The sequence below is a fragment of the Alkaliphilus sp. B6464 genome, assembly GCF_018141165.1.
Lineage (GTDB): Bacteria > Bacillota > Clostridia > Peptostreptococcales > Natronincolaceae > Alkaliphilus_B.
Window position 1 is genome coordinate 749,728 of sequence record NZ_CP058557.1, and the last position, 57,671, is coordinate 807,398.

The following is a 57,671-nucleotide window of genomic DNA, read 5'->3' on the forward strand; positions in this document are numbered from 1 at the left end:
ACACTTTGATAAAGATTAAAACCATAAAAAGTAATGATCATAATGAATGTTGTTAAAATCCAATATTCTAAATAAGTTTGTAAAAATTCACTAGGAATTGAAAAATCAAACCTAAGTAATAATGCTGTTAGACCAGATATATTAATTAGTATTATATCTGTTAATAGTAAAATTAATTTTCTATGGACTATTGATAAATTTACCCTCTTGGATCTTTTTTTCTTTTTCTGACTTAATTCTATTTCTACCCCCGTCGTCATTTTGTTACCCCTCTTTCTTTAAAGCATAATCCAAAATATGTATTAGATAAAAAACCTATTCTTTTTATATATATTTTCTATCTTTTATCCTATTTGTCCTGTCCTATTTGTCGAAAATCGTTCGTCAAATTAGGGGTTTTTTCGACAAACTTAAACATATTTCGACTTTTATTGACAAAATACAGATGGATAATCTCTATTATGAAATTATCCATCCTTAATTATTTACCTATTTTATTAATTCTTTAATAATTATCTATTATAAACTCTATAGATAATAGTAGCAGCTTCTGCTCTTGTTACATTTCCTAATGGATTTAATACTCCATCACTACCTACTAATAGTTTTTCTTGGGCTACTGGCACTATATATTCTACGGCCCATGCTGGTACTTTATCTACATCCTTAAATTGATTTAAAGATGATGTGTTTGCATTTGTCTTCAGTTCTAAAGAATTAGTTAACACTACTGCCATTTCAGCTCTTGTAATAGATTGATCCGGTTTGAATGTACCATTATCATATCCACCAACAATATTTAATGCTTTTACTGTTGCAATATAGTCTTTTGCCCAGTGACTAGATTTTACATCTGTAAATTCTCCTTTAGATGTAACCATGTCCAGCTCTAAAGTTTCTACAATAAGCTTAGCAAATTGTGCTCTAGTTAACTTATCTTCTGGCTTGTAAAGGTTTTCTTCAACAAATCCATCTATTACATGCTTAGCTACCATTGATTTAACATAGTCTTTAGACCAGTGGTTTTCAATATCACTAAAACTCTTATCGTACTCTACTACGGCAAACTTACCATAGTGGTCTGTGCTCATAGAAATTTTGTTATCTTTAATTTTTCCGCCAACAAACTCTAATGCACCTGTTTTCTCGTTAATATAGAATACTCCTAATAAATCCGGGTTTCCGTCTTTTGCTTCGATTGCAATAGATATTTTTATTTTGTTATCAAAATTATTAATTGTTTTAATAATTTTACCTGTATTATCTTTTATTACTAATTGCATTTCAAGAGTCTTTGCTATCTTCTTAGCAAAATTATCTTTAATTAAGTCTTTAGCTTTTCCTTCTTCTACTACTGATAACACAAACTCTACATAGCTACCCTTTGGTGCATCCTTTAACGCATTTGCTAATGCATTTGCAGGCACTATATATGTTAATGCTTCTGATTCAATTCTTAACTCTACTTTATTTTCAACAAGCTTTGTCATGGCATCAGCTGATATAGATACTTCCATGTCAGCTGTTTTTACATCGTCAAGCTTAATTGCCACTACTAGTTTAGCTGTTTGACTTTTCTTACCTGCCTCTGCTAAGATTTCTACAGCAGCTTTAATGCTTTCAGATTTAATAGCTACAACTGACTGACCTTCAGCTCCTGTTTTAACCTCTACTGAGTCCTTACCTAATTCTACTACTATTTCTCCATCTTTTACTTTAGGTGAATCTACTTTAGTATCTTCTGGTTGAGGGGATGTACTTCCTCCTCCACCTCCACCTCCGCCTCCGCTTCCGCTTCCTGGTCCTTCTCCATTATCTCCGCTTCCGCTTCCTGGTCCTTCTCCATTATCTCCTCCTCCGTTTCCTGGCTCTTCCCCATTATCTCCGCCAGGGTTTGGATATGGATTTTCACCTTTAATTGCAGTAACGGCTCTAGCTATAACAAGCTTTTCAGAAGGTGTGAATTCTTTCATAATATCTTTGATTAATACTTCCAATGCATTTATATCTTTTAACTCAAATTCGGTGTTTACATTAAAACTTTCTTTAAGAATGTCATTAATGCCATTTAGAATCTTCGATTTGTTTAAAGTAATAGTATATGGTGAATTCATTGACATAGTTGTATTGTCAATAATTAAGTTAGCTATCGCTATTGATATTTTTGCTTTAGATTTTCCATCTACAGGATCTAACGCATTGTATACATTATTAATACCTGTATCTCTTAATAAAATATTAGCAGTTTCGTTAGCTAATTCTCCAACTGTTTTAGCAGATCCAGAAGATCCTACCTTTAAGTCTGCTATCTTTCTATTATTATCAAAATTAGCTCCTTCCAATGCATTAGTAATCAAGTACTCTATGTTAATTTGTGACTTGATATTTCTAGCTTGGTTTAATAATACCTCTTCACTGTCATTATTAATACCAAATTCTTTTAACTTAGAATCAAATTCAGATGCTCTTATTAAGCTTAAAATATCGCTTACAATTGCATTTTTGTCTTTTAGTTTATTAGCAGCACTTTTTAAAGTTAATAAATCCTTTAGCTTAAGCTTGTCAATATTTCCTCTCATTTTATTAACAAAGTTATGTACTGCCGGGTCATCTAAAGCTACAGCTGCCTCAGTAGTATCTGCAAATGCAAACGCACTAAACATAGATAAAACCATTACTAATACTAAAATAATCGATATTTTCTTTTTCATTTTCATCCTCCTTTTGTTTTTAAAGTTTATATATTTTTTATTACTTCCCTATACCCCGAAACACCTCCTAAAAATAATGTTGCTGTTTTTATGCATTTTATATTAATTATTTAAAAGGTCAAATAACCTTTTTAAAATAACAACAGCCTCCGCACGTGTGGCATTATCTTTAGGTGCTAAATATTCTCCATCTTTCCCTTGAATTATTTTGTTCTTAACTACTAATGCCACATCTAGTTCTGCCCAGTCTGCTACTTTGCTATGGTCTCCATAGTTTTGTAGCATTTCCTTTGCCTGTAGAGGTAATAATATTTCCGACTCTTTCATGGCCTTCATTGTTCTTGATATCATTACAGACATTTCTTCTCTTGTTATTAGATCATTTGGTGCAAATGTTGTGCTATTTCTTCCTTCTATAATTCCATACTTAAATGCAATTTGTACATATTCGTAATACCACTTATCTTTTGTTACATCTTTAAAACTTTCATCTAATATTGTTGTATCATTTTCAAGCTCTAGTAATGATACAATAGCCTTAGCAAATTCTGCTCTAGTGATTGGGTCCTGTGGAGCAAATCGTCCTTCTTCTTTTCCTTGAAGTACACCACGACTAGCCATAAAGTTAATGGCTTCCTGAGCTTCTACCCATAAAGATGAGATGTCTTTAAAAGAAACCTCAATTATTGGTTTTTCTACTTCCACATCCGTAGTTTTCTCTTCCTTTGGAGGTGTAACTGGACTACTGCTTCCGCCACCACCTACAGAGCCTTGTTCTTCGCTATCTGGCGCCACAGCATCTATTTTTCTTTTTAGTTTTGCTATGTCTGCTTCACTCAAGTTATTTAGCTCCTCTGCTACATTGCCATATCTTTCTTCTATTTGAGTCTTTTGTCTGCTTGTTAACATTGTATCATATAGAAATCCTAATGTTTCTTTATCTATTTCATCCTTGTACTTAATCATTAAATCGTAGTATGTTGAATTCCCATTTGCTTTCTTTTCCATTACCTTGTCGATTACTTCATTCATAATAGCATTTGTAGATGTGCTTGCTTCTGCTACAGATGGCATTAGTCCAGAAGTTAATATTATACCACTTAATATCAATGCTGACAGTTTTTTCATTTTGTTCCTCCTATCCATATGTTTGCCCTCTTTTTAGATGTAAATAGTTTCCTAATTTTATGCAAAAAACTTATTTTGGGATTATAGTTTAACGGCTGTGGAATATATATATCTTGGCCACTTATTAATAGCTCTCCGTTATTAATAATCTCTTCAGCAGCTTGGTCTCCTATCCATTCTTTTATTTGCTCTAAAGCCTTCTTCATTTTTGGAGATCTATGTCTAGAAGAGTGAGCATCTGTACCTATGAAATGGACCATTTTATGCTTTAATAAAATTTCTGCTGTTTTCCTTGCCTTTTCTCCTAATTCACCTGTTATGCTTTGGCTATTTATTTGTACATAATTTCCTTGATCTATTAGCTCCTTCAAACGGTTAGGATTCTCCATTATTTTTGTATATCTTTCTGGGTGGGCTATTATAGGCTTATACCCTAATAGTCTTACTTCGTAAAGAACATCCTCAGTATAAATAGGGATATCTCCCATAGGAAATTCGATTAAAATATAATGGCCATTATTTAATGTAAATACTTCTTTATTATGCAATATTTTAGGTAGGTTTGGAGATATGTACACTTCATTTCCTGGTAATATCTTTAAATTCATACCCTCTTTTTCAAAAGTTTTATTTAATGCATCTATTGCTTCTTCAATCTTTTCTTTTTTGGAAGCTAATTCACCTTCAATAAAGTGTGGCGTTGCTATTATTTGACTTATACCTTGTTCTACAGCTATTTCACCCATTTGCAGGGCTTCGTCTATGTCTTTGGCACCATCGTCTATATTAGGTAAAATATGACTATGTAAATCAACCATTTGCTTTTACCCTCTTATTCTTTTTCTTATTTCTTTTCTTATTTCTTTTCTTATTAGTTGTACTTTCATCCTCCGCATAATAACTGTAGTAGTAATACTGAGAATAATTTCTCTCATTAATTGGAATTTTATTTAAAACTACTCCAATAATATTTGCTTTTACGTTTTCTAATAATGCCTTAGCTCTCGTAGCTACTTCTATAGGGACCTGTCCAGAGGCACATACTAGTAGCGTGCCATCTACTATAGTTGATAAAATAGATGCATCTGTTACTACTGCCACTGGAGGAGTATCTACCATTATATAGTCATAGTCTTTTTTTACATTATTTAAAAACTGTTTCATCTTATTTGATGCCAACAACTCTGATGGATTTGGAGGAATAACTCCTGCAGGCAATATATCTAGTTTTTCTATATGTGAAGAATAAACCCCTTCTTTATAATCTAATTCATTAACTAAGATATTAGTTAAGCCTACTTGGTTACTTGTCTTAAAAATCTTATGAAGCTTTGGTTTTCTTAGGTCTCCATCTATTAGAAGTACCTTTGACCCTGATTGAGCCATGGCAATAGCTAGATTAATAGTAGTTGTAGTTTTCCCTTCTCCTGGGCCAGAGCTGGTAACTATTATGGTTCTTATTGGATTATCTAAACTTGAAAATTGGATGTTTGTTCTAAGTGTACGGTAAGCCTCTGATATAGGGGACTTTGGATCCGTATAGGCTATTAATTTATAGTTTTCCATTGTGCGCCTCCTTACTGCTCATCTTCCATCATTGGTATAGTTCCAATTACATTTAATCCTAAGTGTCTTGAAATATCTTCAGGAGATTTTATTGTATTATCCATATATTCTAATAAAAATACAATAAATAAACTTACCATCATTCCAAGTACTCCTGCAATTGCCATATTCATAATTTTGTTTGGCTTAATTGGAGATGTAGGTACTACAGCATCGTCTAATACTTGTACATTATCTACTCTCATCATATCCATAACTTGCTTTTTGAATACCTCTGCCAAGTTATTTGCAATATTTGCTGCTTTCTCTGGATTGGTGTCTGTTACACTTATAGTAATAAACTCTGTATCTTTTACTAGATTAACAGATGTTTTTTCCTTTAATTGGCCTGGAGTAATATCTAAGCCTAATTGAAAAATAACCTCTTCTGATACTACTCTACTTTGTACAATCTCTCCATATGTTCTAGCTAATCTTTGGTTTAAGTTAAGGTCTTGAATTTGTAGCTGACTTCCTTCTGCATAACTAACTGGCTTTCCTACCATTACTGTAGTAGTTGCTTGATAAATCGGATCCAAAACGAAAAAACTTACCATACCACTTGAAGTTATTGCCAATATCGTTATAAGTATAATGAACCATAATCGTTTTTTGATCATATATATATATTCTCTCAGATCTAACTCCATTTCTTGCTCTCTTAACTCCATGGATTTGTCATTCCTTTCTTTATACCTTATGTCATATATTATTTGATCTCTTAGGGATTCTATAAAAGTTCAAAAACTCCTTCTAATGATAATTAGTTTTTTCAAATTTCGACCTTTTCTGTTATTCTTCGATCTATATTACTATATTATAGAATCTATAAGTAAGATCGTACAGTAATGATTTTCAATATATATATTTCCAGTGAAAAAGAGAATCAACAATATCCTTGATTCTCTTTTTCGTACTAAATAATAATCTTCTTCAAAATCTGTTTATACCTATCTTTATTCCCATTTACCCCACAGTAAATAGCAACCGGTATAATTCCTACCCCTAAAGAAAACACAGTTAGCGCCAGCATTATAAGTGCTTTATTTACAATGCCATGTTTAAAATTCAAAATGATATTGAAAAAAGCATACCAGTTCGTCCCATTTCTGTTTAACTTTTATCTCCATAGTTATCCCCCTATATTATGCTTATACTTACAATTTTAGCACTAAAGTCCTATTTTTTGTTCTGTAATCATATGACTAATTGTCAAGACATTCGACATAAAAATAGACTTTCAAAACCATTGGGCAACAAAAAGCCAAGAAAACAGGACCATTGACGCAGTTACGCTATGCCACTGGACTAGTCCCCTTAACTTTTAATATTAAATTAGTCTTTATTTTTTTAATTACCTTCTTAGGTTATTCGCCATACCCAACATTTCATCTGCTGTTTGTATGGTTTTGGAGTTAATCTCGTAGGCTCTCTGTGCTGTAATTAAACGTACCATCTCATCTACTATTTGTACATTTGAGGTTTCCAAATAATATTGCATAATATCACTAGTTCTTTCTTCTTCCTCCATATATATTGGCTCACCAGAAGCCACGGTTTCCTTATATAGATTTTTTCCTACTGCTTCGAGTCCTTCGTTATTAATAAACTTGGCAAGGGCAATAGTAGCAATTTCTTCAATTTCTCCATCTTGAGTTTCTGCGGTAATAAGTCCACTTTCGTTTACTGTAATATCTTTCATGCCTTCTTCAAAATATATAGCATCATCGAAATCAGATACTACAGTATATCCATCTGAAGTTACTAGTCTCATTTCATCAAATTCTACACTTAGCTTAAAATTCCCATCTCTAGTATAGAAACGATTCCCACTTGGGTCTTCGATTACAAAAAAACCATCTCCACTTATACCCATATCAAAGGGATTATCTGTTCTTTCTAAATTGCCCGTAGTAAACATTCTACTAGTAGCAACCGGCATTACACCATGACCTACCTGTAAATTTACAGGACTACCCTGTCCATCGTTTAAATTAGTAGTTCTTAGATTTGCATATAGTAAATCCTTAAATTCTACTTTTTGCCTTTTATAGGATGTTGTATTTACGTTAGCTAGGTTGTTAGAGATTGTATCCATATTTAGCTGTTGGGCCTTCATACCAGAAGCGGCTGTCCATAAAGCTCTCATTGTTTTTCCCCCTTATTGTAAATGTGAAGAACGCATTATTGTCTATAGTTTTCCTACATCATTTGCTGCTCTTTGTAGAATATCGTCATAAGCCTTTACTACTCTATTGCTAGATTCGTAGGACCTCATTATATTTATCATATTTATCATTTCATTTATAGGATTAATATTAGATCCTTCTAAAAAACCTTGAAGTATTTCACCTTCAAAAGGCGTTTCCTCTATTTGTAATCCTTCCCTTACTACATAGTAAGACTGTCCGTGCTTATCAAGATTATTAACATTTGAAACATTAATCATATCGAATTGATCTACTACTTGTCCATTAGCAATAACTTGTCCTCTTGTACCAAGCTGAAAATCGGTATTAGCTAGTGTAATAGGGCCATTTTGACCTAGTAACGGGTAGCCTTCAGATGTAACGATTTGTCCATTTTGACTTAGAGTAAAGCTTCCGTTTCTAGTGTACATTTCCCCGTTAGGAGTACCTACTTTGAAAAAACCACTTCCATTTATAGCAAAATTTAAGTTATTTCCTGTTTCATCTAATGTTCCTTGTATAAAGTTAATATGTGTTCTTTCAAATCTACGTCCACTGTTAATAGTTCCAATAGTATTAGTTGCTGGCCTATGTATTAAATCAGCCACTACAGCTCCATTAGCCATTAGTTGCCCTGTTTCATTTATATCGATATCGTTATTTCCTACCTGAATTCTTCTACCTTGTCCATCTAAAACAAAGTTTCCTTCAGAAGTGTCTATTTGCCCTTGAATGTTGCGGCTATAAGTCCTTAAATACCCATTTTCATCTACAGTAAATTTAAGCTCCCTGCTATAGCTCGTTCCCATCGGACTGTTTACTGTAAAAAATCCTCTTTCTGTGGCTAATTGAAATCCTTCTCCATCCCTACTGACTTCTAATTTACCATCCAGTTTGACAGCCTCTGTAGGTAATTGTCCATTTATTTTTTTTATTAGAGTCTCTGGAAATGTTTCTGATATAATAACATCTTTTTTAAATCCAGTAGTATTCACATTAGCCATATTGTTTGATGCGATATCCAACATCTTTTGATTAGTTTGCATTGAAGATACAGCTGTATATAGTCCCCTAAACATATTTTCACCTCGTACTTTAATCTATCTAATATATTATCGGATTGAGCTATACTTTTCTATAGGTCTTTTTGCTTCTTATTAATAGATGTCTATATAATTAGTACCAAATACCTATAAAAATATAGGCTAGGACATTACGTCTTAGCCTTTAACTCTGATCCTACTTATAACTATTTTTAGCACTTTGACTTCTTGCCAACATTTCTAAAGAATCTAAAGCACTACCTGTTCCCTTGGCAACACAGGAAACTGCCTCTTCCGCAATATACACTGGAATACCAGTTCTCTTTTCTATAAGTTTATTAAATCCCCATAAAAGGGCACCACCACCAGTCATAACAATACCTTGGTTAGCAATGTCCGAAGCTAGTTCTGGTGGAGTTTTTTCTAATACACTATGTACGGCATCGGCAATAGTAGCTACAGCTTCTTCTAATGCTTCTAAAATTTCTTCACTGCTTACTTTTATATTGACAGGAAGGCCAGAAACAAGGTTTCTTCCTTTTACATCCATAAAAACTTGTTGTGTACGAGGATATGCTCCACCAACATTAATCTTAATATCTTCAGCGGTTCTTTCACCAATCATAATATTATGGCGTTTTCTCATATAACGGGTAATTGCTTCGTCAAATCTATCTCCTGCTACTTTAATAGAAGTACTTACAACTATTCCGCCTAATGATATAACCGCAATATCAGTAGTTCCACCACCTATATCTACTACCATATGTCCATTTGGTTGTGCAATATCTAGACCAGCTCCTATAGCAGCTGCAATTGGTTCTTCTATTAAATAAGTTGTTCTTGCACCTGCTTCGTTGGTAGCATCAATAACAGCTCTCTTTTCAACCTCTGTAACTCCGCTAGGAACACATACAATAATCTTAGGTTTAAAAAATAACTTTTTACCAATTGTTTTCTGAATAAAGTATTTTAACATTCTCTCTGTTACATCATAGTCTGAAATAACCCCATCCTTTAAAGGTCTAATAGCAACTATGTTACCAGGTGTTCTACCTAGCATCCTGCGTGCTTCCTCTCCTACAGCTAGCACCTGATTATTATTTTTATCAATTGCCACTACAGCAGGCTCCTGTAAAACAATCCCCTTTCCTTTTATAAATACCAAAACACTTGCGGTACCCAGATCTATACCAATATCCGCACCAAAACCCAACATTATATTACCCCCCAATTTCATATAATTATTTAAATTTTGTATATTATACTTTTTAATAATTCTATCATTAATTTTACCATTATACTACAAAAAAAGACATTGTTTTCAACTATATCTTATTCTTTATAAATGTAAAAATACCTTCTTTATTTACATAAATTTCATAAATTTATTTTTAAATTAGAAAATACAAAAAGACCTCCTTTGTGGGAGGTCTTTTTTAAATTTACTAATAGCTAATAATTCTTGTTTTATCTTATCTTGTTTATTGATTTATATTTCATCTTCGTAGCTTTGCCGCCTCTTATGTGTCTTTCTGCCTTATTAGCATCAAGTATATCTTTTACTTGATTAGCCATTAGAGGGTTTATCTTAGGAAGTCTTTCTGTTACGTCTTTATGGACTGTACTTTTGCTTACCCCAAATATACGAGCTGTTTGCCTAACGGTAGCTCCCTCGTTAATAATGTAGTTAGCTATCTCTATAGCTCGCTTCTCTATGTAGTCCTTCACAGCATTAACCCCCCTCTATTATAGCGTCTTAATCTATAATATGAGAGGAATTAGCAATTTAGAATTACTTATTTAATTTACCTAAGTATATTTGTGGATCTATAAACTTATCATCTTTAAGTACTTGAAAATGTAGTACTGGGCCTTCTAAAGTTTTATTGGATGCCGTTTTACCAACTCCACTAATAGTTTGCCCCTTTTCAACTTGATCTCCCACCTTAACCATTGCATCTGTAGACAGATTGCTATATCTTGTAAGCATATCATCATTATGTTTAATTGTAATAGTAATTCCCATAATAGTATCGTTAATAACCTCTACTATTTCACCATCAAGGGCTGCCTTTACCGGTGATCCTTCTGTCGCCTGAATGTCTATTCCCTTATGAGTACTCCATTGATCTAAAGTTTTATGATAAACTAAGTGATCATCTGCAAAAGGTAGTGTTAATCTTCCTATTACTGGAACCATCATACTTACACTAGCTGAAGCTTCTTCGCTAGCTTCTGGTACAGCTGTTTCTTCCAATTTTTCTTCTTTACCACTATCTTTTTGAATATCTTCTTTTTTATTGTCTTTACCATCTTGCTTTACTTGATTCTTTGGAGCATCAGAAGATTTTTCATCTTCTTCTACTGGTTTCCCTTGACCAATTTTCCCTGTTTCCTGTGCATCATCAGTTTCTTCTACAGCTTCATTGTCTTCCACTAAGGTTACCTCTGGCTGCATATCTTCCTCAAATGGATTAGTGGGACCTTCACCAATGAAGTAATCTTCCTTCTGGTTATTGACCCAAATGGCTGTAGCAGCAATGATAGCTACACATAGTATTAAAATAATATAAAATCCTTGTTTGTCCATAGTTTGATAAAGGGACTTTTTTTCTTTTTTATTTCTGTCATTGTTATTGTTATTTTCTAATGACATAGATCCCACCTCCTTTTGTTATTATGACCACTTAAAAAGCTTCTATACAAATGAGATGGGATTTTTTTAATTTTTTATGATATTAATTTTACTATTTGTGACTCTTCAATACGCTTAGAGTGACTCCTTGGTAATAATGTTTTAGAATATCACTAAATGTACTACCTTGTTTAGCCATTCCATTGGCCCCCCATTGGCTCATACCTACTCCATGACCATAGCCTTTTGTAGTAAAGTGTATATCCTTACCTCTAATATCAACAGTAAAATTGGCCGATCTTAAGCCAAATAACTCTCTAACTTCCCTACCTGTAAACTCCTTATTACCTATTTTAATTTTCTTTATATTACCTCCACTACTTCTTTCTAATATATTTATTTCTGAGGCAATTTTCTTATCATCGACCTTCAAGTCCTTATATTTACCTTTAATTGTTGATATAAAATCCTTTATAGAAATTTTATATTGATCTACCAACACTGGAGACCCTTCTTCATAGGGACTGGACACACTTCGTAAATATGGGACGGCAGTGGTAAATACATCTTCTGAGTTTTCTGTACGCCCTCCACTTGTAGAGTGATATAGGGGCTCGATAGGCTTCATATTGTAAGTCATAATAACCCCCTTAGTAGACATTACTGCATCTTCTATTTTAGGTAGATATTCTTTTATCCACTTCTTACCATGGCGTTCTCTAAGGTCTTCCGGAGATAGCCACTCCTGACAATGGAGATGACTGGTGCATAGAATCGCTCCAGGATGATCTGGATTTCCTGCTTCTACATATGCACTTCTTTTCCAAAGGGCATAGGTTCTGGCAGCCACAGCTTGAGCCTTTAGAGCTTCTATTTCAAATGCAGCTGGTGTCTCTCCAGCAACAACTCCTATAATATATTCTTCTAGTCCTAGCTCCATAATTTTGTCTGTAGCGTGGTTATATACTGTTACAACTAAGTCTGACTCTACAATTTTTTTCTCTATAGGCTTGTCTCTATTTGGAATAGATATATCACAGCTAGTTACTATAAACATTGGCATAAATAAAGTCACAACTACAAAAAAAATAATTCCCCAAACAATACCCTTCATCTGATACAACCCCTTATCGTCTAGTATAGTATAAGGTATATGTGGGGAACCAAGTTTTTAGAACTATAAAATAGGTGCCAGTCATTAAGTTATCAACCTAATGACTGGCACCTTAGCTTACAATTAAAACCTAAGCCAACTCTTCTTCCTCTTCTAAATTTTCTTCTCTATATATATTAGCTCCTAGAGATCTTAATTTTTCCTCTATATCTACATAACCCCTATCGATATGATAGGTATTTGTAATCTCTGTTATTCCATCTGATACCAATCCCGATAAAATCAAAGCAGCTCCAGCTCTTAGGTCTGTAGCCTTTACTGGTGCCCCTAGTAAAGCTTCTTTGCCTTCTATAATAGCACTACGGCCTTCTATCTTAATATCTGCACCCATTCTTTTTAACTCGCTAACATGCATAAATCGATTTTCAAACACAGTCTCAATAACTATGCTAGTACCATCTGCCACACTCATTAATGCCATAAATTGAGACTGCATATCTGTAGGAAATCCAGGATAAGGCATGGTTTTAATATCTACTGCCTTCGGTCTGTTTTTTCCTATAACTCTTATACCATTACCTTCTTCCATTACCTCAATATTACATTCCTTTAGTTTTGCAATAACAGGCTTTAAATGGTCTGGTACAACATTATCTACTAAGACATTTCCTCCTGTAATAGCTGCAGCTATCATGTATGTTCCTGCCTCTATTCTGTCTGGAATAACGGAGTGTACAGCTCCTCCAAGCTTTTCTACTCCATTAATTTTAATAGTATCTGTACCTGCACCTTTAATATCCGCTCCCATTTTATTTAGAAAATTAGCTAAATCTGTAATTTCTGGTTCTTCTGCTGCGTTTTCAATAACTGTTTGTCCTTCTGCTAATACAGCAGCCATCATAATATTTTCTGTAGCTCCTACGCTAGGAAAATCTAAATAAATTTTACTACCAATTAATCTTTCTGCTGTTGCTTCTACAAAACCATAACCTATTGTAATCTCTGCACCTAAGGCTTTGAAGCCCTTTAAGTGAAGGTCAATAGGTCTTGTGCCAATAGCACATCCACCAGGCATGGAAATTCTTGCCTTGCCCATTCGAGCCAAAAGAGGTCCCATAACTAGAAAAGATGCCCTCATCTTTCTAACTAGCTCGTATGGCGCTTCTATTTCATCTATGTCATGTGCCATAACTTCTATTTTATCTCTTTCTAAACGCTTTACATCTGCCCCAAGACTTGATAACACTTCGCAAATTACGTCTACATCTCTTAAAGCTGGTACTTCTTCCAAAACACACTTTTCAGTAGATAACAAGGTAGCTGCCAATATTGGCAAAACAGCATTTTTAGCTCCACTTACACGAACAGTTCCTTGTAATGGTCTGCTTTTTTGAACGATAATTTTTGACAATGCTTCTTCCTCACTTTCTATCACGATTGAATATAAGCATTTTACTATTTACTATTATTTAATAAGCTGTAGTAATCAGAGGATTGGCAATCCACAAATAGGTTTTATCTTCGTATTCACTGTATCTCATAGCCAACTGAAGGTTTACACTTCTGCCCCCGTAGTTAATAGAGGAAGAAATTAATGGACTATATGCAGTAATACTGGTAAAAAGTTCATCTTCCAAAACTTCTATCTTCTTAGCTTCTAAAAAACTAAATATTGCTTCCTGTTTTTGCTTTTCCTCAGCTTTAGCAAGCATACCTAAATGTGCTCCTGTTAAGTTGATTGTAGTTTGTATTTCATTTGCGTAGTTCTCTAGTATATTCTCCACTTGATTACTAATATCCACTATTTCTTTATATCTTTTATTTTCAACTATGTCAACAATAATATACGTTTCAGACTCTCCCACTATTTGGGTACTAAGTAGTTTTATTACGGTAACATTGCCTTCTTCATTAGGTACAAATGTTATGATCTCATGGTATCCTTCATCTTCTACTCTTTGTTCTAAAATAGTTTCCGCCTCAATATCTAATGGATCTTCAAAATAATCCCTATGTCCATATTCCTGTATTTCATCCATATTAATTCGTACTACTTCTCCATTTATATTTAAAGCATCCATTATCTCTGTTTGTTTTTCTTCAAGCTCTTCCATGGTAAGAAATGTATTAGGAATAAAACCCGATTTATTTATATTAAATTCTTCCATCTGAAATCCACCCATTTCTATAGCCTGTAAAAGTAGCAATTCTTCCTGTAATAAATCCGCATCTATATTTTTAACAGGCTGGGCCGATGAGTTATATAAAATCCCTACAAGTAAAATAGAAATAAGTCCGAGTAAAGAATATCTTCTCATAATGTATTTCCTCCTTATTAAATCTAATAAAAAGGAAAGTTTTAAAATTGTAGTATGATGTTAAAGGGGGACGAAAAACATCTATATTACAACCTAAAACCTTCCCTCTGTCTTTAATTATTGACCCAATAAAAGGAGACTATACATTATTTTTATAATTATATACTTATAATTATATACTTATAATTATATGTTAATTTATCTTGTATCTATGTCTATTACTTTTTACAAATAGGGCACTTTGCGCCCATGATTCTATCTAAAAGCCCAAACTTTTTAAATCTTTTACTAAAACTAGGCCATTTAACACTTACCTCTTTATAACAATCTCCACATATTTCCTTACTATTAGTTTCTTTAAATCTTGCAGGCACTTCCTTTATTTTTACCTCTACATCTTCTCTTTCTACGGCTTGGCGGCTAACTACTACAATACCCATTGCTTCTTCACTATTAGTAGATATAGTTTTGAACTCTTTGCTTGTATCCTTAGCTAGTTTCATGTACTTAGACATTACTTCCATAGGTATTTTTTGATTTACTATAATAATTTCTGCCATATTATCCTTTAAGGCATCTTCTACATAGTCTTGTGCCTCAATCATAGAAGATTGCTCCATAGTTAATCCTAATATGACTCTTTCTCTAAACTCTCCTAGCCATTTTCGTTTTTCATCAGGCTTTATTTGTGGTGTACCACCTATAGCATATTCTATCGTTTTCTCCAATTCACTTTTGTCCATCATCGGTGCTCTCTCCTCTTGTTTTAAATGCTATGTCATTTATTATACCCTTCACGCATTGTTTTACAATATAACAATATGATAATATGATAAAATAATTCGTTTTTAAACTTATTAAAGGTCTTCTAATGCTATTATACTTGAATTTTAAACAGTTATCAAAACTTCAAGCCATCAGAATTCATACTAAATTTAAAGTGCTCAGAATAATACTGACCTTCTACATCTTTATAAACCGTCTATTGTTAAAAACTTATACTTTCTTAGACAAGGAAAATAAGATATAATATTTTTATGTGACTAACTATTATCCTCCTAGGAGGTGGGAAAAATGTTTAAAATAATGACTAAGGCAGATAAAATATTAATTATTTTTATTTTGGTAGCTAGTATAGCTAGTATTTTTGCCATACCTACATTACTAACAAGTGCAGGTTCTGAAAAACAAGTAGTTGTAAATATTGATGGCAAGGAAGTTGCTCGTTTTACATTAACAAATACTCCCGAATCGGAGTTTAAAGAGATTCCTTTTGAGGTTAGGGGAAAGGAATATAAAGCGCGGTTTGAAATGAAAGATGGTAAGGTAATGCTCCATAGACTACCAGACGAGGTAGTACCTTTAAGTATTCATAAAGAAATGGGATGGATTAGCGAGTCATATCAGATGATAGTGGCTCTTCCTATTAGGATGTATGTAACTGTTGAAGGTGCTACAGCAGCAGATGATGATATGTTTGATATTATAGTACAGTAAGAAATAGAAAAGTGAGATTGCATATGCAACCTCACTTTTCTATTTCTTTTCATCTGCTACGTCTAATCTGTTTAGAGCCTTCTTAAGAGCTATTTCTGCTCTTACTTTATCTATATCGCTTTTACTAGCAGCAAGGCGTCTTTCTGCTCTTTCTTTAGCTTCTTCTGCCCTTTTAACATCTATTTCCTCTGGCCATTCTGCAGAATCTGTTATAATTCTAGTATAATCTGATTCTATCTGTACGAAACCTTCAGAGATAGCAGCTTCTTTAAACTGCCCATCTTTTTTAATTCTAACCTTTCCAATGTTTAGAGGAGCTACCATAAGCGCATGATTTTTCATAATCCCCAGGTCACCTTCTATAGTTCTAACGATGGTCATTTCTACTTCATCATCATAAAACATACGACTTGGTGTAACTATTTGAAGACGAAATGTAGATGCCATATGATCACCTACTTCCCTTTAGCTTTTTCTACAGCTTCATCAATTGTTCCTACAAATAGGAAGGCTGACTCTGGAATATCATCGTGCTTTCCTTCTAATATTTCTCTAAATCCTCTAATTGTTTCCTTAAGTGGAACGTATTTACCAGGCATACCAGTAAACTGCTCTGCAACACTGAATGGTTGAGAAAGGAAACGCTGGACTTTTCTTGCTCTAGCAACTGTTAATTTATCTTCATCTGATAATTCATCCATACCTAAAATAGCGATAATATCTTGTAGCTCTTTATATCTTTGAAGTACTTCCTGTACCCCTCTGGCTACTTTATAATGCTCTGCTCCTACAACAGCTGGATCTAATACCCTAGAGTTAGAATCTAGTGGATCTACGGCAGGATAAATACCAAGCTCAACTATTTGACGAGAAAGTACTGTAGTAGCATCTAAGTGAGCAAATGTTGTAGCAGGAGCTGGGTCAGTTAAGTCATCTGCCGGTACATAAACTGCCTGTACAGAAGTGATAGAGCCCTTCTTAGTAGAAGTGATTCTTTCTTGAAGTGCACCCATTTCTGTAGCTAGTGTTGGTTGGTATCCAACAGCACTAGGCATACGTCCAAGTAGAGCTGAAACCTCACTACCTGCCTGTGTAAATCTGAATATATTATCAATGAATAAAAGTACGTCTTGTCCTTCTTGATCTCTAAAGTGTTCTGCCATTGTAAGTCCTGTTAAGGCAACACGCATTCTGGCTCCTGGTGGTTCGTTCATCTGTCCATAAACTAGAGATGTTTTGTCGATAACTCCAGACTCTATCATCTCATTGTATAGGTCGTTTCCTTCCCTTGTTCTCTCTCCTACTCCGGAGAATACAGAAAGTCCACCGTGCTCTTTAGCGATGTTGTTAATAAGCTCCATAATTAATACGGTTTTACCAACCCCAGCACCACCAAACAAACCGATCTTTCCACCCTTTAAGTAAGGTGCAATAAGGTCTACTACCTTAATCCCAGTTTCTAAAATTTCTGAAGAAGTTGCTTGTTCTTCAAAACTTGGTGCTTGTCTATGAATAGGTGCATTAAACTTAGAATTAACTGGCCCCTTTTCATCAACCGGTTCTCCTATTACATTGAAAATTCTACCTAAAGTTTCCCTACCTACTGGAACAGTGATTGGACCTCCTGTATCTTTTGCGTCCATGCCACGAACAAGTCCATCCGTAGAGTTCATGGCAACACAACGGACCGTATCATCTCCTGTGTGTTGGGATACTTCTACTATAATTTTGCCATCTGGTCCTTCAATCTCAATAGCATTTAATAGATTTGGTAGATTCTCTCTGCTGAATCGTATATCTACAACCGGTCCAATTATTTGTACCAGCTTACCTACATTTCCTTCAGCCATATAATCTGACCTCCTTATCTTTTAACTCAATGCTTCGGCTCCTCCAACAATTTCTGTAATCTCTTGGGTGATAGATGCCTGTCTTGCACGGTTATATTGTAACTGCAGCTTATCAATCATTTCAGTTGCATTATCTGTAGCGCTTTCCATAGCTATCTTTGTAGCACTTTGATAACTAGTAGCAGATTCTACAAGAGCTCCATAAATAGTGCTGTCTATATATTTAGGAATCAAATAGCTTAAAACTGCTTCTGGAGAAGGTTCATAGCTCATAAGTTCCGTTGATTTTACCTTTTCTTTTTTAGTTTCATCAGCCTGTGACTCTAAAGGCAAAAGCTTAATAACCTTTGGATTATAGCTAATAGTGGTTAAAAATTCTGTATACACTAAATATACCTCATCAACCAAACCCTGTTTATATAATTCTACACTTAATCTTCCGATCTTTTGTGCATCTGAGTAAGTAGGGTCTTCAGAAATATGGGTAAACTCACCATCTAAATCATAGTTTCTTTTTCTAAAGTAGTCCCTTGCCTTTTGTCCAATAGATATTACAGATACCTTATTCTTTTCCTTCATATGCCCAGTCGCTGCTTTAATAACATTGGCGTTATAGCCTCCAGCTAGCCCTCTATCTGCCGAAATTACAATATATCCAGTATTTTTGACTTCCCTTGGAGTAATAAGCTCATGCTTTACTCCTTTGGTACTGGATATTATATCACTAACAGCATCCCTTACTGCATTAAAGTAAGGTCTTGTCTTTTCTAGACGTTCCCTTGATTTTTTCATTTTAGAAGAAGCTACTAGCTCCATAGCCTTTGTAATTTGCTTTGTACTGTTAACACTCTTAATACGACGCTTAATATCCCGCATTCCTAATCCAGCCAAACCTTTTCACCTCCTGGGATTAGCAGCACTCTGCTTTTATTCCCTTTCTGCCTTGAACTGCTTCTTAAAGCTTTCTATAGCCTCTTTTAGCTTCTCCTCTGTTTCTCCATCAAGATTTCCTGTAGTAACAATAGCTTTTCCTACTTCAGGATACTCATTGTCCATAAACTTTAGGAAGTCTGCTTCAAAATCTCTAATATCCTCTACTGCAATATCCGTTAGATATTTCTTAGTTGTAGCGTATATAATCATTACTTGCTTTTCAACAGGCATTGGGTCGTACTGTGGTTGCTTTAATATTTCAAGAATTCTTTCCCCTTGGGATAAACGTTCTTGAGTTTCTTTATCTAAATCTGATCCGAATTGAGCAAAGGCTGCAAGCTCTCTATATTGAGCAAGTTCAAGTCTTAGAGTACCAGCTACTTTTTTCATAGCTTTAATTTGAGCACTACCACCAACCCTAGATACTGAAATACCAGGGTTTACCGCAGGTCTAACACCAGCATTAAAAAGCTCTGTCTCCAAGAATATCTGACCATCTGTAATAGAAATTACGTTAGTTGGAATATATGCAGAAACATCTCCTGCTTGGGTTTCAATAAGAGGTAGTGCGGTTAATGAACCTCCGCCTCTTTCATCACTTAGCTTTGCAGCTCTTTCTAGTAATCTACTGTGTAAGTAGAATACATCTCCAGGGTAAGCCTCACGTCCCGGTGGTCTTCTAAGTAGCAATGACATGGCACGATATGCTACAGCGTGTTTTGAAAGGTCATCATATATGATTAAAACATGCTTTCCATTTTCCATAAACTCTTCACCCATAGCGCATCCTGCATAAGGTGCTAAATATTGAAGCGGTGCAAGTTCATCTGCAGTGGATGATACTATAATAGTATAATCCATAGCACCAGCTTTTTCTAAAGTATCCTTAATCTGTGCTACAGTTGATTTCTTTTGCCCGATAGCCACATAAATACAAATTACGTCTGTATTTTTTTGGTTAATTATTGTATCGATAGCTAGAGCAGTTTTTCCTGTTTGACGGTCACCTATAATAAGCTCCCTTTGTCCTCTACCAATTGGTATCATAGAGTCTATGGCCTTTATTCCTGTTTGCATAGGCTCGTGAACAGATTTTCTCGCAATAATCCCTGGTGCAACTCTTTCTACTTCACGATAAGTATTAGCACTAATAGGACCTTTACCATCGATAGGTTGTCCTAAAGCATTAACAACACGTCCAAGTAATGCTTCTCCTACTGGGACTTCTACGATTTTCCCAGTACGTTTGACTGTATCACCTTCACGAATAGCTTCATCGGAGCCTAAAAGAACGCAACCAACGTTGTCCTCCTCAAGGTTTAAAGCCATTCCATATATTGAGTTAGGAAACTCCAAAAGTTCTCCAGCCATACACTTTTCCAGCCCGTGGATTCTTGCAATACCGTCTCCAACCTGGATAACGGTACCAACATCCTTGACCTCTAATTTATTTTCATATCTCTTAATTTGTTCTTTAATAATTGAACTAATTTCCTCAGGTCTGAGATTCACTACTATCACCCCTGTTCCTATACTAATATTTGTGACAATTGCTCTTGCATGTTTGCAAGTCGACTTTTAACAGTTCCATCAATTACCTTATCACCAATTTTCACAAGAACTCCTCCAATAATTGTAGGGTCTACTTGATTTTGTAATTGAATATTTTTTCCTGAAGACATAGAAAGATTTACTTGTAGCTTTAATAGATCCTGTTTGTCCATAGGTATAGCAGTGATTGCTACTGCATCTACCTTATTTTTAACAGCATCAGCTAAGGCTATATACTCCTTAACCATAGCCTCAATGTAACCTTCTCTTCCTTTGTCTATAATAATACGTAAGAAGTTAAAAACTTCTTGACTTACTCTATCTTTAAAAACATTAGACACCATATCTTTTTTCTCATCAGCAGAAATTAAAGGACTTTTTAATATTTGATAAAGCTGTGGCTCACTTTTAAAACAGTCTACTATAAAGTTAAGTTCATCCTTTACCTTTTCATAGACCTGCTCTTCAAAAGCAATTTCGAAAAGGGCACTTGCATATCTTTTAGATACTAATTCTGCCATTGTGTTTCCCCTGCCTTATCAATAAATTGCTGGATCATTTGTTGGTGAGCCCTTTGATCTAGATCCTTTTCGATTACCTTTTCTGCTGCAGCAATAGCAAGCTGAGAAATTTCACCCTTTAAGTCATTCATCATTTTTTGTTTTTCTCTTTCAATTTCCATTCTTGCTCTTTCAATAGCTTTTCTTGCTTCTTCATCTGCTGCATCAACTATTTCATCACTTCTACTTTGAGCTCTCTTTGTGGCATCATCAATTATTTGGTTTCTTTCTTTTTTAATCTCTGTTAACTTACTTTCATATTGAGCCTTTAATTCATCGGATTGTTTATTTTTAAGTTCTGCCTCCTGTATGGAAGCTTCTATAGTTTTTGTACGTTTATCCATAAATTCTGTTACTGGCTTAAATAAAAAATGTTTTAATATTAAAAACATTATTAAGGTATTTACTAGCTGCATAAAAAATGTAGCATTAAATTCCACTAATCCAAGCATTTGTCTGCCTCCTTTCTTAAGATATAGGGAGATAATATCATCTCCCTCATTCTTATTATAGTAGCCCTAATAACGGATTAGCGAATAATAATATTAACGCAATAACTAGTGAATAAATACCTGTTGTCTCTGCAACCGCTTGTCCAAGTAACATAGTTCTTAAAATATCTCCTTGTGCTTCTGGTTGTCTACCTACTGCCTCTGCGCCTTTACCTGCTGCAATACCTTGTCCAATCCCTGGTCCTAGACCTGCGATCATAGCTAATCCTGCTCCTATAGCTGATGCTGCTAATATTAATGCTCTACCTGTAATTGGTTCCATAATAAAATTCCTCCTCGATTTTCTTTATAAATTTTTAATATTTTTATTTGTAATATCTTACTCCATGGCATTTGAAATATATACCATAGAAAGCATAACGAAAATAAATGACTGAAGTACTCCAGAAAATACATCAAAATAGGCATGAAAAACTATCGGAATACCAGCTTGAAGAATTGGTATGGCTTTTAATCCAATCATGCCACTAAAGCTAGCAAGAGCCCCATATAGTAAAGACATAATAACAAGTCCACCTACAATGTTTCCGAATAGACGGAAAGCAAGTGATATAGGTGTTGCTACATCACCCAGTACGTTAATAGGGAATAAGAAAGGAAGTGGCTCAAAATACCCTTTCAATTTTCTACCTACTCCACTTGCTTTTATTGAATTGTAGTGGATTAGGAAAAAAGTAATCATTGATAATGCAAATGTAGTATTTAGGTCTGCTGTAGGTGGTCTGAGGCCTACAAGACCCGCTAAATTTCCAACTGCTAAAAATAATATTACAGTACCCATATACGGAGCAAAATTTATCCTATCTTCACCCATTGTTTGTACGGTAAATTTATTTATAGTATCTACTAGCATTTCTACTACATTTTGAGCTCCTTTTGGAATTTTCTCAAAATTTCGAGTGATTACTATTGAAACAATGGCAAATACAGCCATAATGATCCATGTTACAACTACAGTTTCTGAAACTGGTATGCCTGCAACTTCGAAGATAATTCTTGGACCGAAACCTTCCATTTATTTTACCTCCTTTCTCTTAATGATGGTTTTAAAAAACTGTAAATTGCTAAACACCTGTGTTATAAGTATGATTAATTTCAAAGAAATTAATCCTATAATCGTACCTAAAACATTTATATAGTCTGCTTTAATGGAAATAAATAAAACTACTCCCATAAGCAAAAATCTAATGACATATCTAGAACCAACATAAACTTGTGCTTTAGCAGACTCCATCTTTATAGCAGTTTGCAGTGTTAGTGAAAGCAGACGAAAATTAAGTATTGATATAATCATACCAAAAACTTGTCCTGTTATAAATGGAACCCAAGGATCAAAAATAAAAATACTGCCTACACCAACAATTATATTGAAAATTAAAACTCCTTTTATAAGTTTTAATTGTAGATCCTGTAAACTTTCCATTTCTTCACTTCCTTTTTTTCTGCCTTATCTCTCTCTCAATTAATTTAAATACATTCATAAAAGCTGAAGCAATTCCTATTATTATAAAAATAAATAAAAATACAGGCCCTGTCCCTAATCGATCATCTAACCACTTTCCTATGTATAGGCTAATCATAATGGACACAACCATAGAAATACCTATTTGACTAATTAGTGCCAAATTTTCAAATACACTACCTTTTTTTTTCATATTATCGCCCACTTACTATAATCTTTAAGATACTATATACCACGTAAAGCATACGATAAACTAATAATTTTTTATATTATATCATTATAACATAACTTTTTAATATTTTTTTAATATTTTTTTGAATATTGTATTATTAAATTATCAAAGTCATATTATTTCAATAAATATTACATGTCGTCTATCCTATTACAATATTCTTATTACTTATGTGATTTTAAGCACAGACTATTTTATTGGCTTTTACTACTACTATATCCAAAGTACTGCAGTAAAGCTTCTACAGTTCTTTTAGATGCATTACCATCTCCATATGGATTTATAGCATTTGCCATTTTTTCGTATTCATGCTTATCATTTAGTAGAAGATTTACTCCTTCTTTGATATTATCCTTTTCTACACCTATTATTTTTACAGTACCTGCCTCGGCAGCCTCTGGTCTTTCTGTTTCTGTTCTCATAACTAAAATAGGCTTTCCTAAAGCTGGGGCCTCTTCTTGTATTCCACCAGAGTCTGTTAATATTAAATATGCTTTATTTAAAAGGTTTGCAAAAGGTTCGTAGTCTAGTGGCTCTATTAAATGAATATTTTCTTGATCTCCCATAATGTTATTAGCCAATGAGCGTATATTAGGATTTAAATGTACTGGAAATATTACCTCAACTTCTTTATTTTCCTGAGCCAGCTCCTTTACGGAAGTAAATATATCTTCCATAGGTTTACCCCAGTTTTCTCTTCTATGGCATGTCATTACTATTACTTTTTTATTTTCATAATCTATATTATTTAAAATCTGGTTTTCAAATATATAATCTTTCTTAACTACAGAAAGCAGAGCATCTATTACAGTATTCCCAGTAATAAAAATATCTTTGTCATCTACTCCTTCTTTTATTAAATTATTGTAGTTACCATCTGTAGGAGCAAAATGAATACTTGCAAGGTTCGTTGTAAGCTTTCTATTCATTTCCTCAGGATATGGAGAATATATATTGCCACTTCTTAGTCCCGCCTCGACATGTCCTACTTTAATTTTTTGATAAAAAGCTGCCAGTGCTCCTACAAACGTGGTAGATGTATCGCCATGAACCAAAACAACATGGGGTTTTTCTTTAATTAGAACTTCCTCTATTCCTTTTAATACCTTCACTGTAATATCAGATATAGTCTGCCCATGTTTCATAACATTTAGATCGTAGTGTGGCTTAATATCAAAAAGTTCTACTACCATATCAAGCATTTCACGATGCTGGGCAGTTAAACAAACTATAGACTCTATCTCTTCATATTCCTCCATTTTTTTTACTAGGGGAGCCATCTTTATGGCCTCTGGTCTGGTTCCAAATATAGTCATTACCTTTAACTTTTCCATATTATTCTTCCTTTCCATTTCATAAAATATCTATATTCTATCTTAACATTGAAATTATTACCTAAAACATTAATACTTATTTCTACAAATATTTTATTTTTCCTTCAAAAAATAGAAAAGAAGGACCTAAGCCCTTCTAAAATATATCTTATACTTTTGCTTTTCTTTCTTCGACTTTTTTCATTAGTCCCATTCTTAATGCTCCAAATAAAACTAGCAATGATATAGCAGCAATAACTAAGTATGCAGATATTCTACTTGTAGCATTTGACACTACTACAGCACTACCACCTAATACCATACTTATGGCATATAATGTTATAACAGTTTGTTTTTGACTAAATCCATGATCTAACAACCTGTGGTGTAGATGACCCTTATCTGCTTCCATAATAGGTCTACCATTTAATAATCTTCTAATTATTGCAAATGTAGTATCAAATATAGGTACTCCCAAGGCTAGCACAGGTATAGCTACTGCAATGGTAGCAGCCTTTTTAATAACACCTTCCACGGAAATAGTAGCTAATAGAAACCCTATTGCCAAGGAGCCTGTATCTCCCATGAAAATTTGTGCCGGGTTAAAGTTATAGGGTAAAAATCCAGATGATGCCCCTGCTAATATTGCAAGCAAAATAGCAACATTATACTGACCAATATTGTAGGCAACAGCAGCCAAAGACAAGGAAGCTATAGCAGAAACCCCTGCAGCTAATCCATCTAATCCATCAATTAAGTTTACTGTATTAGTAATACCTACTATCCAAAAAATAGTCATGGGAATTTTTAAGGCCTTTAAAAAAACATATCCGCTTTCACTCTTTACTAGAGGAAAATTAATAAAGTCGATAGTTACACCACTATATACTACTATTAAAGCAGCGACTATTTGAGCAGCTAATTTGTACTTAGCTGAAATTTGTTTCACATCATCAACTATGCCTATCATTACAATTATAGTAACACCTATTAATATTCCTTTAAACTCACTGTTAAGGTGCATGTTAGGATTAAATACAGCCATAACTATAGCAGTAATAACAAAGGCTGAGTAAATAGCAATACCACCTAGCCTAGGCATAGGTTCTTTGTGTACTCTTCTATTATCCTTAGGTATATCAATAGCGCCTATTTTATAGGCTAATTTTTTTGCATAGGGAGTCAATAAGTATGAAATTACTAACGCAATAACAAATGCGGCACTTGCCGCTAAAATAATATTTTGTTTTTCCATGATTTCACTCCTTAGTATTTAGCAAACCCTTCAACTAATTATTTTACACCAATATCTTAAATGTAGCAATCTATTAATATACTTACCAACTATATCCTTCTTAATTCAATTCCAGATTCTTGAAGCATTTGCCAAGAAAGTTCATCAGGATAATCTCCTTTAAATACCAACTTGCTAATTCCTGCATTAATAACCATTTTAGCACATACTACACAGGGCTGAATTGTTACGTAAAGGGTAGCCCCTTCTAGTTTAACTCCGTGAAGCGAGGCCTGAATAATAGCATTTTGCTCTGCATGAAGTCCTCTACAAAGTTCATGTCGCTGCCCTGAAGGTATCCCCAGCTGCTCTCTAAGACATCCCGTCTCCTCACAATGCTTTAGCCCTGTAGGAGCACCATTATATCCACTAGCTAAAATTCTTTTATCTTTAACAACAACAGCCCCCACCTGTCTACGTAAACAAGTAGACCGTGTTTTAACTATTTCCGCCATTTCCATAAAATATTCATCCCAAGATGGACGCATAAATTTTCCCCCTTAGTAAGCAAAATTATTCTTATTTCTATATTTTAACATATATTCGAATGTTTCATATCATTTATAGGCCTTTGTAATTAAATCTTAATATTTATTCCAGTAAAAGTTATATGATACTATTGCCTCAACTCTTATAGCACTTAGAGTTTTATACCTTTTTTATACCTTCTTGAATAATAAAAAACATAGGAGTAACTCGCCCTATGTTTTTAGACGTTATATATAATTATTTTGTTCCAAATAGCCTATCTCCAGCATCTCCTAGACCTGGTATAATGTAAGCATGATCATTTAACTTTTCATCGATAGCAGCTACATAAATATCTACATCAGGATGCTGTTCTTGAATAGCAGCTATTCCTTCTGGACAAGAAACTAAGCATACAAGTTTAATACTTGAAGCTCCCCTGTCTTTAATAAATCTTATTGCAGCATTAGCAGATCCACCAGTAGCTAGCATAGGATCTAGTACAATTAGTTCTCTTTCATGAATATCTGTAGGTAGCTTTACATAGTATTCAACTGGCACCAATGTTTCTGGATCACGATATAGACCAACATGGCCAACCTTTGCAGCTGGTATTAACTCTAAAATACCGTCTACCATTCCAAGACCTGCTCTTAAAATTGGAACTATACCTAGTTTTCTACCACATAAAGTTTTAGCCTTCATTTTACAAACTGGAGTTTCTATTTCGATTTCTTCTAAGGAAAGATCTCTTGTAACCTCATATCCCATTAACATCGAAATCTCTTTTACTAATTCTCTAAACTCCTTAGAACCCGTATTCTTATCTCTAATTAAAGTTAATTTGTGCTGTATTAATGGATGATCAATAACAGTTACTTTACCCATATTTTTATTCCTCCTTAGTAAAATCCATGTGTTATTAAATTTCAATTACAGATTTGAGTATTTTCTCTCAATTTCAGTGATTTTATCAATTCTGTTTTGGTGCCTTCCGCCTTCAAACTCAGCTCCTAGCCATGTATCAACAATTTCTAAAGCAAGTCCAGGGCCTACAACCCTCTCACCTAGAGCTATAATATTAGCATTGTTATGTTGCCTTGTTGCCTTAGCAGAAAAACAGTCTCCAACTAAAGCACACCGTACTCCTGGTACCTTATTAGCAGCAATGGATATACCTATTCCCGTGCCACAAACCAATATTCCTCTATCAAATTCTTCAGCTACTACAGCTTCACCCACTGCCCTAGCAAAGTCAGGATAGTCTGTAGATGTAGTTGAATCCGTACCAAAATCCTTTATGTCAAATCCTTTTTCCTGTAGGTGTTTTTTGATAAGCTCCTTTAGTCCATACCCACCATGGTCGCTTCCTATTGCAATTTTCATATTCACACCCCCATTATTAATTTTAAATCTAAACTAAAACCGTCTAATGCTATTGCATCCACTCATGCCTCACTGAAATTTTTAACGTTCATTTAAAATTTCAAGTGCTTAGAGTATTCCTAACTTGCCATTCACTTATAAGTCTTCAATAATTAGAAAGTTTATACTTTAAACTTAAGGCAATTAAACATAAACCTAAGTTATATTCTACATTAATTTAAAAAATCCTTCAAACTTTATTTTATTTTTTCAACTAGTATTTGTAGATAATGTTCTATTTCTTTAGCACTTTCCCTATAGATATCTAAGGATTGTCCAAAAGGATCTTTTATATCATAATCACTATTTTGATAAGACAAATCCGATATAGAAAGCTTTTCTCTACCATATAAAGCATACTCCTTTAAAGTAAATACCTTATCCTTTGCCTTAGGGCACATATGTAATATTGACATCTTATGATTTAATGTCATAGTTAAAATTAAATCTGCTTCTTTAATTAATTTTGGAGTTAAGGGAGTGGATCGATGCTTCTCTATATCTATGTCTTTTTCCTTCAGCACTTTTATTGCATGTTGAGATGCATTATCTCCCTCCCATGCACATGTACCGGCAGAAATTACATTAATGCTTTTAAAGCTATTCTCTTCATTTTTTAGCATATGCTTAAATAACCCTTCTACCATACTACTTCTACAAGTGTTCCCTGTACATACAAATAAAATAGTCTTCATAAAGTTTGCCTCCTTATCAACTTTTTATCCTAAGTATTACTAAATCTCTAGTCTTATATATGAAATATTATTATTTTTATTTTAGCACAAATTAAGCCCTCTGTAGCTAATCAAACTATTAGAGGGCTTATATTTATCTGCTCATCAAATGACAAGCTACATGATGCCCCCTAGCTACCTGTTTAAAAACCGGTTCTTCTTCCTTGCAAATTTTCATACAATATCTACACCTTGTATGAAATCTGCAACCATTAGGCGGATTTTGTGGACTAGGAACATCTCCTTCTAAAATTATAGATTCCTTTTTCGCTCCTACCTTCGGTATAGGAATTGCAGAAAACAAGGCTTTTGTATAGGGATGAAGAGGATAACTATAAATTTCATCGCTAGTACTTAGCTCCACTAGTTTACCTAAATACATTACCCCTACTCTATCACTTAGATGTTTTACAACACTTAAATTATGGGCTATAAAAATATATGTTAAGTTAAATTCCTGTTGTAGCTCATTTAGTAAATTAAGTATTTGGGACTGTATAGAAACATCTAGGGCAGAAACAGGTTCGTCTGCAATTATAAGCTTAGGGTTAAGGGCTAAGGCTCTAGCTATGCCTATTCTTTGCCTTTGTCCACCACTAAACTCATGAGGGTAACGTATTAAATGAGAAGGATCTAAGCCAACAACCTTTAGCAATCCTTTAACTACGTCCTCTCTATCTTTACTGCCCATTTTAGGATGATGGATTTTAAAGGGCTGAGCTATAATATCCCTTACCATTTTTCTTGGGTTTAAAGATGAGTAGGGGTCTTGAAAAATCATCTGCATTTCCCGACGAAGCTTAACAAATTCTTTTCTTGGCATAGATAAAATATCTTTATCTTCAAAAGTTATGCTTCCAGCTGTGGCTTCTATAAGACGTAAAATAGTTCTTGCTGTGGTAGACTTGCCACATCCACTCTCTCCAACCAGACCTAGTGTCTCTCCCTTAAAAACTTGAAATGAAACATCGTCTACAGCTTTAACATAACCCTTAGTTGTTCCAAACATACCCCCTGTAATTGGAAAATATGTTTTTAATCCACTAACCTCTAAAAGCTTATCTCTCACTAGCTTTCCCCCCTTTCTCTCCTAAGCCAGCAAGCACATTTCCTACTTCCGTCTCCTAGAGAAATTAGCTCTGGTCTATTTTTCCTGCATATATCCACAGCATCCTTACATCTTGGGTTAAAGGCACATCCCTTTGGTAATTCGTCTAAGCTAGGTACCATCCCTTCTATAACGTGAAGGGTTTTCTTACCCCTATTATCTAATTGGGGTATTGAATTTAAAAGTCCTATTGTATAAGGATGCATAGGAGAGTCGAATATTTCCTCTACTGCTCCTTCCTCTACAATTTTACCTGCATACATAACTACTACTCTGTCGGCCATTTCTGCTACAACACCTAGATCATGGGTAATAAACATAATAGCTGTTCCGGTTTCTTTTTGCATCTTCCTCATTAAATCTAATATTTGAGCCTGCACTGTTACATCTAGAGCTGTAGTTGGCTCATCAGCTATTAAAACCATAGGATTACAGCTTAATGCCATAGCTATCATCACCCTCTGGCGCATCCCTCCGCTTAGTTGGTGAGGGTATTCCTTTACCCTTTTCTCTGGAGATGGTATACCTACCTTTCTAAGCATATTAATAGCTATTTCTATGGCCTCTGTTCTTTTCTTTCTCTGATGTATAATTATAGCTTCAGCAATTTGATCGCCAATTGTATAGACAGGATTGAGAGATGTCATAGGCTCTTGAAAAATCATCGCAATATCTTTTCCCCTAATTTTCCTCATTTCTTCATCTGTTTTAGGCAGAATATCTTCTCCACAAAATAAAATATTCCCTGCAACATATTTACCTGGAGGTGTAGGTACCAGCTTTAATATTGACATTGCTGTAACGCTTTTACCGCAACCAGATTCTCCTACAACACATAAAGTTTCACCTCTATTTATTTTAAAGGACACGCCATCTACAGCTGGCATAATTCCATCCTGGGTATAAAAGTGAGTTCTTAAATTTTTAACCTCTAATAAAACATTATTATCCATAATTTATTCCCTCCTATTTAGTCCTTCATCCTAGGATCTAATACATCCCTTAATCCGTCTCCAAATAGATTAAAGCCATATACAGTTAATGCTATGGCTACACCTGGAAATATAATTAGGTGGGGGGAACTCCAAATATATTGTCTACCAAAGTTCATCATAGACCCCCAAGTAGGTGCTGGTGGCTGTACTCCAAGACCTAAAAAGGCCAGGCCTGCCTCCGCCATAATTGCTCCGGAAATCCCCATAGTAGTAGAAATAATTACAGGAGCCATACAGCTAGGCAAAATTTCAGTAAATATAATTCTAAGATGGGATGCACCCATGGAGTGGGCTGCCTCAACAAATTCAAGTTGTCTTAGAGCTAAAAACTGTCCCCTTATAAGCCTAGCCATACCAGACCAACCTACAAATCCTAGAGCAAAAAATACAGTATATATACTAGGTCCCACAGCCATGGAAATAGCTATAGCAAAAAGAAAACTCGGAAAGGCATCCATAATTTCTGCAATACGCATTATAACAGTATCCAGTTTGCCCCCAAAATATCCCGCTATGGCTCCAAGGGTTATTCCAATAGTAAGGGTTACTGCTCTAGATGCAAGGCCTATAGTTAAAGATATTCTAGACCCATACAAAACCCTGGAGAAGACATCCCTTCCCATCCAATCGGTACCGAACCAATGGTCTTTGCTAGGTGGCTGCAAATTTTTAGTTAAGTCATAACTATTAATAGGGTCGTATGGGGATAATAGTGGGGCAAATATTGCAATTAAAATAAGAAAAATTATAATATATAGTCCAATCATAGCACTTCTATCTCTTCTTAATCTTCTTTTGGCCATGGTCCAAGGTGTATTTTTTCGCATTAATTACCCCTCCTTTAGTTAAAGCGAATTCGTGGATTTATAATGGCATAGGCAATATCTACAAATAAATTTGCAAATACAAATATGAGAGCTTGAAAAACAAAACAGCCCATAACTACAGGTACATCTCTGGCAAATACAGCATTTATAGTGAAGGACCCTATGCCTGGAAGTGCAAAAATAGTTTCTGTTAAGGCAGAGCCCGTGAGCAACGCACCTATACTCATAATTAGATTAGTAATTATAGGAATCATAGCATTTCTCATGGCATGCTTATATATAACTATTTTTTCCGAAACACCCTTTGCTCTAGCTGTACGAATATAGTCCTGTCTTATAACCTCAAGCATACAAGATCGGGTTAGCCTAGCATTAAATACAGCACTGTTTAGTCCAAGAACAAGAGATGGCAGTAAATAGTGCTTTAGTCCTCCATCACCTACCCCAGAAATGGGAAGTAATTTCAGCCACACACCAAATATATACATCATTAATAACCCTGAAAATACAACTGGGGTAGAAACACCGATAAGTGTGATAGATCGTAACATTTGATCCATAGGAGTATTTTGTCTTACTGCAGATATAACCCCTACAAGTATACCTATAATTACGGAAATAATAAAAGAAAAGATGGCAAGTTTAATTGTGACTGGAAAACGTATAGCTATAGATTTAGCTACACTTTGATGGTTAACATTGGATTTTCCAAGGTCCCCCCTAGTAAGTTTAGACATGTAGATTAAGTATTGCTCATGAAAAGGCTTGTCTAAGCCTAGTTCTATTGTTGTTTTTTCAATAATCTCTGCACTGGCTCTCTCTCCAACTATCATAGTTACTACATCCCCTGGCACTACGTATAGAAGTAGAAATGTAACTATAGTAACACCAATGATTACAGGAATAAGTAGAAGTAATCGACGTGCTAAATATGAAAGCAATATCTATCCCTCCTTACAAGCTATATGTAAATTAATATAGTTACAGGGGCTTTTGCCCCTGCAATCTAAATACTATATTTATTTGTCCAACCAAATATCCAACTTCTTATCTGCATTAAATATACGATAAATTTGAACTCCCTGTACTTTAGGCTTATATACAGTCCAGTTTCTACTTAAGTACATCCATATACGTGGAGAATCTTCTATTACCCTATCCTCAATTTGTTGGTATAGCTTAATTCTCTCCTTATAATCTTGAGTTTTATGAGAAAGTTCTAGAAGTGCATCAACCTCCGGGTTAGAATATCTAGTTTCGTTTCCTCCACCGTCTGTCATAGTAGAATGGAATAATGGATAAAGATAGTTTTCAGCATCTGGATAATCTGCCCCCCAGCTTAAATAAAACAAATCTGGTTCTCCCTGCCTTACAGCTGCTCTATAGGCATTCCATTCCATAGATACAAGTTCTACTTTAAAACCTACTTCATTAAGCATAGCTTGAACCGGCTCTAATAAAGCTACGTTAGATGCAGACTCTGCATGGTAAAACTTAACCTTTAATGGATTTTCTTTAGAATAGCCTTCCTCCAAAAGAATTTCCTTAGCCTTTTCTGGATTGTATGAATAAGAAGTTATATCCGATCTATACCCATCAAGTCCTGGAGGAATTGGACCATGGCTAGCTACTGATGTGTTTGGAATTACTGCATTAAGTATAGCCTCTCGATTTATTGCATAATGCACTGCTTGGCGAAGATTTCTGTTATCAAATGGTGCTTTGTCATTCATGGTACCTATATAGTAGTTCCAGAAAGTATTGTTATTAATAATATATGGTTTATACTGTGGATTATTAGCAAAGCGATCTATTTCTACGGAAGGTATAGATAGTACATCAAGATTACCTGCCTCAAATTCTGCAATAGCAGTAGAATTATCTTTTATAACCCTATAGTTAATTCCATCTAAAAATGGCCTGCCAGCAAAATATTCTTCATTGGCCTTAACAACAAATCTATCCCCTGGCTTAAACTCTACAAAAGCATAAGGTCCTGTTCCAACTGGCTTTAATGCATAGTCATTTTGATCTGAATATTTTTCAATCTCATTTTTATCTACAATATGTGCCGCAGGCATTCCCATCATAGATAGAAATGGAGCAAAGGGCTCTTCTAAAGTAATTTTTATTTTATAGTCGTCAATTACTTCTATTCCAGTAACCTCTTCAGCTGTTCCTTCCATAAAGTCCTTAGCTCCCATTATTTTGTCAAAAACCCAAGTCCTTGGACTAGCAACATCTGGATCTAATACTCTTTCAAAGGAGTATTTAATATCATTGGCAGTAACTTTATTTCCATTATGGAATTTAGCATTGTCTACTAGGTCGAATATCAATGTTTTATCATCTGGAAGCTCCCAAGATTTACCTAAACCCGGAACTATTTTTCCATCTATATCGAAACGGACTAATGCATCGTAAAGAAGGGAAACTATTTCCCCATCTAAGGCAGCTGTAGCAAAGGCTGGGTCAAGTGTATTAAAGTCAGATGCAATATACGACTCATAAATACCCCCGTATTTAGAGGTTTCTCCTTGTGTATGTGTATCGCCAGTTTTGACTTCTTCCGTATTTTCTACCTTTCCTCTACAGGCTGTAATAGCTAGGGTAAGGCTTAGAATAATGGTTATCATTAACAAGGACCTTCTCCTCTTAAACAAATTCTTCACTCCTTTTCTTTTATGATATATTTAAAAATACCTTAAATACATCTAAAACCTCTGTAGAATTAAAATTAATAGTACTAGAATCTACAGCTTTTACCCCCGGAATTCTGGCAGCTGCCATATCAGTCAGTATAATGTTTTGGAAGACAACCTCCATTGCGTATGGTCCTTCTAATCGTTTCGGCTTAAAGTTTTTTATGCCCTTTACTGCTTTTTTTGCAGTAGCTTCAATATCTTTATAAACATCCTTAAGTGGTCTAGATTGCGCTGCGTTTCGGCTTATATATCGTTTTACTGCCACTGTTTCTACTTCTCCAAAAAATGCCCTTACTTCTTCACATAGTTTATCATCCCCCGTTGCCATTATAAGAGGCACATTAAAGCATCCTGCTACTAGTCCATTTAAACCGGCTTCTCCTAGCTCGTATCCATTAATCTTTAAGCTTCTAATTATACCTGAATAGGTGTGGGATATTACCCCTGGTGCTCCAGCTTTGGCATGGTATCCAACAAGTATTACGCCATCAAAACCCATGTCTACACCTTCCATCATTGATAGAGGCTTTTTATTACCAGAAATTAAACTAGCTCTAGGGTCTAAATCTTCTATTATGATGTTTCTCATAGTATTATGAGAGTCGTTTACTAACACTTCTGTGGCTCCCCCAGAAAATGCCCCTCGAATGGCAGCGTTTACCTCCTCGGTCATTAATTTTCTAGATTGCATAAACTCTGCGCCTTCTTCTGTTTGATCTCCATGAACTATTCCCGCAATTCCTTCCATATCAGCAGATATGTATATTTTCATATTACTCATCCTTTCTCTACAATGTATTTCTATTATATCTCTTCTATATTTATTATTTTATATTCTTTTTTCCAATAGTATGATTGTTAGTTTTTTATTTTTGGGTCATTTCTATTAGCCTATGCCGAATGCGGATATGTGTGCAATAAAAAAACCGAATGACGAATCATTCGGCTTCTATTATTCGGTAGCCCGCTGCTTTTTTTAATCTGTTCATTATAGCCTGTCCAATTTCTACAGTGTCTACAGCCTCGGATAAAATAATCTCTACATCAGTATCATCAAATTCTCTTAACACTTTAAATAGGTTAGCTGCTATTGTTACTGGGTGTTTTCTGCTACCCATGGATTTTACTATACCTCCATCATACTCATCCCTAGTCTCGTCGGTGCAAATTATACCAACTCTTTTATTCTCTGCTTCGTAACTAAGTCTAATATCTTTTATTTTATTTACGGTGTTATTCAAGTCTCCCTGAATAATTATAACGTCAGCTTTGGGTGCATAGTGGGTATATTTCATGCCCGGCGCTTTAGGAGCTTCCTTTATTTCATTAGGATTCTCAACAGCTGGATCTATACTCACATCTCCTAGCACTTCCTCCAACATTTCCTTAGTAACTCCACCTGGACGTAATATCATAGGTACTTCTCCAGTCATATCTAAAACAGTTGACTCTACACCAACATTACAAGCTCCTCCTGCAATTATGGCATCTACCTTGCCTATTAGATCCTCTACTACATGCTCTGCCTTAGTAGGACTTGGTCTACCAGAAATATTAGCACTAGGAGCAGCTATAGGTACTCCAGACTCCTCAATAAGCCTAATGGCTATAGGATGACTAGGCATTCTAATAGCTACCGTAGAAAGTCCAGCAGATATTTCATGGGGAATAATACTACTTTTTTCAAAAATAAGTGTTAGAGGCCCAGGCCAAAATTTTTCTATAACCCTATGAGCCTTTTCAGGTATTTCTTTTACTAATGGTAATATTTCCTCCGTTTTAGCAACATGAACTATTAGTGGATTATCAGAGGGTCTCCCCTTAGCTTCAAATATTTTTTTTACAGCCTTTGAGTCCAATGCGTTAGCTCCTAGACCATATACAGTTTCTGTAGGAAACGCCACTGTCCCTCCTTGTTTTAAAATATTTGCGCATTCATTCATTAACCTACTATCTATCTCAGTAGTATCTATTTCTATAATCATTGTGTCCTTCATTAATCTATTGTCCTCCTTTTAAACCCTGCCTTATTACATCTCTTGCAATTGGAGCCGCTGCTGCTCCACCACTTCTTCCCTCAGACTCTAAAATAACCGCAACCGCAATCTGTGGATCATTGGCAGGTGCAAAACCTATAAACCAAGAATGATTTGCTCCAGTTTCATTTTGTGCAGTCCCGGTTTTTCCTGCAACATCTACTCCCCATATACTTGCATTACTACCTGTCCCTTGGTTTACTGCTGCCACCATCATATCTGTTACTTCATCAGCTACAGTTTCAGCAATAACTTGAGTACCTTCACTTTTGGCAGATGACACTACCCTTCCATCGGCACTTCTAACTTCCTCTACTATATAAGGAGACATCATAACTCCTTTATTAGCAAATGTAGAAGCTACAGCAGCCATATGCATTGGGGTCACCAATAGCTTACCTTGACCTATGGACACAGCAGCTATGTCAGTAGGATTCATACCTTGGCTGTAAGGATATCTGCTTTGAGCAATAGGCATATCAGATTTCAACTTTCCACCAATTAAAAAGGCTTTAGAAATATCTGTCACTGCTTTACTTCCTAGTTCTACTCCCATTCTTGCAAAGTTAGTGTTACAAGACACTATTATAGATTGTTTTAAATCTAAGTAACCATGGCCATTTTTATTAGCATCCGTTAAAACATATCCGTCTATAGTTATAGAGCCTGTACAGTCATAATTAGTGTCTATATTACCATTTTGAAGCACACCAGCAGCTATAATAGACTTATATATAGATCCTGGCGGATATAGCCCAGAAAGACTTCTATTAAGCAGAGGACTTCTTTCATCCTCTACAAGCTTGGACCAGTCATCTGTTAGACTATTTGGATTATAATCCGGCTTACTTACCATAGCCAATACTTCTCCTGTTTTAGGGTTCATAGCTACAATTGATCCTGTTTTTCCATCCAATAAGCTTTCTGCCTTTTTTTGCAATTCATGGTCTATAGTAAGCAGTAGATTATGTCCTTTAATACGCTCACCTGTAATACTTTGTCTAAGTTTAGCTAAAGGATTATCAGCTGTTAGAGCTAGTAATTGATCATTATAGTAGGACTCTATACCTGCCTTCCCATACTGCTTAGAGCTATAACCTATAATATGGCTATATAATCTGTTGTGAGTATATAGTCTTTTCATTGTACCGTCTTCCCCAACTTGAGTTTCTGCCAATACAACACCATTACGGTCGTAAATAGTCCCCCTTATAGTTTTATCCTCTATAGCAAATCGTCTTTTATTATAAGGATTTTGCGCCATTTTATCTGCTCTAAATATTTGAATATAGGTTAAATAACCTATTATACTAAAAAATAAAAGGCTCATAAATACAATTACGTGAACTATTTTTCTATTACTCTCCAATTAAAGCTACCTCCTCTCCCTCTAAGGTTTTTTTAGAAATAGCCTGTAAAATACCAAAGGATATAAATGCTGAAATCAAAGAGGTTCCGCCATAACTAACAAATGGAAGTGTAACTCCAGTAAGTGGAATTAGTTTAATAACTCCCCCAACTATAATAAATGTTTGATATCCATATATTAAAGTTATACCAAGAGCAACAATTTTTTTGAAAGGTTCCTTAATTGTTAGAGCTATTTTAAATCCCCTATAGGTTAATATAAAGTAAAGAAGTACCACAGCCATTCCACCAAATACACCCATCTCTTCGCATATGGCAGAAAAAATAAAATCCGTGTGTACCTCTGGAATATACTCTGGATTACCAAGGCCTAAACCTGTTCCAAAAAATCCTCCTGCTGCAATAGCAAATAAAGATTGAGTAATTTGATATCCTCTTCCAGAAATGTCCTTCCAAGGATTAATCCATGTAGTTAATCTAACCTCTACATGGCTCATAGTAAAATAACTCAGTATGGCTATTATTACTGCCAAACCTAAGTTATAAAAAATCAGTTTTTGATCTTCTTCATAAATATAGAATATACTTAGAAATACAATGTAAAAGAGCATAGATATACCTAGCTCTCTTTGAAGTAGCAGGAAGAAAATATGCATATAAACTAGACCTAAAAATACATATACATTTTTAATCTTTGCCTTGTATTTGTCTAACTGTTTAGAAAGAACTACCTCCTCATCGGAACTAAGTCTTAGCTTATAGTATGAAGCAATAAAAAACACAAAGCTTATTTTAATTACCTCCGCAGGTTGAAAAGAGAATCCGGCTATATTAATCCAGTTAGTTGCTCCCTTTATGTTAGTTCCAAAAGCAAAGGTTGCTAAAAACAGTAGAATATTAAAGCCGATGTAAAAAAATATATAGCGATCCCAATTTTTTATAAGCCTAAAAAATATATAGGATAAAAAATATAGGATAACCCCAAGTCCATATATTTTAATTTGTTTAAATCCATAGGATGGGTTTAGGCGATAGAGCATTATAATACCTAGGCTAGTTAACATAGATATAATTAAGAATATATACTGATCCCCCATCTGCCTTTTCACAATAACAACATAGGAGACTAGCATTAACCCAATTACTCCTCCACCTGCCGCTAATATTGAATAATCCAATGGCTGAACATATAAATAAAGCAACCCGAAAAACAATAGGTTTATAATTATTAATATGTAAATAGGTCGTCTTATTTTAAATCGGTTATAGATGTTCATTATTCTACCACCTCTTTTACAAATAGAAACTCCACTTGCCCTATGCCAATACGGTCTCCATTTTTAAGTTTAGCTACATCTTCTATCTTTGTACTATTTAAATAGGTTCCATTAACGCTACCTTGGTCCTCTAAAAAGTACTCTCCCTCGTCCATAGTTATTTTTACATGATTAGAAGAAATATACTTGTCCAACAGCTGAATGGTGCTTCCCTTTGCTCGTCCAATAGTCGTTACGTCTTTCAGATCATAAAACTCCTGTATATCAAAGTCAAGACGTTCCTTTCTATTAATAAGCTTTAAATAGGGATTATTATATCCTTTTTGATTAATCTTGTTAATAGATTGAATATCTAAATATATAAGTCTAATAATCCCATAAAGGAAATAATATATCAAAATTATAAATAAATATCTTATAATCCATGAAAGGATTTTAAACATGAGACTTCACCCTTAGCCTTTCAATTTATTGTTTAAACATATTGTATACCAAAAATGAAGAAATTAACAACAACTTCTAGAATCTTTTAGAAATTATAATACCCAAAATAAATCCAAATATAGCAAATATTGTGGAAATACGTCCCTTATCTAGCTCTTTTCCCTTTGGAATAAGCTCGCCAATTGTAATATATAGCATGGTTCCACCTGCAAAGGCAAGACAAATTCCAATAAGTCCATAAGCCATTTCCCCAATTAACACACCAAAATATGCTCCCAGTCCCATAGGTGCACCTACTAATAAAGTAAGCAAAAATGCCTTTAAAGTCCCATAGCCCCCTATCTTCATAGGAACTACCATAGCAATACCCTCTGGCACATTATGTAGTGCAATTACTATCGCAAGGCTAATACCTAATCTACTTTCTGCTGCAAATCCTGAGCCAATTGCAAGACCCTCCGGAAAGTTATGTAGCGCAATACCTAACCCTAGCAAAATACCAGTTTTTAAGTAGCCCTGTTTTTCTGATAACCTAGTTTTTGTAGATGGGGCAATTAGACTATCTAAAAATGCAGATATAATAGCTCCCATACCTAAGCCTATAGCGGTATTTGTTACCCCCGCAATATCAAATGCCTCTGGCAGCAATTCAAATGCAACTATTGCAAGCATAACTCCACCAGACAATCCTATAATACTACTTAAAAAACGTCTAGATGGATTTTTCATAAAAAAGCTAAATGCTCCTCCAAGTCCTGTACCTAAAACTCCAACTATAAATCCTATTAGGGTAGTGCTTGCTAAATGACTCATGAAATCTCCTCCAATTCAGCGAATAATATAACACTTAATGTATATTCAACTATTGGGGGATTTATAAATAAAAAGTGAGAACTGTTGTCCTCACTTTTCACTGTTATTATATTAGTTACCTGCTTCCTGCATTCTTTCGGCCTGGTCTGTAGTAATTAAAGCATCAATCATTTCTTCAATATCGCCATTTAAGAAAGAATCCAACTTATATATAGTCAAGTTAATACGATGATCTGTAATACGTCCTTGCGGGAAGTTATATGTTCTAATTCTCTCACTTCTATCTCCAGTTCCTACTTGACTCTTTCTGTTTTGTGCAATTTCTGCCTGTTGCTCTTGAATTAAAATATCAAGTAATCTTGCTCTTAAGATCTTTAATGCCTTTTCCTTGTTTTTAAGCTGAGACTTTTCGTCTTGGCAAGATACAACAGCACCAGTAGGTATATGCGTAACACGAACAGCAGAGTCTGTTGTATTAACTGACTGTCCACCATTTCCAGAAGAACGGAATACGTCTACCCGAATATCGTTCATATTTAATTCAAAGTCTACATCATCTACTTCAGGTAATACGGCTACAGTTATTGTAGATGTATGAATTCTACCGCCAGATTCCGTACTTGGAATTCTTTGTACACGATGAACGCCACTTTCATACTTCAACTTTGAGTATGCACCGTGTCCCTTAATCATGAATATAACTTCCTTATATCCACCTACTCCAGTGTCGTTGGCACTCATCATTTCAACCTTCCAGCCTACGCTTTCTGCATATCTTGTGTACATTCTAAATAAATCCGCTGCAAATAATCCGGCCTCGTCTCCGCCAGCTCCAGCACGAATCTCTACAATAACGTCCTTATCATCGTTAGGATCTTTAGGTAATAGTAAAATCTTTAGTTCATCTTCAAGAACTTGTATCTGGTCTTCAAGGTCACTAATTTCCATTTTAGCCATTTCCTTTAATTCATCATCTGCTTCCTTATCTCTAAGAATCTCCTTAGCACCCTGTAGTCCTTCTTCGGCTGCCTTATATTCACGATATTTTACTACTATTTCTTCTAAGTCTGAATGTTCTTTAACTAATTTTTTCCATTGGTTTTGATTATTAATTACTTCTGGATCACCTATTTTTTCACTTAAATCCTCATATTTTTCTTCTAAAAAAGCTAGTTTATCTAGCATTTACTTCACCTCATTTACGTTTTTACCAATGTTAAATTATATCATAATATTTTATTTTTTTCTACTATTTTTTCCCTAACACCACACGGTCGAGTCCTGCCAAATCCTTTAATACTTCAACATTCCTAAACCCATTGATATTTAAAAGCCTACTAACAGATTCCCCTTGATCATGACCAATTTCAAACAATAGCCAGCCTTCATCTTTTAAATAATCTTTAGCAGCTATAGTAATTTCCCTATAAAAGTCTAGTCCATCCTCTCCGCCATCTAAGGCTAAACGTGGCTCATAATCTTTTACTCCTGGGTGCAGGGTTTCTACTACAGCTCTAGGAATATATGGGGGATTAGATATTATAAAATCATAGGTTTTATATTCATTTTTCCCATGGATTGGGTTAAATAAACTTCCTTCAAGAAATGTAATTCTATTTTCTACACAGTGTGCACTGGCATTTTTTTTTGCAACATCCAAAGCCTTAGGTGAAATATCTATTGCGGTTAACAAAGAATTATTAATATACTTAGCTAAACTAACTACAATAGCACCGCTCCCAGTTCCTATATCCATTATTTTCACCTTATTAGGCGAATAATCATTTTCATAAATATTTATTACCTTTTCAACTAAAATCTCCGTATCTCCCCTAGGGATTAACACTCCTTCTTCTACCTTAAAATCTATGCCCATAAACTCCTGTTTGTTTACAATATATTGGATAGGCATATGATTAGTTCTTTTTTCTATTCGACACCAGAAACTTTCTTGGACTTTCTTAGAAACTTCCTTTTCGGGATACATATGCAGATAAATCCTCTCTACATCTAATAAATCATAAAGTAAAACCTCTGAATCTAGCCTAGGTGTGCTTATACCTGCTATCTGTAACTTTTCTGTCCCTTCCCTTAGCAGTTGTCCGATACTTACCATAATGCCGCATCCCCATCTTCTACTAAAACATTTTTAAGAGCTTCTATAGCTACTTCAATCTGTCCATCATCTGGTTCTATAGTTGTTAATTTTTGCATCGCCATTCCCGGGTAACTTACTATAGACATAAGTGCAGATTGACTTTTACCAGCAATTCTAATAATTTCGTAGGAAATTCCAGCTACTACAGGCATTAGAATCAATCGGCTTACAACTCTAGTAATAGGGTCACTCCAACCAATAATGGAGAAAAGTATCATACTAACCATCATAACTATAAAAAGAAAGCTAGTTCCGCATCTAGGGTGAAGTGTAGAATATTTTCTTACATTTTCTACAGTAAGGTCTTCACCATTTTCATAGCAATAGATAGTTTTATGCTCTGCTCCGTGATATTGAAAAACTCTTTTTATATCTTCCATTTTAGAAATAATAGCGATATATCCTACAAACAGACTTAAACGTAAAATTCCTTCTATTAGATTTAATCCTAATGTAGTAGTTATTACATTTTTCAATGCTCCAGTTAACAGGGTTGGTCCTAAAACAAAGACTGCAACTGATATTAAAAGAGCTACAAATACTGAAAAATAGATTAATACATCATTTAGCTTATCTTTAAAAATCCTCTCTAAAAAACCTTCTAGTTTACTAGATTCTTCACTAGTTTCTTCTTCCGGCATAGCTATATCTGCTGCATAGTTTAGCGACCGTACTCCAAGTACCATCGAATCTATAAGAGCTATACCCCCTCTTAAAAAAGGAATTTTATTTAACTTATATTTTTCAACAATACCTGTTACAGGTTCTTTTTTTACTGTTATTTGATTATCTGGTGTTCTAACAGCTATCGCTATATCCTTTGGGCCTTTCATCATAACACCTTCTATTAAAGCCTGACCTCCTATAGAGGTTGGCTTTGCCACCTTATGGCCTAATTTGCTCATAGATTTCTTCCTTTCAATTTTGGATTAAGTTATTAACGAAAATTTTATCTTCTGCGACGCTTAAAATCTATTTAAAATTTTCAAGTGCTCAAGCTGCAGTTATAATTCAGGTGGTATCAAAACCCCATTGAATCAAGTGTTGTTTATTATCTATTTTAATTATACCCCACTTTTTGATTTCCACAAAGGATAAATAGTTGCGTATAAAAACTTTTTAAGATCAAGATGGGGTAAAAAACTATCAAATAGTGCATATTAATCATATACAACATTGATTAAATATACATTAAACAAAATATACTTTGACTAAGAAAAATTTTATTTTTCAACAAAGCTTTCATTATATAATCAAAGGAGAATTATGAATGGAGATAAAAACTATAAAAAAGTTAAAACTATATGGCTTTAATAACCTTACAAAATCCCTAAGTTTTAATATTTATGATATTTGTTATGCAAAAACTCCAGAGGATAGAAAAAGATATATAGAATATATAGATGAGCAGTACAATGCTGCAAGATTGACCTCTATATTAACCCAGGTTGCGGAAATAATAGGTGCTAATATATTAAATATAGCAAAACAGGACTACGACCCTCAAGGTGCCAGTGTAACTATGTTAGTATCTGAGGGAGAATTAACTCCTTCTCACAAAAATGAATCCCAATTTGAAGAAAGCCCTGGGCCAATACCTACCTCAGTTTTAGGTCATTTAGATAAAAGCCATATCACAGTCCATACTTATCCAGAGAGCCATCCAGATGATGGCATAAGCACCTTTAGAGCAGATATAGACGTATCTACCTGTGGTTGCATTTCTCCACTAAAGGCTCTAAATTTTTTAATCCATAGCTTTGAGTCCGACATTATGACTATAGACTATAGAGTACGCGGCTTTACTAGAGATGTTAATGGAAAGAAATTTTATATAGATCATAAAATAAACTCTATACAAAATTATATACCGCGAAATACTTTAGATTTTTATCAAGCTATTGACGTAAACGTATATCAGGAAAATATATTCCATACTAAAATGATGTTAAAAAAATTCGACCTAGATAACTATTTGTTTGGTACAAATAAAAAAGAGCTTTTGCCTAAGGAAAGAACGAAAATTAAACAAAAGCTTAAAAAAGAAATGAATGAAATTTTTTATGGTAGGAATATGCCAAAGATATAGATATAGAAAGATGGCAAGAGAGCATTTGCTACACTTGCCATCTGCCTATTTACCTTCGGTTATTTGCAAGCCAACTCCCATTAAAATTATCCCCATTAAAAGCAATACCATTATAGGAAAAAGTATGTCTTGAGTAGGCGCGTTGTACGTTATAAGTTTTTTCATGGCATCCATAGCCCAAAATTGAGGCGTAAATCTTGCTAAAAGAAGAAGAAATTTATTAGTGATAATCTCTATAGGCCACATTAGTCCACCTAACATAGAGGTACTCGTTAGCACTATTGGAGCTACACTTGAAAGTTGCTGAGAGGTTTTAAGAAAGGATGTTAGAAATAAGCCTAACCCTATAACTGTGAATGCAAATACTCCCAAAAGCAACACGAATCCAATAACATTTTCTGTCCATGTAATCTTAAATATTATCTTATTAAGTAAAACTAAAACTAGCATTTGTGCCATTCCTATTGTAAAGGCAAAAATAAGATTAGCCGCATATATTTCTATTTTTGATACAGGAGAAATCATCAGTCGATCCCATATCAACAATTTCTTATCCTCTAAAATATCTCCAACTAAAAATAATATTGGATACATGGAAAAGAACAGTAAAAAACCTGCAGAAATTGATGTAGTAGAATTTATTTTTTTATTATTATCTTCTCCTAACACTTTCGCTCTTACAGTAATAGGTCTTTGCTCTTCCCACTTACTCTCTACCAACTGATAAAATCGTTCTGCAGCATCCTCTTTCTTCTTGTACTTATTTAAAATCTCTACCCCTTTATTAACAATATTACTTTGAATAACTATTTTTCGTACTGCACTGTTTAGAACTCCCTGCAGCCCATAAATGTCTAAAGTTTCCACACTTCTGGCAATTATAAGAGAGCCTTCTTTGCCTTCTTCAATTGCCTCCTTAAAACCTTGTGGAACTACTAGGGCAAAGAATACATCCTGTTCCCGTACTAATCTTTCTGCTTCCTCAGAATCTACTTCTTTAATACGATAAGAATTAGACTTTTTAATTTCATCTATAAGCCTCCTAGAGTAAACACTATTATCCTCATTAACAATGGGTAGTGTTTGTTTTCCTCCCCCTGAGTTTACTCCTCCAAAAATTAATGTAAGAACAATAGGGAAAATAGTCATCAATATAACCAAACCCATATTTCTTTTAAATGCCATAATTTTAGAATATAATATGGAAAACAACTATGCCACCTCCCCTTGTTTTAGTATTATTACTGCTAGCACCAAAGAACCTATAAAAATACTAATTAGCACTGTTAAGCTTCCAACGATCTCTCCTATCCCATAGCCTTGCATCAACTTAATATATCCATTTATAGCAGTACCATTAGGCGTTAAGGAACCCATTTTTCCAAGCAATGGTGCACCCTTTATAGGAAAGAAACTTCCTCCTAAAGAGGCAAAAATCATAATAATAACATTTTCAAACATATTAGATATTTTGGTATTTCCAATTTTATAATTTATAGCTGTTAAAAAAGCACTTATTCCCCCCACCGCTAAAGCTACGGATATAGTTAAAGTCAGTACATTCAAAGGCTCTCCCCAGCTAATGCTAAAAATTAGGGACGAGTATATAATTAAAATAACTATTTGCATAAAAGCAATTAAAAAGGTTGTAATCCCTCTGCTCATTAAAATCTGTCCCTTTGTAACATTGCTTATTCTAAGTCGTTCATAGGTATGATAGTACTTTTCATCAAAAGCATATTTTGCACCGTAGCCTGCCACATAAAGCACAAACATCATTGCTATCCCTACGGAATAATACTGCATTCCATTAACCGACTTCACTGCATTTCTGTTTTCCATCTGCAGTTTTATTGTGGAAGACTGTGATAATACCCCTTCAAGCAAAGTCCCTATCTCGGTTTGCAACTTATCTCCGATTCCCATTTCTGCCCCTATTTCAAAAAGGCTACTTTTAGCAATTATTCCTGATGATAGCACATTAGTAAAACCAGTCATTATTTCTTCTACAATATTTCCTGTAAAACTATTATTTTTACTTTTTAATACTTGTACCTGTTGTCTATAAATGAAAGGAGAGGCTAAATTCATCATAGTATAATAGGTAAAGTCCTCTGGAATAATGATTACAGCACTAAGTTCTTCTTTTTCTAATAGATTTAGTGCCTCTTCCTCTCCCAATATTTCATAGCTTAAAAATTTTGATAAAGCTTCCGAACCAAATATATCTTCTAATAATATTTTTTCAAAGTCAAAGGACTTCATGTTTTCCTTTATTTCTTCAATATCGAAGGACTCTTCTTCACCTGCCAACTGACTTATTGTATTTATTATCTTTTCTCTACCTTCTTGTGCATTATCTAAGTTGACTATACCTATTGTCGAATGCGCCATCCAGCCATCTTCATTATCTAAAAGCCTACCTATAGAAAACCCTAATATAGTAATTAAAACAGCAGGCATCACCAATAAGATTAGTAGTGATTTCCGATTCCTAAGGGCTCTTTTTATATCCTTACCTATTAAATTTAATAGCATTTAATATACCCCCTAATCCCTTATAGTTCTTCCAGTTAGCTTTAAGAAAACATCCTCTAATGTAGGGGTCTTTATTTGAATTGAAATAATTTTTTCCTGTCTATCTTGGGCTTTTTCAAACACTAGCTGCAATATATTAATTCCCTTTTCATAAATTAAAGTAATCATATTATCATTACTATTAACTGCTTTAACTCCAACTATATTTTTCAATACTTCTATGGTATCATCCTGAATAGTTTCAAATATAACTTCCATGGTTTCTTCGTTGGAAATCTGTTCTTTAAGTTCTTCTTTACTACCTGTAGCAATAATTTCACCGTGATCCATTATATAAATACGATCACATAGGTATTCTACCTCTTCCATGTAGTGACTAGTATATATAATAGTCATTCCTTCTTCTCTTAACCTTTTAACAGTTTCCAAAATATGATTTCTTGATTGTGGATCTATACCCACTGTAGGTTCATCCATAATTAGTATTTTAGGTTTATGGAGTAGAGCACAACCAATGTTTACTCTTCTTTTCATTCCTCCAGAGTAGCTTTTAACCAAATCTCTCACTCGACCATTTAATCCTACAATCTCTAAAACCTCTTGTATTCTCTGCTCTAGCTCCTTACCCTTAAGCCCATAAACCTTTCCAAAAAACCTTAAATTTTCATAGCCTGTTAATTCAGGGTATAGTGCTATCTCCTGTGGAACCGCACCTAGTATTTCTCTAAAGCCCTTAGGATTTTTTAATATATCTTTACCTTTGTAAAGCACTTCTCCAGAACTAGGAGGAAACAAAGTAGATATTATAGAGATAGTGGTAGATTTTCCTGCTCCATTTGGACCTAATAAACCTAAAATTTCCCCATCATTAATAGTTAAAGATACACCTTTAACCGCCTCCACCTTCTTAAAGTTTTTTCTTATTTCTTTAACCTCTATCACTTTATGCGCCCCCTTTAAGCTTCTTGTTAAAGCCACTTTCCTTTAACTCTTCTATGGTCATTGTATTTTCATCAGTTAATTCTGGTATTATAGCTTTTACTTGTTTACTCAGATCCCAATTTTGTACATTTCCTTTAAAATCAATTCTTTTAATATATCCTCCCTTTGTAGAAGGAAAATTAATTATTAAATGAGTCTCTTCCTCTACCACAAACCCATCTTTATCAATGTAGGCCCTATGGTATATTTTCTCAAAATCTATTTCCTCTATTGCCTTTTTACACTGTTCTTCTATTTCTTTAGGATCTACAGAAATGTTATTTGCTTTCATTTGCTCTATCATTATCTGATTAAACATTTTTGTACCCTCTATCATTAGAGGCATTATGTCCTCCTTAGTAAGAGTAATATGAAATTCTTTAGCTTTTATATCTCCTTCTGGAGTAGATATAACGATATTTCCAAGCTTAGAAACATTTTCTCTATCGATTACTTCCTTCCATATCTTTTCAAAATCTTTAAAATCCTTAATCAAAAACTGCTTTTCAAGTTTTTCTATTTCTTCTCCTTTAAGATCATCACCCTTTAATACCAATACTTTAGGTAATAATGGAGTTACTACATACAAATTATTTTTTTGCTCATAAAGCTTCCCTTCAATACCAAAGTCATAAAACTCTCCATATATATTCGTAATACTTACTTCCTGTTCCTTATCGAAGGTACATTCCATATCTACATTAAATTTCTCCCACTTCCTTAGCTCCTCCAAAACCTTTTTATCTAAACCCTCAGTATTAAATTCCACATGGGCCTCTTGAGTCATTTTCACCTTCCCTGAAGATACTCCTTCCGTTTTTTCTAATGCTTTACTATAGGTTTCGTAGGCAGAACTGCTACATCCCGTTAATAATATTAATAATGTAGTAAAAATCAATACTATTTTCTTCATATTCTAATCCTCCTTAATAAGTATCTTAATATTATTATAGAATAGTACAGCATTTTTCCTATCTATCTAAGGATATATCTTTCATAAAAAAAACATGACAAAAGTCATGTCTATACTAAATTATTATTAATACTAAAAATAGCTAATTGAGTCCTATCTCTTAAGGATAACTTATTAAGTATGTTAGTTATATGATTTTTTACTGTCCCCTCAGAAATAAAAAGTTCCTTAGCAATTTCCCTATTACTTTTTCCTTCTCCTACACATCGAATAATATCAATTTCTCTCTCGGTTAAATCCTCTATTCTTTTGTCTCTAACTTCATGTTTTTTTCCATAGCTTTTAAACTTCTCTACTACCTTTACTGCTACATCAGGTTGAATTTGAGCTCCACCATTATAAACAATCCGTATAGCTTCAGCAATCTTTTCGGGCAAAGCATCTTTTAATAGGTAACCAGATGCACCATATTTTAAGGCTTCAAAAATATACTCATCTTCATTAAATGTAGTTAAAATAATAATTTTAACATTAGAGTGCTGCTCCTTAATTTTTCTAGTGGCCTCTACCCCATTAAGGCTAGGCATTTTGATATCCATTAGCATAACATCGATACAATTTTTGCTACAAATTTCAATAGCTTCAAAACCATCTCCACCCTTTGCCACCACTTCTATATCTTTTTCACTTCCCAATACCATAGCTAGCCCTTGTCTAACAATAGGCTGATCGTCAATAATTGCTATACGTATCATATAATCTCATCTCTCCTTAAGCAAAAAAATCCCTTAATCTTGTATGGCCGCCCAGTTATAACCTCCATACTCCCACCCAATGATTCTATCCTTTCCTTCATATTCCTCTGACCAAAACCATTTTTATTATTAGATCCTACACCATCATCTTCAATATAAAAATAAAAGTTTTCCTTGATCACTTCACATTTAACTTCTATCCTACTACACTTCCCATGACGCAATGCATTAGTTAGAGCCTCTTGAAGAACACGATAAAGAACAATACCTTCTTCTGGTAGCAAATAAACCGATGGAATATTATAATCTATTTCCACATTAGTATCTTTTTGAAAAGATTTTAACATGCTGATTATATCTTCAATACTTTTATTAGGTTGTTCATTTAACGCCGCCACGGCTTCACGAGTTCCAATCAAAGCTTGCCTTCCATTATTTTTAATGTCTTTTAATAGATCGGAAATGTCTTCATTTTTTTGATAAAGATGGTCCAACATTTCTATTTGCATAATCAATGAAGTTAGGCTATGTCCTACACTGTCATGAAGCTCTCCAGCTATTCTATTTCTCTCCTTTAAAGCAAGGGCTTCTTCTCGCATCTGGCTATACTCCTTTAGTTTATCGTAAGCCCTCAGAAGTTCTTTATACAATATTTCCTGCTGTGCTCTTCCTTCAGATTGTAATTTTCCATAATTAATAAGTGTAACAATAAATGCTAGAGCTAAAAAGTTAAAGAAAAATTCAGCAATAGTTTTAGCATTAGGCATTACATAAAGGGCATAGGAAAATTTGCCCATGGATAATAAAGAAAAGAAAATGGCAGCTGTATTACCCCATCTTCTGCTATTTAAAGTAATACCTGCCTCTAATATGACAACTACATATAAAAAATGAAAGAAATAATTAACCAAATATTTCGAGTAATGTTCTAATAAAAATATTAAAATACCATCTAATAATATAATCCATGCCCACTTCTGGTGAAAAGACGGTCTAATCATTCCCCACAAAATATAAAATATAAATATTCCCATTAAAATGATAGCTCTTTCCTTAGAAGCATTTTCAAAGGCTAGAGCCAAACTGAATAAAACAGTTGCTAGTAAAGGCTTTGCAATGTATATAACTTTTTTCATAGATTGCACCTACCCATTTTGTAATAGCCTTGTTAAATAGGCATAAAAAATAACCTCTCCAACAATATATTATCATTAGAGAGGTAAAATATGAAATATTTTCTTATTTAACTACAATATTATAAATTCTACCAGGAACATAAATTTCTTTTACAATTGTTTTGTCTTCTAGTAGATCAACAAGTCTTGTATCATTTCTAAACTGCTCTTTAAGCTGATCCGCAGTTGCGTCGACAGCAATTACCATCTGTCCCTTAACCTTACCATTAATTTGAACAGCAATCTCTACAACATTGTCTATAGTCTTTGCTTCATCCCATACTGGCCATGTAGCTTCATAGACCATTCCTTCAAATCCTAATTCTTCCCATAGCTCTTCTGTAATATGAGGCGCCACTGGATTCAACAGTGTTAAGAAGACTTTCATATCTCCCTTTGTTACACTTCCGTGGTCGTAGAAATCATTAACAAGAGCCATCATGCTAGCAATAGCAGTGTTAAACTTCATATGCTCATAATCTTCACTAACCTTTTTAATTGTTTTATGAATATTACTTTCTAGCTTTTCTGTCAAATCATTGCTATCTACTAATACTTCTTGTAATCTCCATACTCTATCTAAAAATCTTCTACAGCCCTTTACTCCATTTTGCGACCAAGGTACACTCTTCTCAAAGTCTCCAATAAACATTTCATAAAGTCTTAATGTATCTGCTCCAAATTCATTAACAACTTCATCAGGATTAACCACATTTCCTCTAGATTTAGACATTTTTTCATTGTTTCCACCTAATATCATACCATGAGAAGTACGTTTTTGATAAGGCTCAGCAGTAGGTACAACTCCACAATCATATAGGAATTTATGCCAAAATCTTGAGTATAGTAAGTGTAGTGTAGTATGCTCCATACCACCGTTATACCAATCAATTGGTAGCCAATAATCAAGGTTTTCTTTGCTTGCTAGTTCTTCATTATTGTGTGGATCTGTATATCTTAAGAAATACCAAGAAGATCCTGCCCATTGAGGCATTGTATCAGTTTCTCTCTCAGCGTCTCCTCCACATTTTGGACAAGTAGTTTCTACCCAATCACGAAGATTTGCAAGTGGTGATTCTCCATTATCTGTAGGCTCATAGCTTTCTACCTCTGGAAGTAGTACTGGAAGCTCACTCTCTGGAACTGGCACCCATCCACACTCGTTACAATGAACTAGTGGAATTGGCTCTCCCCAATATCTTTGGCGTGAGAATACCCAGTCACGAAGCTTATAGTTTACCTTACGTGCTCCAAGATTTCTTTCATCTAACCACTTACTAATTTTTTCTTTAGCTTCTTTTACTTCTAACCCATTTAAAAATTCTGAGTTAACTATTATACCTTCATCTGTATCAGTATAGGCAGCTTCTTCTACATTACCACCTGCAACTACTTCTACGATAGGAAGATTAAATGCTTTAGCAAAATCCCAGTCTCTCGTATCATGACCAGGTACAGCCATTATAGCTCCTGTACCATAAGACATCATTACATAGTCTGAAATAAAAATGGGTATTTGTTTTCCTGTTGCAGGGTTAGTCGCTTCAACACCTTCAATTTTTACCCCTGTCTTATCCTTTACAAGCTCAGTTCTTTCAAATTCAGATTTTTTACTAGCCTCTTCTCTATAATGAAGAAGATCATCCATATTTTTAATATAATCTGCTAGCTCCTCGATATATGGATGCTCTGGAGAAATTACCATATAAGTAGCTCCAAACAAAGTATCTGGTCTTGTTGTATAAACAGTTATTTTTTTATCTCCAGTAATCTCAAAATCAACCTCCATACCTTGAGATTTACCTATCCAGTTTTTCTGCTGAATTTTTACTCTCTCGATGTAATCTACTAAATCTAAATCATTTATAAGTCTTTCAGCATATTTCGTAATTTTAAGCATCCATTGATTTTTCTGCTTTCTAACTACTTCTCCACCGCATCTCTCGCAGCCACCATTTACTACTTCCTCGTTAGCAAGACCAACCTTACAGCTGTTGCACCAGTTGATAGACATTTCCTTTTTATAGGCTAATCCCTTCTCAAAAAGTTTTTGAAATATCCACTGGGTCCACTTATAATATTCAGGATCTGTAGTGTTTATTTCTCTCGACCAGTCAAAAGACATACCCAAAGCTTGCAGCTGTTCTTTAAATTTTGCAACATTTTTTTCTGTAACTATTTTCGGATGAATTTTATTTTGTATAGCATAGTTTTCTGTTGGAAGTCCAAAAGCATCCCATCCCATTGGATATAGTACATTATATCCTTGCAGTCTTCTTTTTCTAGAAACAACATCAAGTGCTGTATATGGACGTGGATGTCCTACGTGTAGCCCCTGGCCTGATGGATAAGGAAACTCAATTAAAGCATAGAACTTTTCCTTGTCTTTATCGTTTGAAGCATGGAAAGCTCCTTTTTCCTCCCAAATTTCTTGCCACTTACTTTCAATATCCTTTGGATTATATTGCTTCATTTTCTTCAACTCCTTTATAATATTTTATAAACAAAAAGACCCTTCTCCTCTAATAAAATATAGAGGCGAAAGGTCGCGGTACCACTCTATTTGATTATTTTCATATCAATATATTGTCACAAAGACATCTATGATACTATAAATAATCATCTCAATAACCGTAACGAGGTTAACCGATTAGGACTACTACTATTTCGCCCTAATAGCTCTGGGACGAGTTCAGCTAAGATCATTGTTATCTTCCACCAACCGATAACTCTCTAAAAATGATACAATAACCTACTACTTCCCTTCATAGCAAACTATTTTGTATACTATTAAGTTGTATTGTATTGTACTAAATTATTCATCAAAAAGCAAGGATTTTTTATTTATATTTCAAATACTTTCATTTAAGCCTGTCTAGGAAGCATTTTACCGTCTTCTTTATCACTCCAAATCCACACTAGAGCAAATCCATAAATTAGTCTCTTAAAAATATACGTCTATCTAATAATGAAACTCCGATATTATCTTGCAATGGAATGTGATATTAGACAATCACCTTCTCTACTTAATATACACTACATATTTTTTATTATAACAAAAGCTGGAAAGCTGCTTTAACAATATATTATTTAATTACCTCATGACATGCTCTACATCTAGCTTCATAGCTTTCCTTAGCACCTACCATAATAATAGGGTCATCATACTTAGCTGGTTGTCCGTTAACAATTCTTTGAGTTCTAGTAGCGGGCATTTTACACTTCATACATACGGCAGTAAGCTTAGTTATATATTCAGCTATTGCCATTAGGCTAGGTACTACTTGAAACGGCTCTCCTCTAAAATCCATATCAAGACCAGAGCAAATTACTCTTTTACCCATATTTGCAGCTTTTTGACAAATATCTACAATGTCTTCTCCTAAAAATTGAACCTCATCTATTGCAAGTACATCAAATTCTTCACTTTCTATGTACTTCAAAACTTCACTGGCACTAGTTACAGAAATACATTCTAACTGTTTTCCATTATGTGAAGTAATGTGCTCAGTAGAATAGCGGCTATCTATTGCAGGCTTAAATGATAATACCTTTAGGTTAGCAATCTTAGACCTATTGACTCGCCTAATTAACTCTTCACTTTTACCTGCATACATAGGTCCCACAATCATTTCAATACTACCATTCTTGGAGTATTCGATAAAATCCATCATCGCGCCATCTCCTCTTAATTAACATGAAAGATCAAAAGTCATCTAATGCTATCGCATTGATTTCTATCACACTTAAATTTTTAGTATTCGTTTAAAAATGTTTAATTTATTACTAACCTTCAGCTTTTATATAGATAGCAGAAATATTACTTTATATATTTTAACATAAAAAATCAAGGTTAGAATAGTTGTTTCTAACCTTGATTGAGGTCGTATATGATTGATATTACATACCAAATTTCTTTTTGAATTTCTCAACACGTCCACCTTTTTCGATATTCTTCTGTTTACCTGTGAAGAATGGGTGGCATTGTGAACAAATTTCTACTCTAAGCTCTTGTTTAGTTGAACCTGTTTTAAAAGTATTTCCACAAGCACAATGTACATCTACTTCTTGATACTCTGGATGGATATCCTTTTTCATTACTTTCACCTCTCTCCTCGTACAGTTGCTATATAAAGCTAAACTAAGTCTTAGTTTATAAGCAAATTTTAACTACTACATTATAGCATAAACCATTTATGCGTGCAAGGTATTATTAAATCATCTATATTCGCTTTTTCAACATTTCAATGAACTGCTTATTATCTTTTGTTTCAATAAGAGAACTAATAACCTTCTCCGTAACATCCTGTACCGGACTATTTCCCATAGCCCTTCTAATACTCCAAATAGTTTCAAGCTCAGCCTGAGTTAATAGTAACTCTTCCCTTCTTGTACCAGATTTGTTGATATCTACCGCCGGGAAAATTCTCTTTTCAGACAGCTTACGATCTAAATGAAGCTCCATATTACCTGTACCCTTAAATTCCTCAAATATAACATCATCCATTCTACTGCCTGTCTCAACCAGCGCTGTTGCAATAATTGTAAGACTTCCGCCCTCTTCAATATTTCTCGCAGCACCGAAGAAACGCTTAGGTTTATGAAGAGCCCCTGGGTCTAATCCCCCTGAAAGAGTTCTACCAGTAGGTGGAATAGTTAAATTGTATGCCCTAGCAAGTCGAGTAATGCTATCTAATAAAACTACTACATCCTTACCATGCTCTACTAATCTTTGAGCACGGTTTAATACCATTTCTGCTACTTTAATGTGATGGCTTGGCAATTCATCGAAGGTGGAATAGGCTACCTCCGCCTGAATCGAACGCTGCATATCAGTTACTTCCTCAGGACGCTCATCTATAAGAAGTACAATAATTTCAACATCAGGATAGTTTTTAGCTATACTATTGGCTATAGTCTGTAATAAAACTGTTTTCCCTGCCTTAGGAGGAGCAACAATTAAACCTCTTTGTCCTTTACCAATAGGTGCAATAAGGTCGATTAATCTGGTAGATAAGCCCTGTGAATTTATTTCTAGATTGATTCTTTCATTAGGATAAATAGGGGTAAGATCTTCGAAATTAGGTCTTCTTGTAGCAGACTCTGGGCTAAGTCCATTAATACTTTTTACATAAAGAAGAGCTTTAAATTTTTCACCACTCTTTGGCGGTCTTGTAATACCTGTAATCTTGTCACCAGTTCGCATGTTAAATCTTCTAATTTGGGAAGGAGATATGTAAATATCACTATCGCTAGATAAAAAGTTTTCTCTTCGTAAAAATCCATACCCATCTGTATGAATTTCCAATATTCCTGCTGCTATATTAACTTCTTCTCCCGGTGGAATTTCATCGGTCAAATGGTTAGGCAAACCCTTTATCCGTCTTTCCTGTAGTTTAGGTTCACCTTGTAGATTACTTTCATTAGAATTTTCATCTAAATTTGTCAACATAGGCTTTTCTTCTATATTCACTTGTTTCTGCTGGTCTTCTATTAATTGAATTAATTCATCTTTTCTATATTTCGATAGGTTTTTGATTCCTAAATTTTTTGCCATTTCTTTCAAGTCCGATAATTTCATATGTTCAAACTCTGGACTACTCAATGTTACACCTCCAAAAATCTTCTAATCAAATTTTGTCCGATAGAATTAAAATTCTATCGGAACTGAAGTTTTTACTTATGGGATGGTAAATAGAGCACCCCACTATTATGCTGATTGTATCATTATTAATAACTAGAGTCAATAATTCTATTTTCAAAATAATGGATTTCAGCTATTAATATAGTTTATTACCCTCTCGTTATTAACATCTTGAAAATTATTTTCCTTTCTACCTTCTGCAATCAACTTACCACTTTCTATAAATAGCATTCTGTGAGAAACGCGTTTTGCAAATAACATATCGTGGGTTATTATAAGGATTGCCATATTTTGTTTAGCCAAACCTTCTATAATACTAGCAATTCCCTCCCTCATTTCTGGATCTAGTGCAGACGTAGGCTCATCAAAACACATTACTGTGGGATCTAAGGCACAGGCCCTTGCAATTGCAACTCTCTGTTTTTGTCCACCTGATAACTGAAAAGGATAGGCATAGGCTTTTTCTTCTAAGCCCAGCTTATTCAAAAGCATTTTTGCTTTTTCCTTAGCTGTTTTTTTATTCATCTTTAAAACATTGATAGGTGCCTCAATAATATTATCCATAACATTTATATGGGGAAATAAGTTGAAGTTCTGGAATACATATCCTACTTTTTTCCTTATTGTTCTCATATCTTGCTTATTACAATAAACTATACTTCCTTCATTATCATCGCATAAAAAATATTCATCAATTTTAATTGTTCCGCCATCACACTTTTCAAGACCATTTATACATCTTAACAGGGTTGTTTTCCCTGCCCCAGAAGGTCCTATTACAGTCACAATTTCTCCTCTATTTATTTGAAATGATATATTATCTAATATAATATTTCCATCGAAGCTTTTATATAAACCTTTAACTTTTAGAGTCATCTATATCCCTCCTAGCAATAATAGTTATATCTTTTTTCCAATTGCTTAAACCCTTCCGTTAGCAACCAAATGAGGAGAAGATAAAATACCCCTACAACCATTAGTGGAACAAGGGAAGCATCTCTATTAGATGCTATTTTGCCTGCCCTTAGAAGCTCCCCTAAACCAACAACATATACTAATGATGTATCCTTTACTAAGTTAATTACCTCGTTTCCTACAGAGGGAAGAACTCTTTTAACCATTTGTGGAAGTATTATTCTTGTTAGTGTCCTTATCTTACTTAAGCCTAGAACGGTGGCTCCCTCATATTGACCAATATCGATTGACTCAATACCACCTCTGAAAATCTCCCCGAAATAAGCTCCATAATTCAATATAAAGGTTAATAA

The 57,671-nt window shown here is 34.3% G+C and carries 60 protein-coding genes and 1 other annotated feature (2 of these 61 only partly in view); of the genes, 2 read left to right on the forward strand and 58 right to left on the reverse strand.

The features are described 5' to 3' along the window. From HYG84_RS03700 to HYG84_RS03775, 16 genes are all read right to left on the reverse strand, one after another. Positions 1-260: the beginning of a nucleoside-diphosphate sugar epimerase/dehydratase gene (locus HYG84_RS03700; RefSeq protein ID WP_212380784.1), read on the reverse strand. 1,639 nt of this gene lie to the left of the window's left edge; only the first 260 of its 1,899 coding nucleotides appear in the window; the start codon lies at positions 258-260; its stop codon lies off the left edge, out of view. Positions 261-512: 252 nt separating this feature from the next. Further along, positions 513-2,711: an S-layer homology domain-containing protein gene (locus HYG84_RS03705; RefSeq protein ID WP_212380785.1), complete on the reverse strand. Its 2,199-nt coding sequence runs from the start codon at positions 2,709-2,711 to the stop codon at positions 513-515. Positions 2,712-2,813: 102 nt separating this feature from the next. Next, entirely contained in the window at positions 2,814-3,839 is a 1,026-nt protein-coding gene (locus tag HYG84_RS03710; protein WP_212380786.1) for an S-layer homology domain-containing protein, read from the reverse strand. Further along, a complete protein-coding gene (locus HYG84_RS03715) occupies positions 3,836-4,657 on the reverse strand; it encodes a tyrosine-protein phosphatase (protein WP_212380787.1) in 822 nt (273 codons plus the stop codon). The genes HYG84_RS03710 and HYG84_RS03715 overlap by 4 nt, the downstream gene beginning before the upstream one ends. Beyond that, positions 4,650-5,405, reverse strand: a complete 756-nt coding sequence (locus HYG84_RS03720) for a CpsD/CapB family tyrosine-protein kinase (RefSeq protein WP_212380788.1) — start codon at positions 5,403-5,405, stop codon at positions 4,650-4,652. Before HYG84_RS03720 ends, HYG84_RS03715 begins: the two co-directional genes overlap by 8 nt. An 11-nt stretch (positions 5,406-5,416) precedes the next feature. After that, a complete protein-coding gene (locus HYG84_RS03725; protein WP_212380789.1) occupies positions 5,417-6,115 on the reverse strand; it encodes a YveK family protein in 699 nt (232 codons plus the stop codon). Positions 6,116-6,360: 245 nt separating this feature from the next. Continuing rightward, complete coding sequence (locus HYG84_RS03730) at positions 6,361-6,516, reverse strand: hypothetical protein (protein ID WP_212380790.1); 156 nt, start codon at positions 6,514-6,516, stop codon at positions 6,361-6,363. A 282-nt stretch (positions 6,517-6,798) separates the two neighbouring features. Then, positions 6,799-7,593, reverse strand: coding sequence for a flagellar basal-body rod protein FlgG (gene flgG / locus HYG84_RS03735; protein ID WP_212380791.1), 795 nt, complete (start codon positions 7,591-7,593; stop codon positions 6,799-6,801). A gap of 42 nt (positions 7,594-7,635) precedes the next feature. Then, positions 7,636-8,712 carry a flagellar hook-basal body protein gene (locus HYG84_RS03740; RefSeq protein ID WP_212380792.1) on the reverse strand — a complete coding sequence of 359 codons (1,077 nt, stop codon included), beginning with the start codon at positions 8,710-8,712 and terminating at the stop codon, positions 7,636-7,638. Positions 8,713-8,872: 160 nt separating this feature from the next. After that, a complete protein-coding gene (locus tag HYG84_RS03745; protein WP_212380793.1) occupies positions 8,873-9,895 on the reverse strand; it encodes a rod shape-determining protein in 1,023 nt (340 codons plus the stop codon). Between the two features lie 251 nt (positions 9,896-10,146). Continuing rightward, a complete protein-coding gene (gene spoIIID / locus HYG84_RS03750) occupies positions 10,147-10,407 on the reverse strand; it encodes a sporulation transcriptional regulator SpoIIID (protein ID WP_212380794.1) in 261 nt (86 codons plus the stop codon). 64 nt (positions 10,408-10,471) lie between these two features. After that, a complete protein-coding gene (locus tag HYG84_RS03755) occupies positions 10,472-11,335 on the reverse strand; it encodes a M23 family metallopeptidase (RefSeq protein WP_212380795.1) in 864 nt (287 codons plus the stop codon). Between the two features lie 91 nt (positions 11,336-11,426). After that, positions 11,427-12,428 carry a stage II sporulation protein D gene (gene spoIID / locus HYG84_RS03760; RefSeq protein ID WP_212380796.1) on the reverse strand — a complete coding sequence of 334 codons (1,002 nt, stop codon included), beginning with the start codon at positions 12,426-12,428 and terminating at the stop codon, positions 11,427-11,429. 130 nt (positions 12,429-12,558) lie between these two features. Further along, the gene (gene murA, locus HYG84_RS03765) at positions 12,559-13,839 is read right to left on the reverse strand and encodes a UDP-N-acetylglucosamine 1-carboxyvinyltransferase (RefSeq protein WP_212380797.1); all 1,281 of its coding nucleotides are present in this window, start codon (positions 13,837-13,839) and stop codon (positions 12,559-12,561) included. A 58-nt stretch (positions 13,840-13,897) separates the two neighbouring features. Further along, the gene (locus tag HYG84_RS03770) at positions 13,898-14,746 is read right to left on the reverse strand and encodes a YwmB family TATA-box binding protein (protein WP_212380798.1); all 849 of its coding nucleotides are present in this window, start codon (positions 14,744-14,746) and stop codon (positions 13,898-13,900) included. Between the two features lie 218 nt (positions 14,747-14,964). Further along, complete coding sequence (locus HYG84_RS03775) at positions 14,965-15,492, reverse strand: YueI family protein (protein WP_212380799.1); 528 nt, start codon at positions 15,490-15,492, stop codon at positions 14,965-14,967. A gap of 328 nt (positions 15,493-15,820) precedes the next feature. Between HYG84_RS03775 and HYG84_RS03780 the strand changes: the two genes are divergently transcribed. Then, complete coding sequence (locus HYG84_RS03780; RefSeq protein WP_212380800.1) at positions 15,821-16,243, forward strand: NusG domain II-containing protein; 423 nt, start codon at positions 15,821-15,823, stop codon at positions 16,241-16,243. Between the two features lie 39 nt (positions 16,244-16,282). On the opposite strand, the gene HYG84_RS03785 is transcribed toward HYG84_RS03780, so the two are convergent. The 30 genes from HYG84_RS03785 to HYG84_RS03930 form a co-directional block, all read right to left on the reverse strand. Continuing rightward, a complete protein-coding gene (locus HYG84_RS03785) occupies positions 16,283-16,690 on the reverse strand; it encodes a F0F1 ATP synthase subunit epsilon (protein ID WP_212380801.1) in 408 nt (135 codons plus the stop codon). A gap of 8 nt (positions 16,691-16,698) precedes the next feature. Further along, entirely contained in the window at positions 16,699-18,093 is a 1,395-nt protein-coding gene (gene atpD / locus HYG84_RS03790; protein ID WP_212380802.1) for a F0F1 ATP synthase subunit beta, read from the reverse strand. Between the two features lie 21 nt (positions 18,094-18,114). After that, positions 18,115-18,984: an ATP synthase F1 subunit gamma gene (gene atpG, locus HYG84_RS03795; RefSeq protein ID WP_212380803.1), complete on the reverse strand. Its 870-nt coding sequence runs from the start codon at positions 18,982-18,984 to the stop codon at positions 18,115-18,117. Positions 18,985-19,020: 36 nt separating this feature from the next. Continuing rightward, positions 19,021-20,538, reverse strand: coding sequence for a F0F1 ATP synthase subunit alpha (atpA, locus tag HYG84_RS03800; protein ID WP_212380804.1), 1,518 nt, complete (start codon positions 20,536-20,538; stop codon positions 19,021-19,023). 17 nt (positions 20,539-20,555) lie between these two features. Continuing rightward, positions 20,556-21,098, reverse strand: a complete 543-nt coding sequence (locus tag HYG84_RS03805; protein WP_212380805.1) for a F0F1 ATP synthase subunit delta — start codon at positions 21,096-21,098, stop codon at positions 20,556-20,558. Then, positions 21,086-21,589, reverse strand: coding sequence for a F0F1 ATP synthase subunit B (gene atpF / locus HYG84_RS03810; protein ID WP_212380806.1), 504 nt, complete (start codon positions 21,587-21,589; stop codon positions 21,086-21,088). The genes HYG84_RS03805 and atpF overlap by 13 nt, the downstream gene beginning before the upstream one ends. A 55-nt stretch (positions 21,590-21,644) precedes the next feature. Further along, the gene (gene atpE / locus HYG84_RS03815; RefSeq protein ID WP_212380807.1) at positions 21,645-21,911 is read right to left on the reverse strand and encodes an ATP synthase F0 subunit C; all 267 of its coding nucleotides are present in this window, start codon (positions 21,909-21,911) and stop codon (positions 21,645-21,647) included. A 57-nt stretch (positions 21,912-21,968) separates the two neighbouring features. Then, positions 21,969-22,664, reverse strand: a complete 696-nt coding sequence (gene atpB / locus HYG84_RS03820; protein WP_212380808.1) for a F0F1 ATP synthase subunit A — start codon at positions 22,662-22,664, stop codon at positions 21,969-21,971. Next, complete coding sequence (locus HYG84_RS03825; protein ID WP_212380809.1) at positions 22,665-23,072, reverse strand: ATP synthase subunit I; 408 nt, start codon at positions 23,070-23,072, stop codon at positions 22,665-22,667. 4 nt (positions 23,073-23,076) lie between these two features. Then, positions 23,077-23,304, reverse strand: coding sequence for an AtpZ/AtpI family protein (locus tag HYG84_RS03830; protein ID WP_212380810.1), 228 nt, complete (start codon positions 23,302-23,304; stop codon positions 23,077-23,079). A gap of 233 nt (positions 23,305-23,537) precedes the next feature. Beyond that, positions 23,538-24,677, reverse strand: a complete 1,140-nt coding sequence (wecB, locus tag HYG84_RS03835; protein ID WP_212380811.1) for a non-hydrolyzing UDP-N-acetylglucosamine 2-epimerase — start codon at positions 24,675-24,677, stop codon at positions 23,538-23,540. 148 nt (positions 24,678-24,825) lie between these two features. Beyond that, on the reverse strand, positions 24,826-25,911 hold the full coding sequence (locus tag HYG84_RS03840; RefSeq protein WP_212380812.1) for a glycosyltransferase family 4 protein: 1,086 nt from the start codon (positions 25,909-25,911) through the stop codon (positions 24,826-24,828). Positions 25,912-26,000: 89 nt separating this feature from the next. Then, positions 26,001-26,438 (reverse strand): deoxycytidylate deaminase, encoded by a 438-nt coding sequence (locus HYG84_RS03845; RefSeq protein ID WP_212380813.1) that lies wholly within the window; start codon positions 26,436-26,438, stop codon positions 26,001-26,003. A gap of 238 nt (positions 26,439-26,676) precedes the next feature. Next, positions 26,677-27,306, reverse strand: a complete 630-nt coding sequence (gene upp, locus HYG84_RS03850) for a uracil phosphoribosyltransferase (RefSeq protein ID WP_212380814.1) — start codon at positions 27,304-27,306, stop codon at positions 26,677-26,679. A 45-nt stretch (positions 27,307-27,351) separates the two neighbouring features. After that, positions 27,352-27,804: a ribose 5-phosphate isomerase B gene (gene rpiB, locus HYG84_RS03855; protein ID WP_212380815.1), complete on the reverse strand. Its 453-nt coding sequence runs from the start codon at positions 27,802-27,804 to the stop codon at positions 27,352-27,354. Positions 27,805-28,040: 236 nt separating this feature from the next. After that, positions 28,041-28,538 carry a low molecular weight protein arginine phosphatase gene (locus tag HYG84_RS03860; RefSeq protein WP_212380816.1) on the reverse strand — a complete coding sequence of 166 codons (498 nt, stop codon included), beginning with the start codon at positions 28,536-28,538 and terminating at the stop codon, positions 28,041-28,043. A 133-nt stretch (positions 28,539-28,671) separates the two neighbouring features. Next, positions 28,672-29,586, reverse strand: a complete 915-nt coding sequence (locus tag HYG84_RS03865) for an ABC transporter ATP-binding protein (protein WP_334301093.1) — start codon at positions 29,584-29,586, stop codon at positions 28,672-28,674. Between the two features lie 59 nt (positions 29,587-29,645). Next, positions 29,646-30,638, reverse strand: coding sequence for an ABC transporter ATP-binding protein (locus HYG84_RS03870; protein WP_212380818.1), 993 nt, complete (start codon positions 30,636-30,638; stop codon positions 29,646-29,648). Positions 30,639-30,655: 17 nt separating this feature from the next. Continuing rightward, a complete protein-coding gene (locus tag HYG84_RS03875; protein ID WP_212380819.1) occupies positions 30,656-31,507 on the reverse strand; it encodes an ABC transporter permease in 852 nt (283 codons plus the stop codon). Positions 31,508-31,521: 14 nt separating this feature from the next. Next, positions 31,522-32,448: an ABC transporter permease gene (locus tag HYG84_RS03880; protein WP_212380820.1), complete on the reverse strand. Its 927-nt coding sequence runs from the start codon at positions 32,446-32,448 to the stop codon at positions 31,522-31,524. A gap of 78 nt (positions 32,449-32,526) precedes the next feature. Then, positions 32,527-34,143 (reverse strand): ABC transporter substrate-binding protein, encoded by a 1,617-nt coding sequence (locus HYG84_RS03885; RefSeq protein WP_212380821.1) that lies wholly within the window; start codon positions 34,141-34,143, stop codon positions 32,527-32,529. Positions 34,144-34,189: 46 nt separating this feature from the next. Beyond that, positions 34,190-34,984 (reverse strand): M55 family metallopeptidase, encoded by a 795-nt coding sequence (locus HYG84_RS03890; RefSeq protein WP_212380822.1) that lies wholly within the window; start codon positions 34,982-34,984, stop codon positions 34,190-34,192. Positions 34,985-35,150: 166 nt separating this feature from the next. Beyond that, on the reverse strand, positions 35,151-36,209 hold the full coding sequence (locus HYG84_RS03895; RefSeq protein WP_212380823.1) for an L-threonylcarbamoyladenylate synthase: 1,059 nt from the start codon (positions 36,207-36,209) through the stop codon (positions 35,151-35,153). A 4-nt stretch (positions 36,210-36,213) separates the two neighbouring features. Then, positions 36,214-37,617, reverse strand: a complete 1,404-nt coding sequence (locus HYG84_RS03900; protein WP_212380824.1) for a peptidoglycan D,D-transpeptidase FtsI family protein — start codon at positions 37,615-37,617, stop codon at positions 36,214-36,216. Continuing rightward, positions 37,607-38,893, reverse strand: coding sequence for an FtsW/RodA/SpoVE family cell cycle protein (locus tag HYG84_RS03905; RefSeq protein WP_249168706.1), 1,287 nt, complete (start codon positions 38,891-38,893; stop codon positions 37,607-37,609). Before HYG84_RS03905 ends, HYG84_RS03900 begins: the two co-directional genes overlap by 11 nt. Further along, positions 38,893-39,336: an FHA domain-containing protein gene (locus HYG84_RS03910; protein WP_212380825.1), complete on the reverse strand. Its 444-nt coding sequence runs from the start codon at positions 39,334-39,336 to the stop codon at positions 38,893-38,895. The genes HYG84_RS03905 and HYG84_RS03910 overlap by 1 nt, the downstream gene beginning before the upstream one ends. Positions 39,337-39,412: 76 nt before the next feature. Next, positions 39,413-40,150: a ZIP family metal transporter gene (locus HYG84_RS03915; protein WP_212380826.1), complete on the reverse strand. Its 738-nt coding sequence runs from the start codon at positions 40,148-40,150 to the stop codon at positions 39,413-39,415. A gap of 111 nt (positions 40,151-40,261) precedes the next feature. Further along, on the reverse strand, positions 40,262-41,335 hold the full coding sequence (gene prfA, locus HYG84_RS03920; protein WP_212380827.1) for a peptide chain release factor 1: 1,074 nt from the start codon (positions 41,333-41,335) through the stop codon (positions 40,262-40,264). A gap of 64 nt (positions 41,336-41,399) precedes the next feature. Next, entirely contained in the window at positions 41,400-42,266 is an 867-nt protein-coding gene (prmC, locus tag HYG84_RS03925) for a peptide chain release factor N(5)-glutamine methyltransferase (protein WP_212380828.1), read from the reverse strand. Continuing rightward, positions 42,260-43,213 carry a DUF1385 domain-containing protein gene (locus HYG84_RS03930; RefSeq protein ID WP_212380829.1) on the reverse strand — a complete coding sequence of 318 codons (954 nt, stop codon included), beginning with the start codon at positions 43,211-43,213 and terminating at the stop codon, positions 42,260-42,262. The genes prmC and HYG84_RS03930 overlap by 7 nt, the downstream gene beginning before the upstream one ends. A 365-nt stretch (positions 43,214-43,578) precedes the next feature. On the opposite strand from HYG84_RS03930, the gene speD reads away from it, so the two are divergent. Then, the gene (gene speD, locus HYG84_RS03935; RefSeq protein WP_212380830.1) at positions 43,579-44,397 is read left to right on the forward strand and encodes an adenosylmethionine decarboxylase; all 819 of its coding nucleotides are present in this window, start codon (positions 43,579-43,581) and stop codon (positions 44,395-44,397) included. 45 nt (positions 44,398-44,442) lie between these two features. Here speD and HYG84_RS03940 read toward each other — a convergent pair whose 3' ends face one another. The 12 genes from HYG84_RS03940 to HYG84_RS03995 form a co-directional block, all read right to left on the reverse strand. Continuing rightward, complete coding sequence (locus HYG84_RS03940) at positions 44,443-45,582, reverse strand: ABC transporter permease (protein WP_212380831.1); 1,140 nt, start codon at positions 45,580-45,582, stop codon at positions 44,443-44,445. A gap of 27 nt (positions 45,583-45,609) precedes the next feature. Then, a complete protein-coding gene (locus tag HYG84_RS03945; protein WP_212380832.1) occupies positions 45,610-46,935 on the reverse strand; it encodes an ABC transporter permease in 1,326 nt (441 codons plus the stop codon). Between the two features lie 12 nt (positions 46,936-46,947). Then, on the reverse strand, positions 46,948-47,877 hold the full coding sequence (locus tag HYG84_RS03950; protein WP_212380833.1) for an ABC transporter ATP-binding protein: 930 nt from the start codon (positions 47,875-47,877) through the stop codon (positions 46,948-46,950). Between the two features lies 1 nt (position 47,878). After that, a complete protein-coding gene (locus tag HYG84_RS03955; RefSeq protein ID WP_212380834.1) occupies positions 47,879-48,829 on the reverse strand; it encodes a hypothetical protein in 951 nt (316 codons plus the stop codon). A gap of 110 nt (positions 48,830-48,939) precedes the next feature. Then, complete coding sequence (locus HYG84_RS03960; protein WP_212380835.1) at positions 48,940-49,584, reverse strand: response regulator transcription factor; 645 nt, start codon at positions 49,582-49,584, stop codon at positions 48,940-48,942. Then, the gene (locus tag HYG84_RS03965) at positions 49,581-50,720 is read right to left on the reverse strand and encodes a sensor histidine kinase (RefSeq protein ID WP_212380836.1); all 1,140 of its coding nucleotides are present in this window, start codon (positions 50,718-50,720) and stop codon (positions 49,581-49,583) included. Before HYG84_RS03965 ends, HYG84_RS03960 begins: the two co-directional genes overlap by 4 nt. 103 nt (positions 50,721-50,823) lie before the next feature. Next, positions 50,824-53,232, reverse strand: a complete 2,409-nt coding sequence (leuS, locus tag HYG84_RS03970) for a leucine--tRNA ligase (protein WP_212380837.1) — start codon at positions 53,230-53,232, stop codon at positions 50,824-50,826. Positions 53,233-53,290: 58 nt separating this feature from the next. Continuing rightward, positions 53,291-53,537 (reverse strand) — a binding site (T-box leader). A gap of 308 nt (positions 53,538-53,845) precedes the next feature. After that, positions 53,846-54,433 carry a thymidine kinase gene (locus tag HYG84_RS03975; protein WP_212380838.1) on the reverse strand — a complete coding sequence of 196 codons (588 nt, stop codon included), beginning with the start codon at positions 54,431-54,433 and terminating at the stop codon, positions 53,846-53,848. Positions 54,434-54,659: 226 nt separating this feature from the next. Further along, the gene (gene rpmE, locus HYG84_RS03980; RefSeq protein WP_212380839.1) at positions 54,660-54,857 is read right to left on the reverse strand and encodes a 50S ribosomal protein L31; all 198 of its coding nucleotides are present in this window, start codon (positions 54,855-54,857) and stop codon (positions 54,660-54,662) included. A 124-nt stretch (positions 54,858-54,981) separates the two neighbouring features. Then, entirely contained in the window at positions 54,982-56,340 is a 1,359-nt protein-coding gene (gene rho, locus HYG84_RS03985; protein WP_212382054.1) for a transcription termination factor Rho, read from the reverse strand. Positions 56,341-56,532: 192 nt separating this feature from the next. Further along, positions 56,533-57,279, reverse strand: coding sequence for an amino acid ABC transporter ATP-binding protein (locus HYG84_RS03990; RefSeq protein ID WP_212380840.1), 747 nt, complete (start codon positions 57,277-57,279; stop codon positions 56,533-56,535). 11 nt (positions 57,280-57,290) lie between these two features. Further along, positions 57,291-57,671 carry the 3' portion of an amino acid ABC transporter permease gene (locus HYG84_RS03995; RefSeq protein ID WP_212380841.1) on the reverse strand. Its footprint extends 261 nt past the window's final position, so only the last 381 of its 642 coding nucleotides appear in the window; its start codon lies off the right edge, out of view; the stop codon is at positions 57,291-57,293.

Excerpts from the sequence above, each read along its gene's own strand:
- HYG84_RS03705 (WP_212380785.1), bottom strand. The coding sequence starts at position 2,711 with ATGAAAAAGAAAATATCGATTATTTTAGTATTAGTAATGGTTTTATCT.
- HYG84_RS03710 (WP_212380786.1), bottom strand. The coding sequence starts at position 3,839 with ATGAAAAAACTGTCAGCATTGATATTAAGTGGTATAATATTAACTTCT.
- HYG84_RS03715 (WP_212380787.1), bottom strand. The coding sequence starts at position 4,657 with ATGGTTGATTTACATAGTCATATTTTACCTAATATAGACGATGGTGCC.
- HYG84_RS03720 (WP_212380788.1), bottom strand. The coding sequence starts at position 5,405 with ATGGAAAACTATAAATTAATAGCCTATACGGATCCAAAGTCCCCTATA.
- HYG84_RS03725 (WP_212380789.1), bottom strand. The coding sequence starts at position 6,115 with ATGGAGTTAAGAGAGCAAGAAATGGAGTTAGATCTGAGAGAATATATA.
- flgG (WP_212380791.1), bottom strand. The coding sequence starts at position 7,593 with ATGAGAGCTTTATGGACAGCCGCTTCTGGTATGAAGGCCCAACAGCTA.
- HYG84_RS03740 (WP_212380792.1), bottom strand. The coding sequence starts at position 8,712 with ATGTTTAGGGGACTATATACAGCTGTATCTTCAATGCAAACTAATCAA.
- HYG84_RS03745 (WP_212380793.1), bottom strand. The coding sequence starts at position 9,895 with ATGTTGGGTTTTGGTGCGGATATTGGTATAGATCTGGGTACCGCAAGT.
- HYG84_RS03755 (WP_212380795.1), bottom strand. The coding sequence starts at position 11,335 with ATGTCATTAGAAAATAACAATAACAATGACAGAAATAAAAAAGAAAAA.
- spoIID (WP_212380796.1), bottom strand. The coding sequence starts at position 12,428 with ATGAAGGGTATTGTTTGGGGAATTATTTTTTTTGTAGTTGTGACTTTA.
- HYG84_RS03770 (WP_212380798.1), bottom strand. The coding sequence starts at position 14,746 with ATGAGAAGATATTCTTTACTCGGACTTATTTCTATTTTACTTGTAGGG.
- HYG84_RS03775 (WP_212380799.1), bottom strand. The coding sequence starts at position 15,492 with ATGATGGACAAAAGTGAATTGGAGAAAACGATAGAATATGCTATAGGT.
- HYG84_RS03780 (WP_212380800.1), top strand. The coding sequence starts at position 15,821 with ATGTTTAAAATAATGACTAAGGCAGATAAAATATTAATTATTTTTATT.
- HYG84_RS03785 (WP_212380801.1), bottom strand. The coding sequence starts at position 16,690 with ATGGCATCTACATTTCGTCTTCAAATAGTTACACCAAGTCGTATGTTT.
- atpD (WP_212380802.1), bottom strand. The coding sequence starts at position 18,093 with ATGGCTGAAGGAAATGTAGGTAAGCTGGTACAAATAATTGGACCGGTT.
- HYG84_RS03805 (WP_212380805.1), bottom strand. The coding sequence starts at position 21,098 with ATGGCAGAATTAGTATCTAAAAGATATGCAAGTGCCCTTTTCGAAATT.
- atpF (WP_212380806.1), bottom strand. The coding sequence starts at position 21,589 with ATGCTTGGATTAGTGGAATTTAATGCTACATTTTTTATGCAGCTAGTA.
- atpE (WP_212380807.1), bottom strand. The coding sequence starts at position 21,911 with ATGGAACCAATTACAGGTAGAGCATTAATATTAGCAGCATCAGCTATA.
- atpB (WP_212380808.1), bottom strand. The coding sequence starts at position 22,664 with ATGGAAGGTTTCGGTCCAAGAATTATCTTCGAAGTTGCAGGCATACCA.
- HYG84_RS03825 (WP_212380809.1), bottom strand. The coding sequence starts at position 23,072 with ATGGAAAGTTTACAGGATCTACAATTAAAACTTATAAAAGGAGTTTTA.
- HYG84_RS03830 (WP_212380810.1), bottom strand. The coding sequence starts at position 23,304 with ATGAAAAAAAAAGGTAGTGTATTTGAAAATTTGGCACTAATTAGTCAA.
- wecB (WP_212380811.1), bottom strand. The coding sequence starts at position 24,677 with ATGGAAAAGTTAAAGGTAATGACTATATTTGGAACCAGACCAGAGGCC.
- HYG84_RS03840 (WP_212380812.1), bottom strand. The coding sequence starts at position 25,911 with ATGGAAAAACAAAATATTATTTTAGCGGCAAGTGCCGCATTTGTTATT.
- HYG84_RS03845 (WP_212380813.1), bottom strand. The coding sequence starts at position 26,438 with ATGCGTCCATCTTGGGATGAATATTTTATGGAAATGGCGGAAATAGTT.
- upp (WP_212380814.1), bottom strand. The coding sequence starts at position 27,306 with ATGGGTAAAGTAACTGTTATTGATCATCCATTAATACAGCACAAATTA.
- rpiB (WP_212380815.1), bottom strand. The coding sequence starts at position 27,804 with ATGAAAATTGCAATAGGAAGCGACCATGGTGGGTATGGACTAAAGGAG.
- HYG84_RS03860 (WP_212380816.1), bottom strand. The coding sequence starts at position 28,538 with ATGAAGACTATTTTATTTGTATGTACAGGGAACACTTGTAGAAGTAGT.
- HYG84_RS03865 (WP_334301093.1), bottom strand. The coding sequence starts at position 29,586 with ATGTTTGGAACAACTAAGGGTTATGTTAAAGCTGTAGACGATGTTTCA.
- HYG84_RS03870 (WP_212380818.1), bottom strand. The coding sequence starts at position 30,638 with ATGGATAATAATGTTTTATTAGAGGTTAAAAATTTAAGAACTCACTTT.
- HYG84_RS03875 (WP_212380819.1), bottom strand. The coding sequence starts at position 31,507 with ATGCGAAAAAATACACCTTGGACCATGGCCAAAAGAAGATTAAGAAGA.
- HYG84_RS03885 (WP_212380821.1), bottom strand. The coding sequence starts at position 34,143 with ATGATAACCATTATTCTAAGCCTTACCCTAGCTATTACAGCCTGTAGA.
- HYG84_RS03890 (WP_212380822.1), bottom strand. The coding sequence starts at position 34,984 with ATGAAAATATACATATCTGCTGATATGGAAGGAATTGCGGGAATAGTT.
- HYG84_RS03895 (WP_212380823.1), bottom strand. The coding sequence starts at position 36,209 with ATGAAGGACACAATGATTATAGAAATAGATACTACTGAGATAGATAGT.
- HYG84_RS03905 (WP_249168706.1), bottom strand. The coding sequence starts at position 38,893 with ATGAACATCTATAACCGATTTAAAATAAGACGACCTATTTACATATTA.
- HYG84_RS03910 (WP_212380825.1), bottom strand. The coding sequence starts at position 39,336 with ATGTTTAAAATCCTTTCATGGATTATAAGATATTTATTTATAATTTTG.
- HYG84_RS03915 (WP_212380826.1), bottom strand. The coding sequence starts at position 40,150 with ATGAGTCATTTAGCAAGCACTACCCTAATAGGATTTATAGTTGGAGTT.
- prfA (WP_212380827.1), bottom strand. The coding sequence starts at position 41,335 with ATGCTAGATAAACTAGCTTTTTTAGAAGAAAAATATGAGGATTTAAGT.
- prmC (WP_212380828.1), bottom strand. The coding sequence starts at position 42,266 with ATGGTAAGTATCGGACAACTGCTAAGGGAAGGGACAGAAAAGTTACAG.
- HYG84_RS03930 (WP_212380829.1), bottom strand. The coding sequence starts at position 43,213 with ATGAGCAAATTAGGCCATAAGGTGGCAAAGCCAACCTCTATAGGAGGT.
- speD (WP_212380830.1), top strand. The coding sequence starts at position 43,579 with ATGGAGATAAAAACTATAAAAAAGTTAAAACTATATGGCTTTAATAAC.
- HYG84_RS03940 (WP_212380831.1), bottom strand. The coding sequence starts at position 45,582 with ATGGCATTTAAAAGAAATATGGGTTTGGTTATATTGATGACTATTTTC.
- HYG84_RS03945 (WP_212380832.1), bottom strand. The coding sequence starts at position 46,935 with ATGCTATTAAATTTAATAGGTAAGGATATAAAAAGAGCCCTTAGGAAT.
- HYG84_RS03955 (WP_212380834.1), bottom strand. The coding sequence starts at position 48,829 with ATGAAGAAAATAGTATTGATTTTTACTACATTATTAATATTATTAACG.
- HYG84_RS03960 (WP_212380835.1), bottom strand. The coding sequence starts at position 49,584 with ATGATACGTATAGCAATTATTGACGATCAGCCTATTGTTAGACAAGGG.
- HYG84_RS03965 (WP_212380836.1), bottom strand. The coding sequence starts at position 50,720 with ATGAAAAAAGTTATATACATTGCAAAGCCTTTACTAGCAACTGTTTTA.
- leuS (WP_212380837.1), bottom strand. The coding sequence starts at position 53,232 with ATGAAGCAATATAATCCAAAGGATATTGAAAGTAAGTGGCAAGAAATT.
- HYG84_RS03975 (WP_212380838.1), bottom strand. The coding sequence starts at position 54,433 with ATGATGGATTTTATCGAATACTCCAAGAATGGTAGTATTGAAATGATT.
- rpmE (WP_212380839.1), bottom strand. The coding sequence starts at position 54,857 with ATGAAAAAGGATATCCATCCAGAGTATCAAGAAGTAGATGTACATTGT.
- rho (WP_212382054.1), bottom strand. The coding sequence starts at position 56,340 with ATGAAATTATCGGACTTGAAAGAAATGGCAAAAAATTTAGGAATCAAA.
- HYG84_RS03990 (WP_212380840.1), bottom strand. The coding sequence starts at position 57,279 with ATGACTCTAAAAGTTAAAGGTTTATATAAAAGCTTCGATGGAAATATT.